The 57,418-nt window shown below is 36.6% G+C and carries 55 protein-coding genes, 1 tRNA gene, 1 other RNA gene and 8 pseudogenes (1 of these 65 only partly in view); 30 read left to right on the top strand and 35 right to left on the bottom strand.

Annotation, left to right across the window (positions count from 1 at the left end; translation table 11 throughout):
- From HSISS3_RS12610 to rpsD, 9 genes and pseudogenes are all read left to right on the top strand, one after another.
- Positions 1-838, top strand: a pseudogene (locus HSISS3_RS12610) (hypothetical protein); it begins 871 nt to the left of the window's first position.
- Positions 839-982: 144 nt separating this feature from the next.
- On the top strand, positions 983-2,104 hold the full coding sequence (mnmA, locus tag HSISS3_RS11050) for a tRNA 2-thiouridine(34) synthase MnmA (RefSeq protein WP_021152688.1): 1,122 nt from the start codon (positions 983-985) through the stop codon (positions 2,102-2,104).
- A gap of 18 nt (positions 2,105-2,122) precedes the next feature.
- Positions 2,123-2,734: a MarC family protein gene (locus HSISS3_RS11045; RefSeq protein ID WP_021152687.1), complete on the top strand. Its 612-nt coding sequence runs from the start codon at positions 2,123-2,125 to the stop codon at positions 2,732-2,734.
- A gap of 183 nt (positions 2,735-2,917) precedes the next feature.
- Positions 2,918-4,819 (top strand): tRNA uridine-5-carboxymethylaminomethyl(34) synthesis enzyme MnmG, encoded by a 1,902-nt coding sequence (gene mnmG, locus HSISS3_RS11040; protein ID WP_021152686.1) that lies wholly within the window; start codon positions 2,918-2,920, stop codon positions 4,817-4,819.
- A 73-nt stretch (positions 4,820-4,892) separates the two neighbouring features.
- Positions 4,893-6,815, top strand: coding sequence for a DHH family phosphoesterase (locus HSISS3_RS11035; protein WP_021152685.1), 1,923 nt, complete (start codon positions 4,893-4,895; stop codon positions 6,813-6,815).
- Positions 6,816-6,857: 42 nt separating this feature from the next.
- Positions 6,858-7,315, top strand: a pseudogene (gene rplI, locus HSISS3_RS11030) (50S ribosomal protein L9).
- Between the two features lie 42 nt (positions 7,316-7,357).
- Positions 7,358-8,719: a replicative DNA helicase gene (gene dnaB / locus HSISS3_RS11025; protein ID WP_021152683.1), complete on the top strand. Its 1,362-nt coding sequence runs from the start codon at positions 7,358-7,360 to the stop codon at positions 8,717-8,719.
- 23 nt (positions 8,720-8,742) lie between these two features.
- The gene (locus HSISS3_RS11020; protein ID WP_002888157.1) at positions 8,743-9,045 is read left to right on the top strand and encodes a Veg family protein; all 303 of its coding nucleotides are present in this window, start codon (positions 8,743-8,745) and stop codon (positions 9,043-9,045) included.
- A 198-nt stretch (positions 9,046-9,243) separates the two neighbouring features.
- A complete protein-coding gene (rpsD, locus tag HSISS3_RS11015; protein ID WP_002885833.1) occupies positions 9,244-9,855 on the top strand; it encodes a 30S ribosomal protein S4 in 612 nt (203 codons plus the stop codon).
- A 211-nt stretch (positions 9,856-10,066) separates the two neighbouring features.
- Here the strand turns inward: rpsD and HSISS3_RS11010 are convergent, their stop codons facing one another.
- A complete protein-coding gene (locus tag HSISS3_RS11010; protein WP_021152682.1) occupies positions 10,067-10,255 on the bottom strand; it encodes a hypothetical protein in 189 nt (62 codons plus the stop codon).
- A 115-nt stretch (positions 10,256-10,370) separates the two neighbouring features.
- On the opposite strand from HSISS3_RS11010, the gene HSISS3_RS11005 reads away from it, so the two are divergent.
- A complete protein-coding gene (locus HSISS3_RS11005; RefSeq protein ID WP_021152681.1) occupies positions 10,371-10,733 on the top strand; it encodes a DUF1304 domain-containing protein in 363 nt (120 codons plus the stop codon).
- Between the two features lie 80 nt (positions 10,734-10,813).
- Here the strand turns inward: HSISS3_RS11005 and HSISS3_RS11000 are convergent, their stop codons facing one another.
- Positions 10,814-11,353, bottom strand: a complete 540-nt coding sequence (locus HSISS3_RS11000; protein WP_002888160.1) for a TetR/AcrR family transcriptional regulator — start codon at positions 11,351-11,353, stop codon at positions 10,814-10,816.
- Positions 11,354-11,481: 128 nt separating this feature from the next.
- Here HSISS3_RS11000 and HSISS3_RS10995 point away from each other — a divergent pair, with 128 nt between their 5' ends.
- Entirely contained in the window at positions 11,482-13,851 is a 2,370-nt protein-coding gene (locus tag HSISS3_RS10995; protein WP_042772022.1) for a YhgE/Pip family protein, read from the top strand.
- 38 nt (positions 13,852-13,889) lie between these two features.
- On the opposite strand, the pseudogene HSISS3_RS12605 reads toward HSISS3_RS10995, so the two are convergent.
- The 3 genes and pseudogenes from HSISS3_RS12605 to HSISS3_RS10980 form a co-directional block, all read right to left on the bottom strand.
- Positions 13,890-14,752 (bottom strand): annotated as a pseudogene (locus tag HSISS3_RS12605) (DUF4097 family beta strand repeat-containing protein).
- Positions 14,722-15,306, bottom strand: a complete 585-nt coding sequence (locus HSISS3_RS10985) for a DUF1700 domain-containing protein (RefSeq protein WP_021152677.1) — start codon at positions 15,304-15,306, stop codon at positions 14,722-14,724. Before HSISS3_RS10985 ends, HSISS3_RS12605 begins: the two are co-directional and overlap by 31 nt.
- Complete coding sequence (locus tag HSISS3_RS10980; protein WP_002888166.1) at positions 15,293-15,619, bottom strand: PadR family transcriptional regulator; 327 nt, start codon at positions 15,617-15,619, stop codon at positions 15,293-15,295. The genes HSISS3_RS10985 and HSISS3_RS10980 overlap by 14 nt, the downstream gene beginning before the upstream one ends.
- Positions 15,620-15,781: 162 nt before the next feature.
- Between HSISS3_RS10980 and HSISS3_RS10975 the strand changes: the two genes are divergently transcribed.
- On the top strand, positions 15,782-16,390 hold the full coding sequence (locus tag HSISS3_RS10975; protein WP_021152676.1) for an NUDIX hydrolase: 609 nt from the start codon (positions 15,782-15,784) through the stop codon (positions 16,388-16,390).
- On the opposite strand, the pseudogene HSISS3_RS10970 reads toward HSISS3_RS10975, so the two are convergent.
- From HSISS3_RS10970 to HSISS3_RS10945, 6 genes and pseudogenes are all read right to left on the bottom strand, one after another.
- Positions 16,306-17,848, bottom strand: a pseudogene (locus tag HSISS3_RS10970) (IS1182 family transposase). The gene HSISS3_RS10975 and the pseudogene HSISS3_RS10970 sit on opposite strands and share 85 nt — an antisense overlap.
- Positions 17,849-18,126: 278 nt before the next feature.
- A complete protein-coding gene (locus HSISS3_RS10965; RefSeq protein WP_042772021.1) occupies positions 18,127-18,630 on the bottom strand; it encodes a hypothetical protein in 504 nt (167 codons plus the stop codon).
- Positions 18,605-19,396 (bottom strand): hypothetical protein, encoded by a 792-nt coding sequence (locus HSISS3_RS10960; protein ID WP_021152674.1) that lies wholly within the window; start codon positions 19,394-19,396, stop codon positions 18,605-18,607. The genes HSISS3_RS10965 and HSISS3_RS10960 overlap by 26 nt, the downstream gene beginning before the upstream one ends.
- A gap of 1 nt (position 19,397) precedes the next feature.
- Complete coding sequence (locus HSISS3_RS10955) at positions 19,398-20,330, bottom strand: hypothetical protein (protein WP_021152673.1); 933 nt, start codon at positions 20,328-20,330, stop codon at positions 19,398-19,400.
- A 394-nt stretch (positions 20,331-20,724) separates the two neighbouring features.
- A complete protein-coding gene (locus HSISS3_RS10950; RefSeq protein WP_021152672.1) occupies positions 20,725-21,843 on the bottom strand; it encodes a Fic family protein in 1,119 nt (372 codons plus the stop codon).
- 20 nt (positions 21,844-21,863) lie between these two features.
- On the bottom strand, positions 21,864-22,784 hold the full coding sequence (locus HSISS3_RS10945; protein ID WP_021152671.1) for a helix-turn-helix domain-containing protein: 921 nt from the start codon (positions 22,782-22,784) through the stop codon (positions 21,864-21,866).
- 534 nt (positions 22,785-23,318) lie between these two features.
- Between HSISS3_RS10945 and HSISS3_RS10935 the strand changes: the two genes are divergently transcribed.
- The 5 genes and pseudogenes from HSISS3_RS10935 (at position 23,319) to HSISS3_RS10910 (ending at position 27,318) form a co-directional block, all read left to right on the top strand.
- Complete coding sequence (locus tag HSISS3_RS10935) at positions 23,319-23,774, top strand: hypothetical protein (RefSeq protein ID WP_021146624.1); 456 nt, start codon at positions 23,319-23,321, stop codon at positions 23,772-23,774.
- 274 nt (positions 23,775-24,048) lie between these two features.
- Positions 24,049-24,480: a hypothetical protein gene (locus tag HSISS3_RS10925; RefSeq protein WP_002887471.1), complete on the top strand. Its 432-nt coding sequence runs from the start codon at positions 24,049-24,051 to the stop codon at positions 24,478-24,480.
- 2 nt (positions 24,481-24,482) lie between these two features.
- Entirely contained in the window at positions 24,483-25,511 is a 1,029-nt protein-coding gene (locus tag HSISS3_RS10920) for a replication initiation factor domain-containing protein (protein ID WP_021152670.1), read from the top strand.
- A 65-nt stretch (positions 25,512-25,576) separates the two neighbouring features.
- Positions 25,577-25,825, top strand: a complete 249-nt coding sequence (locus HSISS3_RS10915) for a hypothetical protein (RefSeq protein ID WP_014632502.1) — start codon at positions 25,577-25,579, stop codon at positions 25,823-25,825.
- A gap of 9 nt (positions 25,826-25,834) precedes the next feature.
- Positions 25,835-27,318: pseudogene (locus HSISS3_RS10910) on the top strand (site-specific integrase).
- A 94-nt stretch (positions 27,319-27,412) separates the two neighbouring features.
- On the opposite strand, the gene HSISS3_RS10905 reads toward HSISS3_RS10910, so the two are convergent.
- The 9 genes and pseudogenes from HSISS3_RS10905 to HSISS3_RS10865 form a co-directional block, all read right to left on the bottom strand.
- A complete protein-coding gene (locus HSISS3_RS10905) occupies positions 27,413-28,720 on the bottom strand; it encodes an FtsX-like permease family protein (protein WP_021152667.1) in 1,308 nt (435 codons plus the stop codon).
- Positions 28,721-28,723: 3 nt separating this feature from the next.
- Entirely contained in the window at positions 28,724-29,464 is a 741-nt protein-coding gene (locus HSISS3_RS10900; protein ID WP_002887480.1) for an ABC transporter ATP-binding protein, read from the bottom strand.
- Positions 29,465-29,754: 290 nt separating this feature from the next.
- Positions 29,755-31,020 carry a tyrosine-type recombinase/integrase gene (locus HSISS3_RS10895; RefSeq protein ID WP_021152666.1) on the bottom strand — a complete coding sequence of 422 codons (1,266 nt, stop codon included), beginning with the start codon at positions 31,018-31,020 and terminating at the stop codon, positions 29,755-29,757.
- Between the two features lie 86 nt (positions 31,021-31,106).
- Positions 31,107-31,357, bottom strand: a pseudogene (locus HSISS3_RS10890) (MerR family transcriptional regulator).
- Positions 31,344-31,958: a replication protein gene (locus HSISS3_RS10885; RefSeq protein WP_021152664.1), complete on the bottom strand. Its 615-nt coding sequence runs from the start codon at positions 31,956-31,958 to the stop codon at positions 31,344-31,346. The pseudogene HSISS3_RS10890 and the gene HSISS3_RS10885 overlap by 14 nt, the downstream one beginning before the upstream one ends.
- A gap of 212 nt (positions 31,959-32,170) precedes the next feature.
- Positions 32,171-32,671: a hypothetical protein gene (locus tag HSISS3_RS10880; RefSeq protein WP_229052018.1), complete on the bottom strand. Its 501-nt coding sequence runs from the start codon at positions 32,669-32,671 to the stop codon at positions 32,171-32,173.
- Between the two features lie 102 nt (positions 32,672-32,773).
- Positions 32,774-33,862, bottom strand: coding sequence for a cell division protein FtsK (locus HSISS3_RS10875; protein WP_021152662.1), 1,089 nt, complete (start codon positions 33,860-33,862; stop codon positions 32,774-32,776).
- Positions 33,862-34,176 carry a hypothetical protein gene (locus HSISS3_RS10870; RefSeq protein ID WP_041817409.1) on the bottom strand — a complete coding sequence of 105 codons (315 nt, stop codon included), beginning with the start codon at positions 34,174-34,176 and terminating at the stop codon, positions 33,862-33,864. Before HSISS3_RS10870 ends, HSISS3_RS10875 begins: the two co-directional genes overlap by 1 nt.
- Before the next feature lie 253 nt (positions 34,177-34,429).
- Positions 34,430-34,861, bottom strand: a complete 432-nt coding sequence (locus tag HSISS3_RS10865; protein ID WP_021152661.1) for a hypothetical protein — start codon at positions 34,859-34,861, stop codon at positions 34,430-34,432.
- Positions 34,862-35,146: 285 nt separating this feature from the next.
- Here HSISS3_RS10865 and HSISS3_RS10860 point away from each other — a divergent pair, with 285 nt between their 5' ends.
- The 3 genes from HSISS3_RS10860 (at position 35,147) to HSISS3_RS10850 (ending at position 37,547) form a co-directional block, all read left to right on the top strand.
- Positions 35,147-35,728, top strand: coding sequence for a helix-turn-helix domain-containing protein (locus HSISS3_RS10860; RefSeq protein WP_042772020.1), 582 nt, complete (start codon positions 35,147-35,149; stop codon positions 35,726-35,728).
- On the top strand, positions 35,728-36,441 hold the full coding sequence (locus HSISS3_RS10855) for a hypothetical protein (protein ID WP_021152659.1): 714 nt from the start codon (positions 35,728-35,730) through the stop codon (positions 36,439-36,441). The genes HSISS3_RS10860 and HSISS3_RS10855 overlap by 1 nt, the downstream gene beginning before the upstream one ends.
- A gap of 311 nt (positions 36,442-36,752) precedes the next feature.
- Positions 36,753-37,547 carry a hypothetical protein gene (locus HSISS3_RS10850; protein WP_021152658.1) on the top strand — a complete coding sequence of 265 codons (795 nt, stop codon included), beginning with the start codon at positions 36,753-36,755 and terminating at the stop codon, positions 37,545-37,547.
- Between the two features lie 377 nt (positions 37,548-37,924).
- Here HSISS3_RS10850 and rpmG read toward each other — a convergent pair whose 3' ends face one another.
- Together rpmG and rpmF are read right to left on the bottom strand one after the other, a co-directional pair.
- Positions 37,925-38,074, bottom strand: a complete 150-nt coding sequence (gene rpmG / locus HSISS3_RS10845; protein WP_002262412.1) for a 50S ribosomal protein L33 — start codon at positions 38,072-38,074, stop codon at positions 37,925-37,927.
- A 15-nt stretch (positions 38,075-38,089) separates the two neighbouring features.
- Complete coding sequence (gene rpmF, locus HSISS3_RS10840) at positions 38,090-38,272, bottom strand: 50S ribosomal protein L32 (RefSeq protein ID WP_002885630.1); 183 nt, start codon at positions 38,270-38,272, stop codon at positions 38,090-38,092.
- Positions 38,273-38,495: 223 nt separating this feature from the next.
- Between rpmF and HSISS3_RS10835 the strand changes: the two genes are divergently transcribed.
- The 6 genes and pseudogenes from HSISS3_RS10835 to yaaA all read left to right on the top strand — a co-directional run bounded on the left by HSISS3_RS10835 (position 38,496) and on the right by yaaA (position 45,233).
- A complete protein-coding gene (locus HSISS3_RS10835) occupies positions 38,496-39,608 on the top strand; it encodes a vitamin B12 independent methionine synthase (RefSeq protein ID WP_002887481.1) in 1,113 nt (370 codons plus the stop codon).
- Between the two features lie 303 nt (positions 39,609-39,911).
- Positions 39,912-41,191 (top strand): annotated as a pseudogene (gene hisS / locus HSISS3_RS10830) (histidine--tRNA ligase).
- A 7-nt stretch (positions 41,192-41,198) separates the two neighbouring features.
- Positions 41,199-41,621 (top strand): hypothetical protein, encoded by a 423-nt coding sequence (locus HSISS3_RS10825; protein ID WP_021146614.1) that lies wholly within the window; start codon positions 41,199-41,201, stop codon positions 41,619-41,621.
- A 109-nt stretch (positions 41,622-41,730) separates the two neighbouring features.
- Entirely contained in the window at positions 41,731-43,482 is a 1,752-nt protein-coding gene (gene aspS, locus HSISS3_RS10820) for an aspartate--tRNA ligase (protein ID WP_021146613.1), read from the top strand.
- A complete protein-coding gene (locus HSISS3_RS10815; RefSeq protein ID WP_002887485.1) occupies positions 43,475-44,416 on the top strand; it encodes a YitT family protein in 942 nt (313 codons plus the stop codon). The genes aspS and HSISS3_RS10815 overlap by 8 nt, the downstream gene beginning before the upstream one ends.
- Positions 44,417-44,501: 85 nt before the next feature.
- On the top strand, positions 44,502-45,233 hold the full coding sequence (gene yaaA, locus HSISS3_RS10810) for a peroxide stress protein YaaA (protein WP_008536044.1): 732 nt from the start codon (positions 44,502-44,504) through the stop codon (positions 45,231-45,233).
- 35 nt (positions 45,234-45,268) lie between these two features.
- On the opposite strand, the gene nrdG is transcribed toward yaaA, so the two are convergent.
- The 9 genes from nrdG to rpmB all read right to left on the bottom strand — a co-directional run bounded on the left by nrdG (position 45,269) and on the right by rpmB (position 52,257).
- Positions 45,269-45,874, bottom strand: a complete 606-nt coding sequence (nrdG, locus tag HSISS3_RS10805; RefSeq protein WP_008536045.1) for an anaerobic ribonucleoside-triphosphate reductase activating protein — start codon at positions 45,872-45,874, stop codon at positions 45,269-45,271.
- Between the two features lie 4 nt (positions 45,875-45,878).
- Positions 45,879-46,379, bottom strand: coding sequence for a GNAT family N-acetyltransferase (locus HSISS3_RS10800; protein ID WP_002887489.1), 501 nt, complete (start codon positions 46,377-46,379; stop codon positions 45,879-45,881).
- A gap of 1 nt (position 46,380) precedes the next feature.
- Positions 46,381-46,512, bottom strand: a complete 132-nt coding sequence (locus HSISS3_RS12545; RefSeq protein WP_021146612.1) for a hypothetical protein — start codon at positions 46,510-46,512, stop codon at positions 46,381-46,383.
- Between the two features lie 89 nt (positions 46,513-46,601).
- Positions 46,602-48,806 (bottom strand): anaerobic ribonucleoside-triphosphate reductase, encoded by a 2,205-nt coding sequence (gene nrdD / locus HSISS3_RS10795; RefSeq protein WP_008536047.1) that lies wholly within the window; start codon positions 48,804-48,806, stop codon positions 46,602-46,604.
- A 97-nt stretch (positions 48,807-48,903) separates the two neighbouring features.
- Positions 48,904-50,553: a hypothetical protein gene (locus HSISS3_RS10790; RefSeq protein ID WP_008536048.1), complete on the bottom strand. Its 1,650-nt coding sequence runs from the start codon at positions 50,551-50,553 to the stop codon at positions 48,904-48,906.
- Between the two features lie 292 nt (positions 50,554-50,845).
- The gene (locus HSISS3_RS10785) at positions 50,846-51,151 is read right to left on the bottom strand and encodes a DUF1292 domain-containing protein (protein WP_002887079.1); all 306 of its coding nucleotides are present in this window, start codon (positions 51,149-51,151) and stop codon (positions 50,846-50,848) included.
- Between the two features lie 106 nt (positions 51,152-51,257).
- On the bottom strand, positions 51,258-51,677 hold the full coding sequence (ruvX, locus tag HSISS3_RS10780) for a Holliday junction resolvase RuvX (protein ID WP_008536052.1): 420 nt from the start codon (positions 51,675-51,677) through the stop codon (positions 51,258-51,260).
- The gene (locus HSISS3_RS10775; protein WP_002885737.1) at positions 51,677-51,943 is read right to left on the bottom strand and encodes an IreB family regulatory phosphoprotein; all 267 of its coding nucleotides are present in this window, start codon (positions 51,941-51,943) and stop codon (positions 51,677-51,679) included. The genes ruvX and HSISS3_RS10775 overlap by 1 nt, the downstream gene beginning before the upstream one ends.
- Positions 51,944-52,068: 125 nt before the next feature.
- Entirely contained in the window at positions 52,069-52,257 is a 189-nt protein-coding gene (rpmB, locus tag HSISS3_RS10770) for a 50S ribosomal protein L28 (protein ID WP_008536053.1), read from the bottom strand.
- Positions 52,258-52,424: 167 nt separating this feature from the next.
- Between rpmB and HSISS3_RS10765 the strand changes: the two genes are divergently transcribed.
- The 3 genes from HSISS3_RS10765 (at position 52,425) to HSISS3_RS10760 (ending at position 54,052) form a co-directional block, all read left to right on the top strand.
- Positions 52,425-53,693 carry a replication-associated recombination protein A gene (locus HSISS3_RS10765; protein WP_008536054.1) on the top strand — a complete coding sequence of 423 codons (1,269 nt, stop codon included), beginning with the start codon at positions 52,425-52,427 and terminating at the stop codon, positions 53,691-53,693.
- 90 nt (positions 53,694-53,783) lie between these two features.
- Positions 53,784-53,979: non-coding RNA, 6S RNA (gene ssrS, locus HSISS3_RS11865), on the top strand.
- A tRNA-Lys gene (locus HSISS3_RS10760) sits at positions 53,980-54,052 on the top strand.
- Positions 54,053-54,137: 85 nt separating this feature from the next.
- Here the strand turns inward: HSISS3_RS10760 and HSISS3_RS10755 are convergent.
- From HSISS3_RS10755 to HSISS3_RS12600, 4 genes and pseudogenes are all read right to left on the bottom strand, one after another.
- Positions 54,138-55,277: a site-specific integrase gene (locus tag HSISS3_RS10755; protein ID WP_021152656.1), complete on the bottom strand. Its 1,140-nt coding sequence runs from the start codon at positions 55,275-55,277 to the stop codon at positions 54,138-54,140.
- Between the two features lies 1 nt (position 55,278).
- On the bottom strand, positions 55,279-55,467 hold the full coding sequence (locus HSISS3_RS10750; RefSeq protein ID WP_000369785.1) for a DUF3173 domain-containing protein: 189 nt from the start codon (positions 55,465-55,467) through the stop codon (positions 55,279-55,281).
- Between the two features lie 11 nt (positions 55,468-55,478).
- Positions 55,479-56,455, bottom strand: a pseudogene (locus HSISS3_RS10745) (replication initiation protein).
- A 45-nt stretch (positions 56,456-56,500) separates the two neighbouring features.
- Positions 56,501-56,683 (bottom strand): hypothetical protein, encoded by a 183-nt coding sequence (locus HSISS3_RS12600; RefSeq protein WP_002916824.1) that lies wholly within the window; start codon positions 56,681-56,683, stop codon positions 56,501-56,503.
- 206 nt (positions 56,684-56,889) lie between these two features.
- Between HSISS3_RS12600 and HSISS3_RS10735 the strand changes: the two genes are divergently transcribed.
- Complete coding sequence (locus tag HSISS3_RS10735; RefSeq protein ID WP_005591592.1) at positions 56,890-57,399, top strand: helix-turn-helix domain-containing protein; 510 nt, start codon at positions 56,890-56,892, stop codon at positions 57,397-57,399.
- Positions 57,400-57,418 lie beyond the last annotated feature (19 nt).

Raw genomic sequence — 57,418 nt, 5'->3', positions numbered from 1 at the left:
CGCTATTGTAAATTGGAAAAAACTAGCAAGATGGAAGCGAATACTACATTTTATTTATTTCGTTTTCTTCTTTTTATCAACAGGTCTTTTTCCATGGCAGTATCTGGTAGAAAATGGAAATACTTTTGCTGAGTTGATCCAATTCCCATTTCGCTTTTTTGTTCCAGCTACTATATTGCTGTTGGCGATTACAGGGTTGACTGTCACACGTTTTGTAAATTGGCGAAAAAGTATTGCTGTTTTATTATTTGCCTTTGCAGGGGTTGGGCTAATTCAAAATATAATGGATACTACAGATCGTGTAAAGAGTGCAGCTCAAGATGGTGAACTTATTTCCATTGTTAAACATACTTACGTTGAAGGAGATTATCAGACGATAAGTCTTACCATGAATGACAGTGACCTGTCACAGTTTTTAAATTTAGTTGTCAAATCCACACCAGATTATGTACCTATCTATGGGACAATAGGTAAGCAAAACACTTACGATCTTTATTATGAAAACATTGTTATGAATCAAAGAACCGAAAAGTTAATTAAAGATAACTACCTCGTATTAACTTGGCAAGCTGATGAAGGGGAGGAATTGAATCTACCGATAGTTGTATATAAAGATTCCATCTTGATACTAAATGGTAAAGAACTAGACAAGGATGACTATAACTTGTCAACGATTGGTACGCCGACCGTTTCATCGCAAGAAGGAAAAAATAAACTTGAGTTACGGTATCAAGAACCAGAATGGTTATTTGTAGCAATAAGTGCCCCACTTGTAGTTTTAGGAACAATAGGTTTACAGTGGCTTTACACAAAAATAAGTATAAAAAAGGTTGCCTAGTGGTAACCTTTTTGCATTATTCTTTAATCATGATATAATTAAGCTTGCGTGCTTTTACGCTTCAAAATCGACCTTCAAATCGATATTTGAATAACTAGACCCTTCAAGTCTATGTTAATTTTTATTTGATGGGAGGAGTTATCAATGACTGATAATTCAAAAACACGTGTTGTTGTCGGTATGAGTGGTGGCGTTGATTCATCAGTGACAGCCTTACTTTTAAAAGAGCAAGGCTATGATGTAATTGGTGTTTTCATGAAAAACTGGGATGACACAGATGAATTTGGTGTATGTACAGCAACCGAAGATTATAAAGATGTGGCAGCAGTAGCTGATCAGATTGGTATCCCGTATTACTCTGTCAACTTTGAGAAAGAGTACTGGGATCGTGTATTTGAGTATTTCCTTGCAGAATACCGCGCAGGTCGTACTCCTAATCCAGACGTTATGTGTAATAAGGAAATCAAGTTCAAGGCTTTCCTAGACTACGCTATGACATTGGGAGCAGACTACGTGGCTACAGGACATTATGCTCAAGTTGTTCGTGATGAAGATGGCATTGTCCATATGTTGCGTGGTGCAGATAACAATAAAGATCAAACCTACTTCCTTAGTCAGCTTTCACAAGAGCAGTTGCAGAAAACGATGTTTCCATTAGGACATCTACAAAAGCCAGAAGTTCGTGAGATTGCTGAACATGCAGGTCTTGCAACAGCCAAGAAAAAGGATTCGACAGGAATTTGTTTTATTGGTGAGAAAAACTTTAAAGAATTTCTTAGCCAATACTTGCCAGCTCAAAAAGGTCGTATGATGACTGTAGATGGTCGTGACATGGGTGAACATAACGGACTCATGTATTACACCATTGGTCAACGTGGTGGTATGGGCATTGGTGGCCAAAAAGGTGGCGATAATGCTCCTTGGTTTGTAGTTGGGAAAGATCTTTCGAAGAATATTCTTTACGTGGGTCAAGGTTTCCACCATGAGTCATTGATGTCAACTTCTCTTGACGCTTCAATGATTCATTTTACTCGAGATATGCCTGAAGAATTTGACATGGAGTGTACAGCAAAATTCCGTTATCGTCAACCTGATAGTAAAGTTACTGTAAAGGTTAAGGGTGATAAAGCAGAGGTTATTTTTGCTGAACCTCAGCGTGCGATTACACCTGGTCAAGCCGTTGTTTTCTATGATGGTCAGGAATGTTTGGGTGGCGGTATTATTGACCAAGCCTATAAAGATGGAAAAGTTTGTCAATATATCTAGATGAATGAAGTAAAAAGTATGAGTTCTCAATTTTTTTATGCATTTATGTCCTTCTTTGCCATAATGAATCCCATTTCAAACCTTCCTGCTTATATGGCTTTAGTAGCAGATGATAGTCAAAAGATTTCACGAAAAATTGCATTTAAGAGTCTTTTAATTGCCTTTATAATTGTTACAGTCTTTGTCTTTTCTGGAGATTTGATTTTCAAAGTTTTTGGAATTACAATTGTTTCTTTCAGAATTGCTGGTGGAATATTAGTGGCCGTTATCGGTTATCATATGATTAATGGTAATCATTCACCTAGCTATAAAGGAATGGAGCAGCAAGCAGTAAATTCAGATCCAATGTCTATTGCTATTTCTCCTCTTGCAATGCCGCTTTTTGCAGGACCAGGAACAATTACAACTGCCTTAAGCTTGGCTAATGGAGGTTTGCGGAATCAACTAATAACCGTAGTTGCTTTTGCTCTACTATGTGTCATCACTTATCTCCTACTAAGAAGTGCAAAACAAATTGCAGGCTTCTTGGGAAAAAATTTGATGAAAATTATAACGAAATTTATGGGACTATTACTATTTTCAATAGGTATCCAAATGATTATCACTAGTGTTCAGTCATTAATCAAATAGTGATTTGAATTGACAAAATGATTTGATTTGATACAATAACTTTAACAATAGTCATGATGGTCAAAGCTCATGGGAATTGTGCGTTTTTTGCGTACAGTTTTCTGGAGTTTTGGCTATTTTTGTAGAAAAATATCAGAGAAAGGATAAGGCAGCTGATTGTAAGTCACTGCATAAATCAAAAAAATGTCTTACAGGTTTGATGAAAATTATGATGTAATCGTTGTTGGAGCTGGTCACGCTGGTGTGGAAGCTAGTTTGGCCGCAGCTCGCATGGGTTGTAAGGTTTTACTAGCCACTATCAACCTCGAGATGCTGGCTTTTATGCCATGTAACCCTTCTATCGGTGGGTCAGCTAAGGGAATTGTTGTTCGTGAAATTGATGCCCTTGGTGGAGAGATGGGTAAAAATATTGATAAAACTTATATTCAAATGAAAATGCTTAATACCGGTAAGGGGCCTGCTGTTCGAGCCTTGCGTGCACAAGCAGATAAAGCTTTGTATGCTATGACAATGAAACATACAGTTGAACGCCAGGAAAACCTGACCCTCCGTCAATCAATGATTGATGACATACTTGTTGAAGATGGTAAGGTAGTTGGTGTAAGAACGGCAACAAATCAAAAATATGGAGCTAAGGCAGTTATTGTAACAACAGGAACGGCTTTGCGTGGTGAAATTATCCTAGGTGAGCTCAAATATTCTTCAGGTCCTAATAATAGCCTTGCATCTGTTACATTGGCAGATAACCTGAGGGATCTTGGCCTTGAAATAGGAAGATTTAAAACGGGTACCCCTCCTCGTGTTAAGGCATCATCAATTAATTACGAAGAAACTGAAATTCAACCAGGTGATGAAAAGCCAAATCATTTTTCATTCTTGTCGAAAGATGAAGACTATCTTCAGGATCAAATACCTTGTTGGCTAACTTATACGAATCAAGAGAGCCACGATATTATCAATAATAATTTACACCGTGCACCAATGTTTTCAGGTATTGTCAAGGGTGTAGGACCTCGTTATTGTCCATCAATCGAAGATAAAATTGTCCGATTTGCCGATAAGAATCGTCATCAGCTTTTCCTTGAACCAGAGGGACGAGAAACTGAGGAAGTGTATGTACAAGGGCTTTCAACAAGTTTGCCTGAAGATGTTCAAAAAGAATTGCTTCACTCAATCAAAGGTCTTGAAAAAGCGGAGATGATGCGAACTGGTTATGCGATTGAATATGATATCGTTCTCCCTCATCAATTACGTGCAACACTTGAAACGAAGTTGATTTCGGGTCTCTTTACAGCAGGACAAACCAACGGAACTTCTGGATACGAGGAGGCAGCTGGCCAAGGTCTAGTTGCTGGTATTAATGCGGCTCTTAAAGTTCAAGGTAAACCTGAGCTTATCCTCAAACGTAGTGATGCCTATATTGGTGTAATGATTGACGATCTTGTCACGAAAGGAACCTTGGAGCCATATCGTTTATTAACATCACGCGCGGAGTATCGCCTCATATTACGTCATGACAATGCTGATATGCGCTTGACACCTATTGGTCGAGAAGTTGGTTTGGTTGACGATGAACGTTGGAATATCTTTGAAATTAAGAAAAATCAGTTTGACAGTGAGTTGACACGTCTGTCAAAAGAAAAATTGAAACCTGTCAAAGAAACGAATGAAAAAATTCAAGCCCTAGGCTTTAAGCCCTTGACAGATGCCATGACTGCTAAAGAGTTTATGCGTAGACCAGAGATTGATTATGCCACAGCTACTCAGTTTGTAGGTCCAGCTTCAGAAGATTTGGATGCTAAGATTATAGAGTTGCTTGAGACTGAAATCAAGTACGAAGGGTATATCAATAAAGCTTTGGATCAAGTAGCCAAGATGAAGCGTATGGAAGAAAAGAGAATTCCGAAAAATATTGATTGGGATGCTATTGATTCTATCGCTACTGAAGCTCGTCAAAAATTTAAGAAAATTAATCCTGAGACCATTGGTCAAGCGAGTCGTATTTCAGGGGTCAATCCAGCAGATATCTCTATTCTGATGGTCTACCTTGAAGGCAATAATAAGGCCCGTCGTAAAGTGGACTAACGGTAGTAATGCGTTTAAAAGCCTTTTAATTAGGGCTTTTTTATGTTATAATTACTAGATTAAGAGGTTTTATATGAAAAGATTTCACTTTGCAACGATTCATCTTGTAATGATAGGGTTAATTCTTTTTGGAATTGCTACCATCTTTGTTCGCATTTTAAAATCTGAGTCTGCACTCATTTTTGCGCTTTTTATCATTATGGTAGTGGTTGTTGCCTTATTACATTATCAAAAGACAACATACGAGTCCTTGGAAATAGAACAATTAGATGAACTAAATCAGGATGTTGAAGATTCTTTGAAGACCCTTCTTGGAAAAATGCCTGTTGGGGTAATTACTTTTGATGAGAATGATCATATTGAATGGTTTAATCCTTATGCGAAGCTAGTACTTTCGGATGAAAACGGAAACTTCAATAAGCAATTGGTTGCTAATTTTATTGCTCAGAAGCGTAAAGGATCACCCTCCAATGTGATTACAGTTGGCGAAAACAAATATGCTGCTTTTGTTGACTTTGATAATAAGTTGATTTACTTTATTGATAATGTTTATAATCATGATACGAATACAGACCCAAATATGACACGTCCTGTTATCGGTATTATTTCAGTCGATAACTACGACGATGTGACAGGAAGTTTGCCAGATGCAGATGTTTCAAAGATCAATACATTCGTGGCAGGTTTTATTTCAGAGTTTGCCAAAGCTAAACACATCCATTATCGACGTATTGAAGGTGACCGTTTTTACTTTTTCACTAATTATAGGGTTTTGATGGAGTTCATGAATCAAAAGTTTTCTGTTTTAGATGATTTTCGTCAACAGGCTCAAGAACGTGGTTTACCACTGACACTGAGTATGGGAATCTCATTTGGAACAATTAAGCATGATCAAATCGGACAAGTGGCTTTGCAGAATCTTAACATTGCCCTTGTTCGTGGTGGGGATCAGGCTGTAGTCAAGGAAAATGACGATCACAAAGAATTACTATACTTTGGCGGAGGTTCTGTCTCAACGGTCAAGCGTTCTCGCACAAGAACAAGAGCTATGATGACAGCAATTTCGGATAAGTTGAAAACAGTCGAAAGAGTATTTGTTGTTGGACACCAGAATTTGGATATGGATGCCCTAGGTGCTACTGTCGGAATGGCTCACTTTGCTAGTCAGATTGTTCGAAAGAGCTTTGCTGTTTACGATGAGGAATCTATGAACGCTGATATTGCGCGTGCAGTTAATCGTTTGAAGGAGGATGGACAGTCACCACTGATTACGCTTTCAGAGGCTGAGGAACTGGTTAATCAGAATTCATTGCTGATTATGGTCGACCATTCTAAAGTAAATCTGACTTTATCTAAGAGTTTCTATACTCGATTTAACGAAGTTATTGTCGTAGACCACCATCGTCGTGATGATGATTTCCCTGAAAATGCCGTTTTGACCTTTATTGAAAGTGGAGCAAGCTCTGCTTGTGAGTTGGTTACGGAATTGTTGCAATTTCAAGGGGCTCCAGAGCGGTTAAGTAAAATTCAAGCTTCTATCCTCATGGCAGGCATAATGCTAGATACGAAAAACTTCTCTACTCGTGTAACAAGTCGAACGTTTGATGTTGCCTCATACCTTCGTAGTTTAGGAAGTGATAGTGGAGAGATTCAAACGATTTCGGCTACGGACTTTGAGGAGTATCGACGTATTAATGAGTTGATTTTAGCAGGTGATCGAATTACCAACGATATTATCGTTGCTATGGGTGAAGATCATAAATGCTACAATAATGTTGTCATTTCAAAAGCAGCAGATACGATGCTTGCTATGGCTGGAATCGAAGCCACTTTTGTTATCGCTCGTACAAGCGATTCTACGGTAAATATATCTGCTCGAAGTCATAAAACAATTAATGTGCAACGTATTATGGAAAAGTTAGGTGGCGGAGGGCATTTCAACTTAGCTGCCTGTCAAATAAGAGATTGTGGTGTTGCGCAGGTAAAAATAAATTAATTGAAACTATTATGGGAGAGTTGGCTCCTAAGGAGGACTAAAATGAAAGTTATTTTCTTACAAGACGTTAAAGGAAAAGGAAAAAAGGTGAAATCAAAGAAGTACCGTCAGGTTACGCTCAAAACTTCTTGATTAAAAAGAACCTTGCTAAAGAAGCAACAAACCAAGCCATCGGTGAGTTGAAAGGTAAACAAAAATCTGAAGAAAAACATGCTGCAGAGTTGTTAGCTGAAGCAAAATACGTTAAAGAGCAACTTGAGAAGGAAGAAAATCGTCTTCAATTTACTGAGAAGGTTGGACCAGACGGTCGTACTTTTGGTTCAATTACAGCCAAAAAGATTGCAGAAGGGCTTCAGAAACAATTTGGAATCAATGTTGATAAACGTCATATTGAACTTGAACATCCTATTCGTGCGATTGGTTTGATTGAGGTTCCTGTAAAGCTTCATAAAGAAGTAAGTGCAAAAATTAAGCTTAATATCAAAAATAGTGCTGAGTAAACCTTGACACTATAAGTAAATCTTGTAAAGGAGGGAGTAATTGTGTCAGAACCTCAAGAATTACGGGTACAACCTCAGGACTTAGTGGCTGAGCAGTCTGTTCTGGGTGCTATTTTTATTAATCCTGACAAGTTGATTGCAGTTCGAGAATATATCGAAGCAGATGACTTTTACAAGTATTCCCATCGTGTCATTTTTAAAGCAATGGTGACTCTGTCGGATCGAAATGAAGCCATTGATGCCACGACAGTACGTACCATTCTAGATGACCAAGATGACCTCCAAAATATAGGGGGTATTTCTTATCTTGTAGATTTGGTCAATAGTGTACCCACATCTGCCAATGCTGAATACTATGCTAAAATTGTGGCTGAGAAAGCCATGCTTCGTCGTATTATAAGTAGATTGACAGAGACTGTCAACCAAGCCTATGAGGGTTCAACTGAATCTGATGAAATCATTGCAAATGCCGAAAAAGCCTTGGTGGATGTTTCGGAGCATAGTAATCGTAGTGGTTTTCGTAAAATATCTGAAGTTCTTGATGTCAACTTTAATACTTTGGAGATGCGTTCACAACAAACGTCGGATGTTACCGGATTGCCAACTGGTTTCCGTGATCTTGACAAAATTACAACAGGTTTACACCCTGATCAATTAATTATTTTAGCAGCTCGTCCTGCTGTTGGTAAAACAGCTTTCGTTCTAAACATTGCTCAGAACGTTGGCACCAAGCAAAATAAAGCTGTTGCAGTTTTCTCACTAGAGATGGGGGCGGAAAGTTTAGTAGATCGTATGTTGGCTTCAGAAGGTATGATTGATTCCCATGCTTTACGTACAGGTCAATTGACAGAGCAAGATTGGAATAATGTTATGATTGCTCAGGGAGCTCTGGCCGAGGCACCTATTTACATTGATGATACTCCTGGTATTAAGATTACTGAGATTCGGGCACGGTCTCGTAAATTGTCACAGGAAGTAGAGGGTGGTCTAGGTCTTATTGTCATTGACTATTTACAGTTGATTACAGGGACACGGCCAGAAAATCGCCAACAAGAGGTATCAGATATTTCGAGACAGTTAAAAATTTTGGCCAAGGAGCTCAAAGTTCCTGTAATTGCCTTGAGTCAGTTATCTCGTGGCGTGGAACAACGTCAGGATAAACGTCCTGTGTTGTCTGATATCCGTGAGTCAGGATCTATCGAGCAGGATGCCGATATTGTTGCCTTTTTATATCGTGAGGATTACTATCGAAAAGAAGGCAAAGAACCAGGGAACGAGATTGAAGATAATACAATTGAAGTTATTCTGGAGAAAAATCGTGCTGGAGCGCGTGGAACGGTTAAATTGCTATTTCAAAAAGAGTATAATAAATTTTCATCGATTGCTCAGTTTGAGGAATCATAACTTTCAGATTTAAGGAGATATATATGAGTGATGCATTTGCAGATGTTGCCAAGATGAAAAACATCAAGGAAGCTATTAAGGCCCATGAAGGTCAGTTGGTGGAATTGACCCTAGAGAATGGTCGTAAACGTGAAAAGAACAAGATTGGCCGTTTGACGGAAGTCTATCCATCGTTGTTTATTGTTGAATATCAAGACTTCAGTTCTCAAGCAGGAGCTATTAACAATAGTTATGTTGAGTCTTATACTTATTCAGACATCTTAACTGAAAAGACCCTTATTCGCTATTTGAGTCCTGAGGAACAGGCTGAAATTGAGAATAAATAATAAAAAGCCTTTACTTGGGCTTTTTTTCGTGGTAAACTATTAAAGTATGTGAAATAATAGCAGGATAAAATGAAGCTCGTCAACAGGAAGTCAGCTAAAAAAGTAACCTTTGCTGTTTGGGCGAAGTCTTTCTGAACGAATCAGGTTTATCTAAAACGTTATTTCCTAAAAAATATTTTTTATAGGAGGACATTATTAATGTCACGTTATACAGGTCCATCATGGAAACAATCACGTCGCCTTGGTTTCTCACTTACAGGAACAGGTAAAGAATTGGCACGTCGTAACTACGTACCAGGTCAACACGGTCCAAACAACCGTTCAAAACTTTCAGAATACGGTTTGCAATTGGCTGAAAAACAAAAACTTCGTTTCTCATACGGTTTGGGTGAAAAACAATTCCGTAACTTGTTCGTACAAGCTACTAAAGTTAAAGGTGGAACACTTGGTTTCAACTTTATGGTTCTTTTGGAACGTCGTCTTGACAACGTTGTTTACCGTCTTGGTCTTGCAACTACTCGTCGTCAAGCACGTCAATTCGTAAACCACGGTCATATCCTTGTTGATGGTAAACGTGTTGATATCCCATCATACCGCGTTGAAGTTGGTCAAGTAATTTCAGTTCGTGAAAAATCAGCTAAAGTTCCTGCTATCCTTGAAGCAGTAGAAGCTACTATCGGACGTCCAGCATTCGTATCATTTGATGCTGAAAAACTTGAAGGTTCATTGACACGTCTTCCAGAACGCGATGAAATCAACCCAGAAATCAACGAAGCACTTGTCGTTGAATTCTACAACAAAATGCTTTAATTTTAAGATTATTGTATCAAAGCCCATTTTTATGGGCTTTTTTGTTTATCTTAAATCATTGATTTCTAGGTTTTTTCAGTTACAAGTTCCCTGAAACCATTTCATGGAATGAGACGGCTTTTCTGTTTTCTAATATTAAAAATCCCCTAGTCTATCTAATACAAGTGACTAGGGGTTCGAAATATTATGATAGATGACTTTGAGGTATTGATTATTTATTATCCAATCCACCTTCAAAATCTGCTGAAACATTCTCAACGTAGTTAGTGAAGTAGGTTTCAAAATCTTTTTTTAGTTGGTCGTACTCCTCTTCGGAGTAATCTCTATCCTCTATATAAGCCTGAAATCTAGGGATTTTCAAATCTTTTTGGAGACGCTGGATTACTTCTGTCTTTGTCATAAAAACCTCTCTTTCACACTTTATTTTACCATATTTTAAATCGAATAAAGCATTTAGGTTGTTTTGGAGTTTTACTTTTGATATACTGTCAAAGTTACTCAAGAAGGGAGATATAATGTCTATTATTACACTCATTTTAGCTGGGATTGTTGCTTTGGAACATCTCTATATCATGTATTTGGAAACTTTTGCGACGCATTCGGACACGACTAGTCGTGTTTTCAATATGAGCAAAGAAGAACTTCAACGTGATTCTGTTACAAACTTATTTAAAAATCAAGGGATTTACAATGGTTTGATTGCTGTGTTCCTCTTGTATGGTATTTTTACAAATAGTCAACTACTTGTAACGATTTTTGTCCTTAATGTTTTCTTTGCTGCTGTTTATGGTGCTGTAACTGCTAATAAGAAAATTATTTTAACTCAAGGTGGACCTGCAATTTTGACCTTGTTTTCACTTATTATCCCTTTATTTTAGGGACTTAATTGTAGAAGAAAAAAGCTGCTTTAACCATTGAGATGGTTAAAGCAGCTTTTTGTGTACTTCTATATATTGCTTTATTGAGGAATAAATCGTAGAAGAAAGTCTGTCATTTCTTGAGGAGATTCTTTTTTTCCTTTATTTATCCAGGCTTGACAAGCGCCAAAAATAGCATGCGCAAAATAAATACTGGCATAGTCTTTCTCGAATCCTTTGAGAGCCCTTTCTTCAGCAGTAGGGACAATGAAGTCCTCAGCTATCATACGCTGAAGTTTATGTATCAGAAAATCTTGAATTTCTTTTGATCCATTTGTAGACAATAGAGCTGACAGGAGCTTTTCACGAGTGAGAAAATCAAAGATTTCGAGAAAGGCTCCCTCTTTCTTTCCTTCATATTTATCAAAGATGTATTCTAGTTTATGAAAAAGCTCTTTTTGATAACTATCAATCATCTCATACTTATCTTTGTAGTGAGTATAGAAACTAGAACGGCTAATCCCAGCTGTTTGAACTAGACGAATAGTTGTAATCTCATTGAAATCTTGGTCCTTAAGACATATTACTAAAGCATCTAAAAGTGCTTTTTTAGTTTGCTCGCGCCGTTGATCTTGTGTCATATGTTTCTCCTTTTATACACTTTTAGACGTTGTGTCCAAAAAATAATTCTTTAATATTGATTTTCATATAAATGAGTTTATAATTGATTATATCATAAAAATAAACACACTGTCTAAAAAGGAGAAATATGTTAGCAGAATTAAAGGCTCTTCTTAAAAGTCCAAAGCTATGGATAACTATTATTGGGGTCTCATTGATACCCGCTTTGTATAATCTAATCTTTTTATCTTCTATGTGGAATCCTTATGGCAATGTCAAACATTTGCCAGTGGCGGTAGTAAATAAAGATAAGAGTGCTAGTTTTCAGAATAAAACTCTAAATATTGGTCATGATATGGTAGACAATATGTCTAAAAATAAAAATCTGGACTATCATTTTGTGACTGAAAAGGAGGCACAAAAAGGAATAGATGATGGTAATTACTATATGGTGATTACTTTCCCAGAAAACCTCTCAAGTAATGCAGCAAGCCTTTTGACTAATGATCCTAAGAAACTGGAAATTTCTTATCAAACAACAGCAGGACATAGCTTCGTTTCTTCAAAAATGAGCGATTCTGCCATATCTAAGTTAAAGGATACCGTTTCTAAAAATATTACATCAACTTATGTTGGAGCTGTCTTTAAGAGCATGTCTCAACTTCAGGGTGGTATGGGAACTGCAGCGAATGGGGCCAGTCAATTATATGCAGGTGCAGGTGCACTTCAATCTGGAAGTCAAACCTTATCAAATGGCCTAGGAACTCTTGCTGGTTCGACACAAACATTGGCGACAGGTGTAGATACCTTGAGTTCAGGCGCATCTGCTTATACTTCAGGTGTGTCAACTTTGTCAGGTGCTTTGTCACAGTTAAATAGTAACTCTGAGGCTGTCAATTCTGCTGCAGGTCAATTTGCTTCAGGTGCAGAAGCTATGAACGCTCTGGTAACTGGTGCAGATTCTTTGTCTACAGCACTTAGTCAAATGGCTACAGCAACAAGTTTATCTGAAGAACAGCAAGCACAGTTGTCAACCTTGTCAACTAATTTAACTGATTTGAATACAGCAATTCAAAATCTTAATACAGCAGTAAGTAATACATCATTACCTAGTGGAACATCAACAACATCAGTAGATACAAGTTCAATAGCGACTTATCTTTCAAATATCTCTTCTGCAGCTAGCTCTATAGCCACAGCTAGTGCCACTGACAAAGCGAACGATTTAGCTGCGGTACAAGGAACAGCTGCATATCAGAGCTTGACAGCAGATCAACAAGCAGAGATTACATCAGCAATTAGTAATGCAGGATCGACAGCTAGTAGTTATGCTTCAACTATTGCAACAGATGTGTCAAGTATGTCAACAGCTTTATCTAGCTTGACAGGTACGACAACTACAGGTAGTGGAGATTCAAGTAATTTAGCTACTTTACAAACGTCGATTTCAGGTATTGCTAGTTCAGCCAATGCCCTTCTTCCAGCAGCCTCATCGACTGTATCATCAATGCAATCTAATATTGCTAGTCTCAATTCAGTACTTGTCAATCAATTGTCACCTGGAGCAAGTCAGGTTGCCTCAGGTGTGTCAACAGCTCAAAGTACTTTAGCTACAGGTGCAAGCAATCTCTCAACAGGTTTGTCAACCTACACAGGTGCTGTGTCAACAATTGCCAGTGGCGCTCAAACTCTAGATGCTAATAGTAGTAGCTTGTTGTCTGGATTTGCCAGTCTTCAAAATGGTACAAATGCTCTCAATACAGGTGCCCAACAATTAGCAACCGGAGGAAATACTTTGACAAGTGGATTGACAAGTCTGTCAACAAACCTATCTACATTGTCTGACTCGTTAAATAAGGCTAATCAGCAACTATCTCTTGTTTCGGTAAAATCAGACAATGCAAAAATGGTTAGTGCTCCGCTCAATGAGAAGAAAACAGATAAGGATAAGGTTGACACAAATGGTGTGGGAATGGCTCCGTATATGATTTCTGTTTCTCTTATGGTTGTAGCTCTTTCAACCAATGTCATCTTTGCTAAGAGTTTGACAGGAAGAAACTTTACTAGCCGTTTTGACTGGGCTAAGAATAAGTTATTTATCAATGGTATTATTACGACAATGGCTGCTATTGCCCTTTATATTGCTATTCGATTTGTGGGGGTTGTACCAAATCATCCATTAGCTACATTTGGTATGATTCTCCTTGCAGCATGGACTTTGATGGCTCTGGTTACAGCCCTTGTAGGTTGGGATGATAGATATGGTGCATTTGCTTCCATGATTATGCTACTTTTGCAGCTAGGTTCTAGTGCAGGAACTTATCCGATTGAACTAAGTCCTAAGTTCTTTAAGGTCGTTCAACCATTCCTACCAATGTCTTACTCCGTGTCAGGTCTTCGTCAAACGATTTCTATGACAGGACAAATCTCAAATCAGGTACGCATGCTATTCATTTTCTTACTTATTTTTGTAGTTGTAGGTATTGTTATTTATAGACCAAAGTCTGAGAATGTATAAACTAAAAGTCAGCTCTAATTAGAGCTGACTTTTTTACGTTATTCGATGTAGATATCACCTAGATCAGAGGTAATGGTAAGTGTGTTGTCTTTTGAGTTCTTAAGGTTATTCGTAATCTCTGTTTCTCCCGAATGACTGTCAGCTTGAACATTAACAGTATGATTTTTAAGACTTATTTCAACGTCACCTGAAGTAACATCAAGCTTGTTATGCCCATTAAATACCAAGTTGTTACCGGTATAATCCCCTAATGTAATAGATAAATCAGAGTTAGCGAAAAGCGTATCATTACTTTCAACACTACCGACAGCAAGATGGGCCTTTAAGTTATTAACAGTCATCTCGGTAAATGTTAGGTCACCTACTTTAAGGTCAATATTTGACTGTTTAATTGTGCTATTATTTAAATCTAAATTTCCAGATGCCAAATCTGCCTTTAGAAAATCAATCGTTTGTTTTTTAGGGAGTGTAATGATTATGGTATTGCTTTCGTTGAGAGTAGATAGATTTATTAAATCTTTTAATCCGAATAAGTTGAAATGATTATGGGAAGTTAGAGATTTATCAGAATAATTCTCGTTGATGCTTAATTGACGTTCCTTTACAGTAATGTCAATTGGATTTTTCTTTTTTGATAATAAGTGATAGTTGCTTTACTAACATTTCCAGTTTTAATAAGGATATTGTAGCTGTTACTTTTTATATCCATTCGATTGAAGTCGTTAACTTCTTTCTTTACAAAATCCAGATCATTTTTGGGCTGATTTTGTAAATCAGTTAAGGCTCCATGGCTGTAGCCCCAAATTGCTAATCCCCCACCTAAGAATACAGAAATGAGAGATATTCCAAGGACGACTTTTTTCCAAGTTTTCATGATTTTCTTCCTTTCCTGATGAGCCATTTAATCAATAGAGTAATTAGCTTTACAATAAGTTTACAGATTTCAAATGAAACCAAAAGTAGTAAGAGCGCTCCCCCAAACATCAACAGTCCTAGACCTACTCCAAACAGTGTTGAAGCCAGTGAAACACTTAAGAGAGAGAAGCTTGTAAAGAAAGTGTAAACACCACTAATGAGTAAGGCAAAGGTAAGAGCTAAGGCAGTCACTATGACTGCGAAAATAATCATAAGAAGTGTCATTAGCATAGCTAAGAAGAATAGTAAAATTGGTAAGGCGACTGGACTGGCTAAAACAGCTAGGATAGCAATCCAAAGGATAGTCGTTTTATTGCGTAAGCTGCTCTTATCCTCAATAATCTTTTCATCAAGCAGACGAGTGATGACTTCATGAGCGGCTTCCTTAGGTGTACCCAATTCTGCAATAACTTGAGCTTCATTTTCAGGTCCAGCCTCCTCAAAGTACTCCATAAAATATTCTAGAGCTTCTTCGTAGTCCTTTTGTGGTAATTTTCGTAGATATTTTGTTAATTTGGCTAGATATTCAGTCTTTGTCATGTCTTAATCTCCCTTCCACAATACCGTCCAGAGTTTCTTTATAGGTTAACCATTCCTTATTAAGAAATTCTAACTGTTCTTTTCCCTCCGAGGTAATACTGTAGTATTTACGTTTTCTACCTTGATATTCTTGACTATAGGTCGTCATATAGCCGGCCTTTTCAAGTTTTTTAAGAATAGGATAAAGTGTTGATTCCTTGATATTAGCTGCAAGTTTTATGGTTTGACTGATCTCATAACCATAGGAGTCTTCTCTATCGATAATAGCCAGTATTAAGAACTCTATCAGGATTGATGATGTTGGAAAATACATAGTCTACTCCTTCGCTTTTAGGATATGTATAAAAATTATATATAATTATTTTACATATTGAGTGTACCTCTTTTAGAAATATATGTCAATATTTTATATATAAAAATTTTATATAATAGGGCTATCTTGTTTTTTATGATAAGATGAAGTTAAGGAGTTCTTATGATTATTAAAGATAAATTGGCTCACTATGAGCCTAAGCCCTTGGGAGAATCTGGTCGCTATGCAGTACTCTTACCTTTGCTATACAATGAAAAAAATGAGAAGTATCAGGTTCTTTATCAAGTACGAAGTGAACATATTTCTCAGCCGGGAGAAGTTTCTTTTCCAGGTGGACATGCCGAAGATGGCGAGACTTTTCAAGAAGCCGCCATACGAGAAACTTGTGAGGAATTAAATATAGTTCCTAATCAAATTGATATTTGGGGAGAGATAGACTATCTTGTTCATCAGGGGAGAACCGTTCATTGCTTTGTAGGAAAACTGAATATAGATAATTGGGAAGATATTTCACCTAATGAAGAAGTGGCTCGTCTGTTTACAGTAGATATTGACACCCTGTTGACAGAAAATCCAGTTTATTATACAGTGACTTCTACCTTGAGTGATGCGAAAGATTTCCCATTTTTCCTGGTAAAAAACAGAGATAGATATAATTTTGGGTACAGTGAACGTCATATTCCTTTTTACAGAAACTTGACAGAAAATATATGGGGGATGACAGCTATGTTTACACATAGATTTACAGATATTTTGAAAGATTTAGATTGAAAATAAAAGATCAACATATTATTGTTGATCTCAGAATGAAGACAAACATCGTTTTTGATGTTTGTCTTTTTTATATTCTTACCTAATTCTCCTATAATCCAATAATATTGAGATATTTGGGTAAAATAACAGGTCTTTCCTACCATCATTTTTACCAATTTTTTGATATTTAGACATGCCAAAGTAAGCCCAACCTTATCTTCCATTTTGGACTTTCCTTTTTCTCTGGTATAACGCAAGTTATGATATTCTTTAGCTGTTCCGAATAAACGTTCTATCGTTTCTTTCCGGTGTTGGTACCGTTCCTTCATCCCACTTTGATGACGGATATCTTCACAGATTTCTAAGGCATCTTTCCAAATATGACTCACAACAACTTTTTGGTGCTGGCGACTTTCAGTACAAATCGCTAACAAGGGACAGGTCTTACAAATTTCGGGATTACTTTTATATTCTCTATAACCTTCACGTGTCGTTGTACGGTAAGTTAATACCTGGTTCTCTGGACAAAGATAGCAGTCAAAATGCTCGTCATAGACAAAGAAAGCCTCTCTTACCTCTTGGCCTAGTGTAAGGGAATACTGGCGTAATCTCTTTTTCTAAAAGAAACTTGGCAATACTAGGTGTTTTGTAGCCTGAATCCGCAATAATGAATTCAGGGGAGAAGGGTTCTAACTTGGCAAACAGAGCAGGGAAGGCCTGACTATCATGGATGTTACCTGCTTCAACTGTATAAGCCAAGGCCCAACCATGTTTATCACAAGCTACCTGAGCATTATAAGCGAAGACTTCCTTGTGTTCTCCCTTGTGAAACCAACCACTATCTGGATCAGTCGTTGATTGTTTCTTAGATTTAGCCTCGCCTTTTTTGGCGGGCTTTAAGAACTTTTTTGCATGCTTCTTCCTGTCTAAATTAATCTCAACATCCAGTTGTTCACTCATGAATTTAGCTTTTTGATCAACAACAACATTTTTGTACTTATGATTATTAGCAGCTGCCTTGATATGTGTCCCATCGATGAAGATTTCTGAGGGATCAATGAGCCCCGCTTCCAAAACTTGATGAAGCACATGACTAAAAATGTGGGCTAACAATTCTTTATTTTGAAAGCGTCGGCTATAGTTCTTACCATAAGTTGTAAAATGAGGTACCTTATCGTCCAGAGATAAGCCAAGAAACCAACGGTAAGCTGTATTTACTTCAATGTCCTTGATAGTTTGGCGCATAGAACGAATGCCATAAAAACATTGAATCAAAGGAATCTTAACTAACAAAACAGGGTCTAGACTAGGGCGACCATTATCTGAAGAATAACTATCCTCAACAACATCATAAATAAAAGAAAAATCAATCGTTTCTTCAACTTTTCTTAGAAAATGGTCTTTAGGCACAAGTTCATCAAGTGTATAGAAACCTACTTGACGACGATTATATTCAGGATTATCTTTGTGAAACATAGGAGTACCTCATCAAATACCTTTTCTTTCATTATACTCCTTTGAAGTAAGAAAAGTCCCCAGAAGTATAACTTCTGAGGACTTTGTCTTCAATCTGAGATCAACATATTATTGTTGATCTTTTTGTTATTAGTTAGATTGTTTAATAGGGGAAAAGAAGTGAAATTCATTTCTGAAATAGGCCATCGGGTAGGTATTTAGCAAGTTTGTCAACTTCATAGTTAGGAGTGACTGTTTATACTTCATTTGATACGAGGAGAGTAGTGTGTTAATAGAGGTTATGATGTTTTGGTTCCATTTTTCCTAAGACTGATAATTCTATTAATTTTTCTTAGGTAGCTCATTATGTTGAAGAGTAAGTAGAGCATATAACTATAAATAGTAATGCTCCAAAAATCTGGGACAATACTGAGACTATAGACAAATAAGACTGTCGCACTAACAAAAATTAAACAGCTGCATATCATTGAAAGTAGAAGATATCCTTTTGAAAATAATAGGCTTTCTACGATTAATGCAAAAGCAGGTAGTAACAGAGTTAAGATGATAATAATAAAGATGAAGCGTTGTGTATCATCCAGCATTAAGTTACCCAATGATTTCCCTAGGTAAGAACGGGAATCACTCCCCCCAGGATAAATCAATTCTCTTGTCAAAGGACTGACTAGGATTAGAGTGTCAAATAGTGAAAAAGCCGCCCATCTCCAAATAGGGAAAGACCATTCTTCCTCAGATAAATCTCTCTGAGTTCTTTCTTCATTTACTTCTAATTTGATTGTCATCAATATGTACCTCATTTGGGAAGTCGTTTTTTTGCTTTAAGATATACCATCCATCTGGTAATTCTGATTTTTTAAGTACCTGTTCTAATTGAGAATGTAAGTCAATTTCTTTAGAAGTGGAACCAGAAGGAAAACTCAATCGGATAGTAAGTTTTTTGTTTCGTAGAGCATCTTTAAGTGAAAAATCATAATAGCCACCTAGCGCTTTAGAATGTTCTTTTTTATAAGAATAGAGCGTTGTGTCTGGTACAGGTTCAATCTGAACAATAATATTTTTCAAATTGTTCTCGCTCCTTAAAGCTTTGGAGATACCACTGATAAATTTTTTATTTCTAGGGTTGATTTTAATAGACTTTTTAACAAAATCGTCCCAATATTCTCTGTCATCAGGTAAAATCTTATATTCACTATTTTGGCGATTAGAATCTGAGTCGCTTTCTGTTGGGCTAGCGATGTAAGGATAGAGTAAATCTTGAATATGGAGAGGCAGTTGAGTTTTTACATGTACTTTTTTGTTATTAATGGTTTCTTGATAGTCAATATGGAAAATCAGGTAATGTTTAACATCATTTTCTTCATTCATACGATAAGTAATTTTATCTGCCCATCCGATGCCTACTATTTGTACTTTTCCTTGAAATCCACGAGTTTTATAAAATCCTTTAATATTTTCTTGAGCATTGTGATAGAAAAAGATGGCAATCATGGTCAATAATAAAATAAAGGGCATAGTGATTTTAAGGTATTTGAAGCTATTTTTTACCATATTAGTTATGACTCTCCTTAACTAGTAGGTTGTAATCTTTTTGACTTTTAACTTCCTCGAGTCGTCCAGTAGTTGTATTAGTACTTGTAAAATACCAATAGATATCCTCGTTATCTGGCGTTAACTCTTTTTGTAGTTTAATAGCGTCATCCAAATTAAGTGAATCAGTTGTTACGATAATTAGGCTAAATCTTTTTTTGAGAGATTGGTCACTGTATTCGTTATCACCTTGATCTTTGTAATCATCAAAATTTCTTTCTTTGGTCCAAATAAGGGGCATGGAGTTGATAGTGAGGGGGTCATCTTTATTACCTATAGAAAAATTATCCTTTGAAAGGAGATAGCGGTAAGGTTTAGTAAATCCGTGGTATTGACTGACTATCGTTGGTTTGGTTTTAGTTGCCTTATGGGTTCGTAAATTAACATAGAATACCTTTTTGTTGTCATAAGATGAAAATTTAACGAACTCATCTTTACCATCTGAGTACATGGTATTATCCATGGAACCGGGATAGTCATACCCTAGTTTTTTAGCGAGGTCGAGTACATTAATGGTATGTCCTTTTCCAGTGTCTTTACCGAGTTTATAATAGTGGATAATATCATAATTTTTAGAGTTCTTCTTGTGTTTAGGTAGTTTATACCTTGATTCTTGGAAGGCTAAATAGGTGCGACCGACGGCTAATTGACTTCTCTCAAGTGCTTTTTCATTTCCAAACTGAACACCCAAAACGTTAAAGTTTCCAATTTTGATGTTTTGAAAGGATTTTATGGAAACTTTTTTATTAGTATAGTCGTAAAGTCTATCGTCTAATGAATAAGCAGCTTGAATTCTATAACCATAGCGAATGACTGTACCTGTAAGTAGAATGGTTATAAAAATAAGGAGGTAAATATGCCACATACGCCATCTAAACGTTTCTATTTTTGTCATAGGGAGATCCTCTTTGAGTAATAGAAAAACCATGAAAATCTTATTTTCATGGTTTTTAATTCAATTATTTTACTTCAGTGAGCGTAATGCATGGTTTAGTAATATTCATGAATGACAGAAACGTTGATTTTATGGGCTTTTTAACTTTTCAATTGTTGATGAAATTGGGTTATTTTGACCTTTCTTTAGTTTTAATCAGATAAAAATCAGATAAAATCCTACTCTTTAACTAAGTGAAGTGAAAACCAGCTCTGCTTCATATAACAAAAAATAAGTGAAGCCAAAACGGGTTTCACTTCACTAAAAAATGAATAAGTGAAGTAAAAGTGGCTTTCGCTTCACTAAAGAAGAAATAAGTGAAGCAGGAATGAGTATTGCTTCAATAAGAGATAGCTTATTGAACGATTGAAAGAAGTTGAGGACAATAGTAGGTTCTATTCCTTTGAGCGTTATCAGTTAAAAGATAGCCTTCCTCAATCAACTTGTTTAGTAAGGTATAAGTGGTTCGTTCAGAAATTTTTAGGTGTTCACTAACTTGTTTCGCCTTAAAAATTGGAGCTGAGAATATAAAGTCAAGAAGCTGGATACCTGATACAGAATGAAGTTTGGGGATGATTTGTTCCTTCATGATATTATATAGGCTCAGTATATCTTGAGCTTTTTTTGTACTCTCTTCTGCAGACAATATCACTCCTTCTAGATAGTATTTAAACCAGTCTTTCCAGTTGTTATTTTTTGAAATATTTGACAGGTGAGATATGTAAAGAGACCTATCTTTTTCAAAGTATGAACTCATATAAAAGGTTGGATAAGAAAGGAGTTCTTGATAGTATAGGAACAGTGGTATGAGCAATCGTCCAATTCGTCCATTACCGTCTTCAAAAGGGTGAATCATTTCAAATTGAGCATGAATAATTGCCGACTGGACCAATAGGTCTAAATCATCATAATGGATATATTGCTCTAAGTTAGACATATATTCTGGTGTTTGTTCCGCAGGGACAGGAGTGTATGATATCGAAGCTATGCTACCGATATAGTTTTGGTTTCTCTTAAAATTACCAGGATTTTTACTGCTACCTCTAACATTATCCAGAAGAATTTTGTGCATTTCTTTAATAATTCTATTAGATAAAGGCAAGCCTTTAGAATCATTATTATTGATGATAGAGATGTTTTCTAAAGCGTAAAAGAGTGCTTTTCGATAGTTAATAATCTCATGCAATTCGTCACGCTCAATATCAACTTTATTACCCGCTTCATAATTAAGTAAGTCTTCCAAAGTAGCATGAGTTCCTTCAAGTTTTGAGGAGAGAACGGCTTCTTGGCTAAGCAAGGGAGAAATCAGCAGCATAGGATTAATGATGGATTCTAAAAATCCTTCATAAGTACCAATAGCAATATTGGCTTTAGTGACTAACTTAATAATTTGAGGGTCAGTGTATATTGAAGTATAGTCAAAAGGGAGTTTTTTTGGTAAATGTGGTTTGGGTATATTTTTAAATCTATCCATTTTCTTCTTCCTATCTAAAGTTATTTCTCCGCCCAGTCAGTCCAATCATCAAAGGTTGTATTATGGTAAAGTTCTATCAGTCGAGGTCTGATAGATTGGATAATATCGACTAATTCATGACCTTCATAAAATTGCGAAAAAGGCATACCAACTGTTGCTTGGGATATATCTGAAAGTAGCTGTCTTGTTGTTTGGCTATCCGCAAGTGTATTTATCAGAAAACCAAGTAAGTAATTGGAATCATAGCTAACTTCTACGCCTACTTGAGGTGAATCTTTAAGTAGGCGTTCATAGCCTTTTTTAACTTCTTGTTTGATTTTATCTTTGGTAAGATTTTCTAGATTTCCGATAAAATCATATGAAGTATAGATTTGATTGGCAAAGTAATCAGAAAGTTCTTTGACTTTAGTATCATCAAGTCCCCTTTGCTGACTTAGATAGTTCTGAGCTTCCTGTCTAATTGAATTTTTTAGCGTGTCATAGAGCATTTCAAAGAAGATGTCGTCTAAGTAGCCTTCACTTGGGTAACCAAAATCATTTTCCCAGTCAGGATTTTCAAATGTTCCAATGCTTACCCCTCCGCTAATTGTGACGGATTGTATTGGATTTGTTTTAATCCTAAAAAGCTCATCTTTTATCTTTAATGGGGTTTCAGGATATTCGTCTAAAAATTTACCATAACCGAGTTTTCTAAGATAAAGTTCAATGTATTCTTCTAGTTCTCCATAGTAAAACCAACCTACAGGTTTCCCATAGATTTTTGATACTTTCTCTAAAACTTCAAGAGGAGCTAAGTTATCTCCTCTAACATATGCATTAATGGTTGATTTTTTGAGTCCTAGACGATTTCCAAAATCTGTAAAGGATAAATTCAATTCATCCTTGACTTGTCTAAGTCTTCGCCCCACAGACTTTTTATCAGGTTTAAGTATTTCAAACATAAGTTACCTCTTAGACCATTATAACACAGGAGTTTATAAAATCGTACATTTTTTGGAGATAACACTTGACGCCGTGTATGATATCGTATATAATTATTGGTGAGCATTAGGATTGCTCAAAAAATTTTACACCATTCGTACATAAAAACGTATATGTTCGATGGAAAGGAGCTAACCTAACAATCAAAAAAGAAAGGAAGGTACAAAAAATCCTTGAACAACCTAGTACATCGTTCAAGGACAGTAAATCTAATTATTGTAATTATACCATCTATTTCGGATAAATGCTAGTTATCCAAAATCAGAAAAGGGGGTAATTATGAATTTAACAGGTATGGGACTACAAATAATAGAGTGGGTAGTCTACTTACAAGAGACAAAAGAGATAGTCTTAATCAAACCAGAGTATTGTAATGATTTGGATGCCAGATAACTCTATCACCTTATCAAGGGTACGGGATCTGAGCGATTAATTGAATCTAGAGCTTTGCAGATTGCGACTGACTTTCTCAATCAGAAAACACAGGTAAGCTAATGAATGAATACGATTATCAAGAAGTTGTGGACAGGGTTGACGGTCTTAACTCAGTTTCAACACTGAAAAAGTGGCGATTAAAAATTGAAAGCCTGACCGATACTCAATTTAAAGAAAGTAGGGTGAGAACGGGTCGAAACTCATATTCTAAAGTTTATCTTTTTACAGAAGATGACCTAAACCATTTTCAAGCGATTGCTGATAAGAAGTCTTCGTTGGGGCTAGAAAGTGCAATTCTAAGCGCTTATGAGTTTTCTAAAGAAAATGATTCTCAAAAGCCTATTAGAGAACTTGTTGATGAGCTAGAGGTCTCCTTTAAGGAAATCCAAGAAGATTATCGAAGGAACCTAGCAAAGTTGAAACAGGAGTTAGAAGTGCTTCTGGCTAGAATCCAGACCTTGGAGAAAGAGACGGAAGAGAAATCATCTAAGAGACTTGGATTCTTTCATCGATGAAGACGGTTCGCCACCCCACCGCTGGGCGAGTGGTCAACACGGTAGCCCAGAGCAGGTGGGGAAGGTGGCAAACGGCTGAACTCGATTTGACATTTGCACCCCAGCCCCTATTAGGGGGTGCACACATACATGAAATGTGGTCAAATCCCTTGATACGCAAGGAATTTAGTGATTTGAAGCAAAATTCACGAAAGAACCTTTATAAAGCCCATGATATCAATGGTTTACGACAGATTTCATGTAGGCGTAGTTTTTATGAACAGGAGAAAAATACATGACAAAATTTAACTTAACAGACGAAACTGTAAAAGTAGGCGATTTGAAATTGGATAAATCACAATTTGACATTCCAAAGAAAGTGACTATCCTTTCTTCACGGGTTGCTCCAGTCTATAAAAATATCAATGGCGAAAGCATTGCGACAGATGAAGTGGCTAAAATTACTTGTTCTGTACAAGATACAGACAAAATTCAGGCCTTGAAAGACTTGGGTTATTCCCCTGATGACCTTAAGAGCATTCGTTTGGAGATTGTAGATAATCTTGACAAGTTAGTTAAATCCGTTGAGAAGGATGAGCTGAATTCTCTCGTAGTAGAACTTGTAAATCCAGAAGTCCACCTTGGTTGGCGAGCTAACAGTAATGGTGGTGGAAATTGGGGTGGCTTAAAGCTAGTGGCAACCGATATTAAATTTATTGGAGCCTAAACATGGATAACTCAGTGATGTTAGACTATTTAGCTGTAACGATTAAAGGCTTAGCCCCAGATGATGTCATTGAGAAAATCCTCATTCTTCCTAAAGACAAGTTTGTCCTCAATGAATGGGGTATAAACAAGTACCAACGGCATTATGCCTTCTCAGAGATAAAGGTTTATTTCAATAAGGATTGGGAATCGAAAATGGGGGTCTTTATCGAACTGAGAGGGCAGGGGTGCCGTCAATATGAAGAATACATGGAAAGCAATGTCAATAATTGGGTAACATTAATGAAGCGTATTTCTGAATATCATAGTAACGTCACAAGGCTAGATATCGCCAATGATATCTTTGACGACAGCCTATCCGTCCCACTTATTTACAGTTACTGTAAAAGGCAACTCTGCATATCAACTGCTAAAACCTTTGATTACCATGAAAAGAGTATTCTTGAAAATGGTGAAAAGGTTGGTGAGATGGTAACGCTTGGTGTTAGAGGTACTCAGCAATGGTGTATCTATAACAAGCTGTTAGAGAAAAAACTAGACAAAGATTTACCAGAAACGCCATCATCATGGACAAGAGCAGAGCTTAGATGTTGGCAAGAAAAGGCAAATTTATTAGCTAAACAGATAAAAGATGGGCGACCGCTCAAAGAGATTTACTTTGAGGCAATTAACGGACATTATCGTTTTGTCAGTCCGAGAGACAAGGATTCTAACCGTTGGCTAAGAAAAAATGTAAAGTGGTGGAATGACTACCTAGAGACAAAAGAAAAGACTGTCTTGAGTGTTAAGCGAACGAAGCCAACTCTAAAACAGTCTGAGCTATGGACAGAAAAACAAGTCTCACGAACACTCGGGAAACTCTATGTGGCAAAAGCAGAATCACATGGACAAGAAAAGGCAGATAATTATATTCAGCACCTACTTGAGCTTGGTATATCTAAGCTAACGAAAGTAGACGAAACAGACATTCAGCAGTACAAACAAGAGCAATTAAGCTCAGCCTATTGGGGCATAAGAAAAGACGACTTGTAAAACGCTACAATCCGCCTTTCTAAAAATAACTATCTTGACTATAACTAGAATAGAAGGAGAATTCAATGGCAATATTAAAAACAGAACATGATTTTGACTTGACCCGTAACTGGTACCGAAAATCCGTCTTTTTAGATGAACTCTGGCATGGCATGACAGTTGCAACACTTAATAGCTATATTCGTCAGATGAAAGACAGTCCATACGCCTTCGGCATCAAAGGAACGCATGGCAACGTCTTTATCCACTCAGAAGTCTTTGTAGTATGGTTTGACTACAAAATTACTAACCAGTATGTTGCAAAGATAGTGTAGGGGGTACCTATGAGAGATAATGGTTCAAGAGTACTCATCATCAGTTCTTGGCGACCAGACCCTAATAAGGCGGGTAACGTCTTGGTGAAATTCGCTATGCGATTTACCCACCCTATTACTAAAAAATCTCACAAGAAATACCTTTCTACAGGTGCTAGTAAAGGGTGGTTTACTACTAAGGCAAGACCAAGTAAGAAAACATCATCTGGGAAAGAGCGTCTCTTGGTCAGTGATATAAAAAACTCGCAACTGATTACACAGGTCACGCAAGAACTAAATAAATTAGTTGATGACTATATTGCTGAGGTAACAGGCGTAACACCCAAGAAAGCAAAGAGGATTTTAACCCTAGAAGAAATCGCCAAGCCCTTTGATGAAGATGGAAATCTTTATGGTAAAGCCTTTAGAGCATGGCATGAGAGGGTCAAGCCAGCCAATAATACCCTTAAAACAAGAGTTACTATCTACAACCGTTATATTGAGCCTAACTTTGATACAAGAATATCTATCACAAAATTTGCCTCTATGACAGATGAAATTCAAAATCTTATCAATGTTTCTTCTATGCACATGGCAAGAAACCTGCATATCTACCTTAAGATGATTTTTGACTGGTCAGTGGAAAATGGACAAATTACTCTTACACAAGACCCGATTACTAATAACAAGGTTAAAAGGCGAGTTCTGACAAAGAGTGAGGAGCAGAATAAGAAACGTGAAGACATTGCGGAAAAATACTTAGAAGCAAGCGAAGTTAACTATGTTCTCCGCCTGATAGAAAGCTGGACAGATAGGTCTGATAATCAACTTATTGCAGACGTGTTGAGAATGATTTTCCTAACAGGCATGAGACCAAGTGAGGTTTTGGGTTTGAATGAAGATATGCTTGATTTTGAGGGAAAGTGGATAAAGGTTCATTGGCAGAGGGCAAGTAAAATAAATCAGATGAGGTTATGGAAGCTCTTAATCTTGATGAAAAGGAACGTTACCGAGCAGACCTTAAGACTAAGGAAAGTGTCCGTACGATTCCAATGAGTTCTGAGGTAGAGAAAATCTTGCGACACTACATTGACAGAAATAAGTTTCAAGCTCAATTCAATCCGACTTACCAAGACTTGGGCTATCTCTTTACTAGAACCTATATCAGGGCAGGTAATAGGCAAGGTTCTCCGCTTTATCACAACGAGCTATCACAATTCCTGAGAGGTGGTTCTAGTCAGTCAGTAAAGTATAATAAGAAGGCAGGTAAGTCCTATAAGGATATTGATAATTTCCTAGACTTTGGGAGACCGATTCATGTCATTCCTCATATGTTTCGCCATAGCTTTATTTCCATTATGGCAAGTGAAGGCATTGATCTCCCAACCATTCGAGAATTTGTCGGACACTCGGAGGATTCTAAGGAGATTGAACGTGTCTATCTCCACGTGATTAAGAAACAAAAAGACACCATGAGAGGAGCGGTTGAAAAGCTAGAGAAGTTGATTGAGTAACAAAAGTTAAACTTTAATCAGATAAAAACTAGATGAAATAGAATTTTGAACATTAGAAAAAAGCCTAGAAACATGCGTTTCATAGGCTTCTTTCTTAAAATGTTTGTTTCTTAATATGGCTTACTTTAGTGATGAAAGTCAAAAGAAAGAGTAGTGTAGATAGGATGATAGCTGGAAGGAAAAGACCTGTCCAATTAGTCATTCCCATTTTCAACAATCTGAGTGAATGGTTCATCAGACCAATCATTGCAAGGTTAATCACTAGGGAAATAAAGAACGCTAGTCCCGTTATAATAAGACTTTCCCAAAGTTTTGTATGCAACAGTTGAGCAGGGGAAACTCCTAATGTGGCTAACTGTTCCTGCTCTTTGGCCTCCTGGCGGACAGACAATAATGTCATGGAGACTACGTTTGCTAATATTAATAGTACAGGAGCTAGGAAAAAGGCAATAAAGGAAACTAATAATTCTAATTCACCGTCTTCTTGAAAGAAAGAAAAGATATTTTGCGAGAGTAGTTGAAAACTCCCAACCAATGTAATTCCAGCAACAACCGAAGCATTAATGGCTTTAAGATAAGATTTTTGACTTAGAATTTGCCATTTTGCAAGGATTGGGGCATACCTGTGGCTAAGTAGTACGGGTGATAAAAGTTTGATAATACCAATTTGAAGATAGGGAGATAGAGCATAGATAGCAAAAACATTGACTAGCATGAGATAAAGCAAGGAACCAGTACCCAATAGTGGTTCTGAATGATAAAACATAAATAAAAGGGAAGCATATAGGGCAACTAAAATAGCCCATGGGACTGCTTTCTTAACAATTATCCAAAATTTAAAAGTTTTTCGTTCGACTTTCTGTTTAAGGAGTTTACTGGTATAGAAGTACCCACTAACAAAAGCGAGACTAGAAATTAAAGCTACGGTAGCAAGCAGTGCCAACGGTTGAGAACCAAAGTTTAAATCTGGCATCATACCTTTGCCAAAATACTTCTGTAAATAATAATAGTAGTAACGGCTTATCGGTGTTGCAATGAGAGCACCAGGTATACTGGAAATAAATGCCATTAAACTAATTTGTCCAGCAACTAAAATTGACAACTGCCAGCGGTTAGCACCTAAAATTTCCCAAAGTTGATAATCCGATTTGAAATAATTTAAAAGACTAGCAATGAGACTGGAAATAATAAGAAAAAGAGTTAGCCCGCCAAAGAAAATGGGCATAAGGAATACTGGGCTTGGGTCTGTTTGAACACTGAGTAGTACGTCCTTGTTTGCTATAATATTAAAGTCGCCTGAAAGGGATATCCCTGAAATGAGACTTGCCATAAAAAAGACAGGTACAGTTGCGGTCCATTCTTTCCAACTATATCTCCATTGGTAATAAATGAGTTTTAACATGATTTATCTCTCCCTTACATCAGTCTCTATACCTAAAGCCTTAGTTAATTCTTCAGACTTAGGTTTTATAATTTCTTGGGAAATCAAACCATCCTTAAGGATGAGTGCTCGGTCAGTTTTTGAAGCTAGCTCAATATCGTGAGTAACCATGAGGATACATTTCCCCTGATTAGCTAGTGTTCTTAAAATATCAAAAACAATTTGACGAGAGGTACTATCAAGCGCACCAGTAGGCTCATCTGCAAAAATAATCTGACTATCTGCTAAAATAGCTCGTGCAATAGCTATTTTTTGTTGTTCACCACCAGATAAGGTTGAAGGGAAGGCTTTGCTATCTGCCTTGAATTGCAATTTTTCCAGTAATTCAAGTATCTCTTGGTTGTTGACCTTTTTGCCTGATAATCTTAAAGGTAAGGCGATATTTTCAATAATAGGTAGTGCAGGTACCAAATTATAGGATTGGAAGATAAACGCTAAGGACTCACGTCTTAGTTTAGCAAGTTTATTAGGACTAGTTTGATAGGGATCTAAACCTTGAATCTCAACCTTTCCTTGACTTGGTTGCAATAGACCTGACATACATTTTAATAGTGTTGATTTTCCAGAACCACTGACACCTAATATAGATATAAATTCACCATAGTTAGCTGATAAACTGAGACCGTTTAAAATCTGAACAGTCTTACCCTTGCTTAATTCAAACGACTTAGCAAGGTTTGTTACTTCGATTGCCTGTGTTTTCATAGTCATTCTCCTATAAGTTGACTTTTTTCTATTGTATCATTTTTAATAAGCTGTTGTAAGTGAATAAATAATAGTTTGGTAAATAAAAGTTAGAAATAATTCAATCAGACAAAAATCAGACAAAACCGCAATTTAAGCACGAAAAAAGCCTAGAAACATGAGTTTCATAGGCTTTTCTTATCTTAATTACTTTACCTCAGTAAGGGTTAAATGATTAAGCTATAAACCTTGTCATATCAAGGATTATGGGTTTTTGAAGTAAAAAGGTAGTGTTAAAGGTAGTGATGAAATTAATTTGCTAGTTCTTCCATTTTATTTAAGAAAATATTCACTGCCTCAAATTTCTTTTTAGGTGCTAGTTCAGCGTATGTGTCCATAGTTGTTTTGATTGACTTGTGTCCCATTCTATGTTGCAACTCTTTCCAGTTCATACCTGCATTTAACATCATAGAAGCGTGTGTATGGCGGAATAAATGAAAACCATAATCGGGTAGTCCTAAAGCGGACAATCGTTTTTTAAGGGTTGCTCTTTCATTTCTATCGCACATATAGTTACCATAAATTGTTGGAAAGATGAGCTTGGACTTCGGTAGACCGTGTTTTTCAAAATAGATAGTCATTTCTTCATGAAAATCTTTGAGGCTTTCTATGACTGAAAGTGGAACAGCAACTCTACGATTTCCAGAATCTGTTTTGGGAGATTTTTTACAAATCATTTCCCCTTTGCTACCTAGTTTCTTATTTGCGGTTTTCCACATCAGAGTTTTACTGACAAGAATTTCATTGGTTTCAAAGTCAAGGTCAGTAATTTCTAACGCTAGTAACTCGCTAATTCGTAATGCAGATGCTAATAGTGTGTTACAAATGACCTTAAAGCGTCTATTTGCTCTTGTATTTGGCAAGCTTTCAAGGTAAGACAACCAGTGTTTCAGGTCGTCATCATGAAGTACCATGACACGCTCTTTGTTAGATTTTGGTTTTGGAGGAATTTTAATTGTTTTAGCAGGATTAGTAGTTAGTCCACAATTTGTAATACCGAAGTCAAAAATATCACTAACCTTGTGAGCTATTGCCCCAAAATCTCTAGCATTCCCTTTTGGGGCACGTTTCACCCCGGAATCAACGTACTTCTTTGCTTTTTCAGCTAATTTGTTTACCCAAAGTTGGATATCAGCAGGTTCAATCTGTTCAGGTTTGTATTCTCCAAATTGTGGAATGATATAGGTATCAAGATAGCCTCTAACTCGGTTAATGGTGTTTTGAGATGCTACCCAAGTTTTGAAGTTGCTAAACCATATTTCAGCTAGACTTTCAAAATTATCAATTTGGATAGTTTCTTTAATAGTAGAGCCAGCTTTTTCAAAATCAATTTTAGCTTCAACAATTTTTCTATCTAAAGATTTCAATGTCTTAGCAGTAATAGTTTTGGTGATTCGTTTACCTGTCTTTACATCAGTTCCAATATAAACACCTTTGAGTGAATAGCTGATATCACCATTTTGTTTGGTGATTTTTGTTATCTTTTTATTATTGTGTTGAATGATTTCTTTACTCATAGAGCCTCTTTCTTCGGACAATCAAAAGGCTAGAATAGAACCCTCACATTCTTTGTTTGATGATTTCATTCTAGCACATTTTGAAGTTAAATAGTTAAAAAGTCAATAACATCTTCCATCTTGTAATAAATGGTACGTGTTCCTTCAATTGGTGGTTCAAGCCGTTTCAAACCTTTGCTTTCCCATGATTTCAAAGTATTTGGAGAAATCTGTAAAATTTTCAAAAGTTCTTTTTGTGTGACGATTCCGTAGAAACTATTTTTTTAAATCCTTTCTGAATGATGGCAATAAGTGTGTTCAGTAATTCTTCAATTTGGTTTAGTTTAATAATGTCCATCAGCTGTTCCTTTCTGTTCTTTAATTACTTTTTCTAGACGTTTCGGATTATGCCGACGTGAATCAAGATAACGAGCGAAAAAGTAGGTTCGTTCAATGATTAGTTCCAGTAGAGCGGTATTATTATCTCGGGCGTACCATACCAGTTCTTCAAACTCTGTGAAGTCCTTTCGTTCAATCGTATCAATGACCTTGGTTGTAAAATCATCAGTATTTTGTTGTACTAGAAATTTATCCAGTTCAAACCCACATCCACTTTCGATATCTTCAATTTCGTAAGGAGTTTTATCAGGGTTCTCCGCATGAATAAAATAGTCGTATAACCCTTTGGGTGACATTACAGGTTCAACGTGGGCAGGACCATTTAGTTTATTTTTGATAAGTTTCGACACCTGAGAGTAACTTTTGAGAGAATCAAAAAAGAATGCTCCATGCTTGTGTGCCTTTTTAAATTCTCCTGTTTCTTTGTTTACATCCTTGTCATGCCACGGCGACAGTACAAATGGAACATGAATCTCCTCTAGGGTTTCTAAGTAGTTGTCTGGTGCACTTTCCTTATAAAATAGGAAAGTCCATTTATTGGAACGTTGTTCTTTTGCCATAGGAAAAATTCCTCGCTTTCAATTTTTTTATTTCTATCTATTAGGAGATTGGGAAGGTACAAATCGGAGTCTTTTGAGAAAAATTTTGATTTTTTGATTATTGATTATTGGATTAAGTGGGGGTCGTAGTAACCCCACTTAATCCTAAATTTCACGGTAAAAACGGCGCTGTTTGGCTTTCACTACGTGAGCCACAGCGCCGTTCCTTTTATCTATTTTCGTTTAGTTCCGATAAAGTACAGCCATTTCCCTTTCCGCTCAGGGTGTGAAAAGTAATAGCTAGGGTTACGGTTGGCAATTTCTTCACTAATAAGCATTTCCACATCTTTTAGAATTTTTGTTGCTTGTTGAGTTTTAGGAATATGAATCAACAGAGTAACTTTATTCTCTCGAATGTCTACAATTGCTTTTCGAACTGCTTGGTTAAAGTATTTGTTTACAGGATTGTAGTGTGTTACTTTTGCTTGTTCAGTTGTAGTTACTGCTTCGGAGAGTTCGCTTTGATGTAGAAAAATACGGATTGACAAGGTTTGTTTAATGGATTTACATAGATTTGATAGGTTGTCTTCCTCTTGTCGTCTATTAATTTCACGACTAATGAGCAAAATGAAAATAAGAGAACTGATAAGTGAAATTGATAGGCTAATCCAGAACACTATATTTGTAAAGTGATAAATAAAGATTAAATAGGTGATTTCTTTTAAGGAATTCATACTAATTCCAAAGAAGATTGTGCAGAATGCACTTAGGATAGCTGTAAGAAATAGTAAAGCAGATAGATTGAAAAATTTTTGGAAATATGTTGTTTGCATAAGCTATAAAATACCTTTCTGTGTGTAGTATGTTGGACAAAGTAAGGGTAATACTTGATATGGATGTTCATTATCAATAATTTGAATAAGTCCTGTGCCTTTGCCGATTGGAATAACAATGCCTTCAGGGTCAAGGTCTGGAAACAAGAATTGAGTAGTTTTCTTATTGATGTTACCTATTTGAATGAGCACGTTGAGTTGTTCTCGTACTGATATAGGAATTGTATTGTGATCAAATCGCTGACTGACAAGGAGCAGATGGACCTTTGTTGCTCGTCCTAATAAAGCAATTTGCGATAGTAAGGAGAAGAAGGAATCTTTGATATTTTTATTGACACCTTCTGATAAGGCAAGTACCTCATCAATAACAATAGTTAGATGTTTAAATTCATGATGTGGATTTTCAAAGAGAATCCCTTGACGCTTATGAATAATAAATAGGCATTGACTTAAACTTTCATTAATTTCTGATACAAAGTCAGATTTTGAACGATTTTCTTTAGGGTGAATAACAGCAATTTGATTCTGCTTTGCCCAGCGTGAAGGAGTGTCGAATTTGGGGTCAACGATAATCAGGTCAGAGATATTTTTAAGGACACTTAATAGATAAGTCAGAGTATAGCTTTTCCCACTTCCCGAGTTTCCAGCAATAGCAACGGAAGTTACTTTATCATAGTTAATGACTAGATTTTTCATGACAGGAATATCATTACTTTTTAGAGATGAGGTGAATTGCTCAAGGTTGGAAATGACTAGACGTTCAGAAATCCCTTTTTTCCAAGGAAAGTACAGCCCACGCTGAACATGAATGTCATCTGTTTTCAGTGCGACAAAGTAAGCAGAATTTTGTTTTAATAATGTGTATTGTGGATAGAGTGATGCATTAGCGATTAAGAAAATCTTTTGATATAGGTCATCATCAATGATGAATCCGGAAGGAAGACGAGGAATAAAGATAAAGCCATCTTCTTTAACTGCAATATCAAATGAGTTGGTATAAGACGTTTCACCCTGTAGCAAAGAGCCTAAAGCCATATTTAGGCTCTGTAACAGGTATTGTTCCAACTCTCTTTTTGTAAGAGATTGAACCATTATTTCACCTCTCTCAATGCATCGGCTTTGAAGTAAACATTATAGTTGACTTCACATGCTTGTAAGTTATCAAAACTAACGAGAGAAAGGTAGTCAGGAAGTGTAGGCATTTCAAGAAATTTCACTTGAAATGGTGGGAGTCCTTTTTGACCAAACCATGTTTTGTAAGCGATAATTTCACCAGTTGGTTTACCATCTTCAAATTTTTGTTGCGGTTCAAGCTCGTCACTAAGCAGGTAGATAGGAGCTTGAAGGTTAACGTATTGTTCTGCTGTTTGTTTTGAGTATCCACCTTTGCGGTACTGTGGTTTCATTTTCATAGTTTAAATACCTCGTGTATTCTATTTTGTGTTTTGTTTTAAAGTAAAGTTGACATGCTCGGTTTAAGGTCATGAAGCTGGACTTGTTAATTTTTCCTTTCTATCTTATAGGAGATTCAGGAGATGAATTTCGGAGTTTTTTGAAAATATTTTTTATTTTCTTCCTATCTTTAAGGAGATTCGGTTGTCTAAATTCGGAGCATTTCACAAAAAAACTGATAATCTATCTGATTATCAGTTTTAGGTGTTAGACATAATCTTTTAAAAGATTTTGCAATGCTTCTTGATATTTTTTAAAGTGAGCTGTTACGGTTTTATCGCTAAGACCAGTAAGCTTGGCCAATTTAGTTGATGACATAGGCTTATCGGCTAGTTTGCCTTGCATGATGATTTTGTCACTTGAATTTAAAGTTTCAATGAAATTGGCTATGAGTCCTAACATTTCATTTTGTAAGCAAACTTCTTCACTGTTGGGAGAGGTATCAGCTATTAACTCATATAGGTCAGTATTACGTCCATCAATGGAAATGTTTTTATCAAGACTTCCGAGATTGTGATATCGGTCACGACGATTTGCATTTGCAAATGTTTTATTGTCATTACGTAGAAATTTATCCCAGCGTTCGATTTCCTTTTTTTCTTCTGGGGTAAGTCGGTCTGAAAAGATTTTAATTGGCATAAGAGCCTCTTTCTAGGTCCTGTGTTTGGACAGAAAGAAACTAGTATGAACTATACTGAATAACCGATGAGGTGCAAAAAAGACACAACAAATAAACGGATAAACAGATATATGTAAAACTCGACCTTTATCGCCTGAGTTATCATATTCGTTTCAATCCGTCCGTTTGATGCATCAATTAGGACCAATAAATTTTATGAATGTATTATCTCAGAAGGAAGGCTGGAAATCGTTAGTAAGTTTTGGTAGAATAAAAAGGAAAATGCTACCAACTTTAGAGGTGTTATGAATTTTGAAAGAATGATTGACTCAATGCTGGCTGGAAAAATAAAAAAAGCTCGTAAGTCATTAAAAATGACTCAAGAGCAATTTTGTGAAAAGTATGAAATACAAGTTAGCATTGATAAATATAGGTTATCTAATTTAGAAAATGGGAGGAGAAATAAAAAGAAGAACCCTCATTTTTTAACAGAGAGTTACATAGAATTTTTTGCAGATTTGTTGGGGTTATCTACTAAAGAATTTCTTTTTGGAATTAAGGAAGATAAAGAACGATTCGTAAAATTGATTTTATTAAATATTTTTATGAATGGGGATACTCAGAGTGCTAAAAAAGATAACCCTCAAATTGAACTAACTCCAATATTCGATATTAATATGAGTTCTGATAAAGAATTTTTCAGACTAGCGATGTTAAATTTAGTTGAATCTCCAACGGATTTTAAGCTAGCAAGAGAAAGATATCACAATCATGAGTCTGTTACTAACAAACAACTGAAGGAGGAGAGAAGGAGTATTTCAGCTACTTTAATAGCTAAAGACTCATTTTTTATAGTGCTGAAAATGCGAGTCTTTATTCTTCACTGATGAATGGTGAACAAATTTTTTCAGAACAGTCATCAATTATACTGAAGTGTTTATTTGGTAATCTTGATTTTGCATCAAGTTTCTTAAATAGGATTGATAATGAAGAACATTTTAGATTCGATGAATCAGAAATAATATTGAGGAAGCCTCGAAGGGAACAGTTTTATATTGATAATTATTTAAGTGGAAAAGGTTATTTTTCAGCAAATGCCATTGATTGGAAAGAAACGGATTTTATATTATTTATTAAAGCATTTAATGATTTTTTTAAGTATAATTCAGAAAAATTACTATCCTTTTTTGAACAAAAAATATTTTGTAAAACTCTTAAGCAGTTGTCTAATACATATGTTAACTCATTATTTTCAAGCAGAGAATTTACTGATTTACTTAATAATATATACTTAAAAGACCAATTTATTTTGGAACGTATGACTGGACATAATTTTGCAAGAGCAAAAATTCAAAAATTTTCTTTAATAATGTATAATTCAAAACGTTTAAGAAAAGATGAAGTAAACTTTCCGAGTTCTACGATTTACGAGAATTTTTATGATATATCAAGTCTAGGGGAAAAAGAAAATAAGTATACATTAACAAAGTATTTATATGATTTTGAAAATATGACTGGATTGTTTGCGAGTAAGAAGCATACTTCTCCTCCATATGGTTTATACCTGCCAAGTTATTTCGAGATAACTAATTTAGAATAATACTCTATTTTCTAGTTAGAGATGTGATACAATTATGAGGAAGTAGTCACAAACTTATCTATATTTATTACCGATTGATTTTATTTTCGAACGAAAATGTAAAATTTCTATCTGAAAAAATAATCTTAAAATAAATTATAGAAGGAATAACCAATGGCAACGAAGTAGAGTAAAGAAGTGAAAATCCAACGTGAAGTTGAAAAGTGGCTGACTTCCTATGATAGGAGCGTTTGTGATAGCATTTATTGAATTGATAAATGAGAAGATTAGAGCTGTGTAGGTAAATGTTTCTGCATTGAAAGGAATGTAATATGGAGAGAATAGATTTTGAAACGGTGCTTGTAGAGAGTGCAAAACTTCCTATGGTTAAAATTGACCGAGAATTATTTCTTAGGAAAGAATTAAAGGGTAGATATAACCCAGAAGTTGTAGAAAAAGCAATTCAATATAGTCCGGCGTATGCAGGCATAAGTGTAGAAGAAATAAACAGAATTGCTAAAAGTTGTATAACTGCAGAAACCACTAGAGTGACTGCGATATCTGCGGCAGCAGGAATTCCTGGAGGATTTGCTTTGATAGGAACAGTACCGGCGGATTTAACTCAGTATTTTGCTCATATTTTACGAATTGTTCAAGAATTAATCTATCTTTATGGTTGGAAAGAATTAAATCTTGATTCCACAGAAATGAATCAAGAAACAAAGAATTTACTTATACTATTTGTTGGAATAATGTTTGGAGTAAATGGGGCTGTTAATGCGGTCAATAAGGTGGCTACTCAAGTTGCCAAACAAGTTGCAAAAAAGCTTCCACAAAAGGCATTAACAAAGGGGACTGTTTATCCAATAGTAAAGCGAGTTGCTGGTTTGTTGGGCGTTCGAATGACAAAACAAATTTTCTCAAAAGGAGTTGCAAAAGTAGTTCCTTTTGTAGGTGCTGCTATTTCTGGAGGGGTGACATTTATTACCTATAAGCCAATGGCGGAAAAACTTAGAAAGTATCTAGCTTCGAATGAATTAGCAAGTGTTGAACATTACAAACAAATGGAAGATGAAACAATTATTGATGTTGAAATAATAGAAGATACCGAATCTTTAACTGAGTAAAATAAAAGAAAAACTAAACACTAAGATATGGGGCGATAGAAAGTAAAAGGCTAATCTAATTATATAGAGAGGCTAGCCCCCCTTTTATTTCGTAAAAATAAAAACGCAGGCTTACCCAAGCCTGCGTTTTGTATTCCACAAATTTTGGAAAATACTACGTTATTTCAAAAATTTTTAGGAATGAAAACACAGAAAAAGAGGAGCCTCATGATGAAGCTCCTCTGCTTTTAATCGTCCGAATCAGTATTCTTATTTCAAATAAAGGTAGTGAAAAAGGTAGTGATTCGGTTGATTTATATTGCGATGTAGTGAAATTTAGAAAATCAAGAATCGCTTTAAATCAAGGTTTCTACCGTCTAGTGACGCGTAGTGAATCCTTATTTCACCTCAGTAAAGATTACGTGTTTACGCAATTTTGGTGAGTATTTTTTCAATTGAAGACGGTCTGGAGTGTTACGTTTGTTTTTTGAAGTAAGGTACAAGCGTTCACCAGATTCTTTGTGTTCAAGTGTAATATTTACGCGCATGGTATCTCCCTTCTATTATTTAGCTGCGTTAGCTTTAGCGATTTTACGTCCTTTGTAGTATCCTTTAAGTGATACACGGTGTGAACGTGAGTAATCTCCAGTTGTTTCGTCAAATTGTACTGATGGAGCAGTCAATTTGTAGTGTGTACGACGTTTGTTTTTCTTCGCTTTTGAAGTGTGACGTGCAGGTACTGCCATTTCTTTATTTCCTCCGAATTAATATTTATGTTCTTGATTTTAAATCAACTATAACAGAATAACATATCTTTTTTGTAAAGTAAAGTTACTTGACAAAAAACTTTTTAGGAAGTCTCATAGTTAATAGCTATATCAATGGATAATATTTATATATTTCACAGCTATAACTGTAAGTGCTAGAATAGGATTATTATAGTAAGAGAATCAAAAGGAGTAAATAGATATGAGTAAAGTACATTATCATTTTGACCATGTTGGGTCTTACCTTCGTCCGCAAGCTTTAAAAGAAGCACGTGAAAAATTTGCAGATGGGGACATTTCTCAAGATGAATTGTTGAAAGTACAAGATGAGTTGGTTAAAGATTTGGTACACCATGAGGTGGAAAATGGTCTTCAAGTGGTCTCTGATGGTGAATTTGGTCGTTCTTGGTGGCATCTTGACTTCCTTTGGAATTTGACTGGTTTTGAAGCCTATCAACAAGAAGATTCATATAAATTCCATGGAGCTAAGACACGTACAACCAACGTTCGTATCAATGGTAAGATTGCTGAAAACCCTAATCATCCTTTCTATCGCGACTTTGAATATCTTAAATCAGTGACTCCTGAAGGAATTACTCCAAAAGTAACTATTCCAAGTCCATCACTCATCATTAATCGTGACCACCGTAGTGATCTTTATGCTGATTACTATGATTCATGGACAGATTTCCTTGATGATTTGGCTAAAGCTTACCATGATACCATCCAACATTTTTACGATTTGGGTGCACGTTATGTACAGTTGGATGATACGACTTGGGGTTATTTGATTCAACAGTTTGAGAATGAAAAAAATAATCCTGAAAAAACAGCTGAGTTGGCAAAAATTGCTGAAGACGATGTGTATACTATCAACAAAGCCTTAGAAGGTCTTCCAGAAGATTTGACTTTGGCTACACATATTTGCCGTGGAAACTTTAAATCTACATACCTTTTTGAAGGCGGCTATGATTCAGTGGCTAAATATCTTGGTCAATTAAACTATGATATCTTCTTTTTGGAATACGACGATGCGCGTTCAGGTAGCTTCGCTCCACTTCCAACAATTTGGAATAATCGTGATCATGTTGAATTGGTCCTTGGTGTGATTACTTCTAAGGATCCTGCTTTGGAAGATGTAGATGCTGTTATCGCTCGTATCCATGAAGCAGCAAATCTTGTACCACTTAAGAACCTCGGTATTTCAACTCAATGTGGCTTTGCATCGACTGAAGAAGGTAATATTTTGACAGAGCAAGATGAGTGGAATAAGTTGCAACTGATTAAATCAATTACTGATAAAGTTTGGTCATAATAGAACAAGTGTATAGGATGGGGTTAGCCTGTCCTATTTTTAATAGCAAGAAAGGCATCGTGGAAGACAAAGAGATAAAACAAAGAATTCTATAGGTTTTTGGAAAAAGGAGAGCCCCTCATAATTTCACTACTTATTTGTTGATGAGTAAGATTAACCATTATACATACCGGGAGTTTTGTTTCTTCTTTCAAAAATCCTCGACCATTTCCCAAATGCCATGCAATTTATGTTAGAATAGAGTGATTATATCTGTAATAACGGAAAAGGAGGGCAGGCCCATTTGAGGTCTGTATCATTATTATGAAACTTCAAAAACCTAAGGGCACGCAAGATATTTTGCCTGCTGATAGTGCCAAATGGCAGTACGTGGAAAATGTTGCACGTGAAACATTTAAAAAATACAATTATGGTGAGATTCGTACACCTATGTTTGAACATTATGAGGTTATTTCACGTTCAGTAGGTGATACAACTGATATTGTGACTAAGGAAATGTACGATTTTCATGATAAGGGAGATCGTCACATCACTCTGCGTCCGGAAGGAACAGCGCCCGTTGTACGTTCTTATGTAGAAAATAAACTTTTTGCGCCAGAGGTTCAAAAACCTGTTAAAGTATATTATATTGGTTCAATGTTCCGTTATGAACGTCCTCAGGCAGGTCGTTTGCGTGAGTTCCACCAATTGGGGGTAGAGTGCTTTGGATCAAAAAATCCAGCAACAGATGTTGAAACCATTGCTATGACCTATCAACTCTTTAATACGCTTGGAATTAAGGATGTTACCCTTCATTTGAATAGTCTTGGAAATACTGAAAGTCGTCTGGCTTATCGTCAGGCCTTGATTGACTATTTGACACCAATGCGTGAGAGTTTATCAAAAGATAGTCAACGTCGTTTGGATGAAAATCCCTTGCGAGTGCTCGATTCAAAAGAAAAGAAGATAAGCTTGCAGTTGAAAATGCTCCATCTATCCTTGATTATCTAGATGAAGAAAGCCAAGCTCATTTTGACGAAGTGCGTACCATGCTTGAGAGTCTTAACATTCCTTACGTGATTGATACCAACATGGTACGTGGTCTAGATTACTATAATCACACGATTTTTGAATTTATCACTACTATTGATAAGTCTGAATTGACAATCTGTGCGGGCGGTCGTTACGATAGTTTGGTTGAGTACTTTGGTGGTCCAGAAACAGCTGGTTTTGGTTTTGGACTTGGTTTGGAACGTTTGCTCTTGGTTCTTGATAAACAAGGTATTACTCTTCCTGTAGAAGAAGGTTTGGATGTCTACATTGCAGTTCTAGGTTCAGAAGCCAATGGTAAAGCACTCGAGTTAGCTCAAGCTATCCGTCATCAAGGATTTAAGGCCGAACGTGATTACCTTGGACGCAAGATTAAAGCACAATTTAAGTCAGCAGATGCCTTTAAGGCTAAAACTGTCATCACCTTAGGTGAGAGTGAATTAGAGTCAGGTCAGGTTAGTGTTAAAAATAATACCACTCGAGAGGAAGTAACTGTAAGTTTTGAGGAGCTAACAGAGAATTTTGCAGCAGTTCTGGACCAATTAGAAAAGTAGGAGGCTTATGGTTAGTATAGTTGATATGCTTAAACGAAGTGAAAACTTTAGTTTGGCTTTTAATCGTAGTATGCCTATTCACTTTCAACAACAGTTTTGGCAGTTGATTGCTCTTCTGGATAAACATGAAATTACCTGGTTTAATGACGAGCCTGCAAGTGATCATGCAATGTGTCAACAGTTACTTGGCCAAGTTTGGCGTCAAGATTGCCAAGATGTGGTCTTAAGTTTTGAAACTCAGGAACGTTATTTAGGGTGGCAGGTAGATGAAGAAACTGATGAACTTAGTGTTATTATTGAAGATGTTTATGGTTTCCGATGGAATAGCTTACTTGATTTAGAGACTGCTGATTATCGTTTTGAAGATTTTGAAGAATTTGCTGAAGATTACGTAGATACTAGTGATTTGTTGAAACAATTTGGTAAATAGTTTGATAAAAAAGAAAGTCTATTAAAATTCTAACCCGAAATGGGTGGGGTTTTGATGGGCTTTTTGCTATAATAGTTAAGACTAAAAAATTAACGAAAGAAGTGTAATTATGAAACGTTCTATGTATGCCGGACGTGTTCGAAGCGAACATATCGGAACTACTATTACTTTGAAAGGTTGGGTATCTCGTCGTCGTAACCTCGGAGGTTTGATTTTCATTGACCTTCGTGACCGTGAAGGTTTGATGCAATTGGTTGTTAACCCTGAAAATGCAGATGCAGCTGTTGTTGAAACAGCCGAGAGCCTACGTAGCGAATTTGTTATTGAAGTAACAGGAACAGTTGAAGCACGTGAACAAGCTAATGACAACTTGCCTACAGGTGCTGTTGAACTAAAAGTTGAAGACCTCAAAATCCTTAATACTGCCAAAACAACACCGTTTGAAATCAAAGATGGTGTTGAGGCTAGTGATGATACACGTATGCGTTACCGTTACTTGGATCTTCGTCGTCCAGAAATGTTGGAAAACTTTAAGCTTCGTGCTAAGGTAACTCACGCTATTCGTAATTATCTTGATGACTTGGAATTTATCGATGTCGAAACACCAATGTTGACAAAATCAACACCAGAAGGTGCACGTGATTATTTGGTGCCAAGTCGTGTTAGCCAAGGTCATTTTTACGCTCTTCCGCAAAGTCCTCAAATCACTAAACAATTGTTGATGAATGCTGGTTTTGACCGTTATTATCAAATTGTTAAGTGTTTCCGTGATGAAGATTTGCGTGGAGACCGTCAACCTGAGTTTACACAAGTTGACTTAGAAACATCATTCCTTAATGAGCAAGAAATCCAAGATATTACAGAAGGATTGATTGCCAAGGTTATGAAAGAAACTAAAGGAATTAATGTCACACTGCCATTCCCACGTATGTCTTATGATGATGCCATGAATAACTATGGATCCGATAAGCCAGATACACGCTTTGATATGCTTTTACAAGACTTGACAGATATTGTAAAGGGTGTAGACTTCAAAGTGTTTGCTGAGGCACCAGCTGTTAAGGCAATTGTTGTCAAAGGAAATGCAGATAAGTACTCACGTAAAAGCATTGACAAGTTGACAGAGTTTGCTAAACAATTTGGTGCTAAAGGTCTTGCTTGGGTTAAAATGACTGATGGTGCTCTAGCAGGTCCAGTTGCTAAATTCTTGACAAGTATTGAAGGTAAGTTGACAGATGCTTTACAACTTGAAGAGAATGATTTAGTCCTTTTTGTAGCAGATACTCTTGAAGTTGCTAATAATACACTTGGCGCTTTACGTAATCAAATTGCTAAAGAACTTGACATGATTGATACCACTAAGTTCAACTTCCTTTGGGTTGTTGATTGGCCAATGTTTGAGTGGTCTGAAGAAGAAGGACGTTATATGTCTGCTCACCACCCATTCACCTTGCCAACAGAAGAGTCTGCATCAAATCTTGAAGGGGATCTTTCTAAGGTACGTGCTGTGGCTTATGATATTGTCTTGAATGGTTATGAGCTTGGTGGGGGTAGCCTACGTATCAATCATAAAGACCTACAGGAACGTATGTTGAAAGCCCTTGGCTTCTCTGAAGAATCAGCCTACGAGCAATTTGGATTCCTTCTTGAAGCTATGGACTATGGTTTCCCACCACACGGTGGTTTGGCTATCGGTCTTGACCGTTTTGTTATGCTTCTTGCAGGTAAAGATAATATTCGTGAGGTGATTGCCTTCCCTAAAAATAATAAGGCATCAGATCCTATGACTCAGGCTCCAAGTCTTGTGGCTGATAAACAGTTGGAAGAACTTGCTCTTCATGTAGAATTAGAAAATGAATAAAACACGTCTTCACAAACATGTTAAATTTGTAGCGAAAAAATCTGCGAAGAAGATAGGTGTTTGGCAGGCTATTCGTAGTATTTCTCGTGAAAAATATACTGAGAAGGTCTCAGCATCGTTACTATACGGACTCTTATCATCAATCGCTGTGAATTTCTTTTTTCAACCAGGTCACGTCTATTCAAGTGGGGCAACAGGGTTGGCACAGGTTTTATCAGCATTGAGTGTTAGAACTCTTGGTTTTGAGATTCCTGTATCATTGACTTTTTATGCTATTAATATTCCGCTCTTGATTCTTGCATGGAATAAAATTGGCCATAAGTTTACTATCTTCACCTTCATTACAGTAACAATGAGCTCCCTGTTCATTCAGGTAATGCCTCATGTTACCTTGACTGAGGATCCTTTGATTAATGCTATCTTCGGTGGCTTGGTTATGGGTACAGGTATTGGATTTGGTTTGAAATCTCGTATTTCAAGTGGAGGTACGGATATTGTCAGCCTTACCATTCGTAAGAAAACTGGTCGTGATGTGGGAAATATCTCTCTGATTGTCAATGGGATTATCATGATTTTTGCCGGTATACTTTTTGGTTGGAAATATGCCCTGTATTCAATGGTGACAATTTTTGTCTCAAGCCGAGTAACGGATGCGATTTTTACTAAGCAAAAGAAAATGCAGGCTATGATTGTTACAAGTAATCCTGATCCAGTTGTACGAATGATTCAGAAGAAACTCCACCGTGGAGTAACAATGATCAATGATGCGGAAGGTACTTATAATCATGAAAAAAAAGCAGTTTTGCTGACTATTATTACCCGTGAAGAGTACACTGATTTTAAGTATTACATGAGAAAAGCAGACCCTAAAGCATTTGTTTCTATTGCTGAAAATGTACATATTCTAGGTCGTTTTGTTGATTTAGATGACTAAGTAAAAAGGAAGTTGACGTCTGTTGACTTCTTTTTTACTAGAGAGAATTCTTGACGAAATGTTTACATGACCTTACAATAACAGTATGATTAGATTTTTGATTCCAACTGCAAAAGAAATGAAGACCCTCAATGAAGTTCCGTATCAGAAGATTTCTGAAAAGAGTGTGGTTATTCTCAAAGAAATGGCAAAGTTATCCACAGAAGAATTATCCACAGCTTATAAAATAAAGCCTGAGCAGGCTGAGAAAGAGAAGCAGCGCTGGGATAGAATGTTGGCTGGGGAAGCAAGGAGCTATCCTGCAATAGAGCTTTTTAATGGCTTGATGTATCGCCATATTAAACGTAGTGACTTATCCACATGTGAAAAAGATTTTTTAAGCCAACAGGTATTTATTACATCTTCTTTTTATGGGATTATTCCAGCTTTTTATTCAATTCAAGAACATCGTCATGACTTTCATACGAAGGTTAAGGTTAATGGTCGGTCCTTAAAAAACTACTGGCGTGCTGAATATGATCAATTCCTAGAAGAGAGTCAAGTTCCAGTTGTTTCTTTACTTTCAAGTGAATTTGAAGATGTCTTTAGTCCAGCTCTTCGTAAGCAGTTATTCACAGTTAGTTTTATGGAAGACCGTAATGGTCTTCTTAAGACACATTCAACGATTTCTAAAAAAGCTAGAGGGGCTTTTTTGACGGCTGTAATGAAAGAAAATTGTCAAACCATTGATGACTTACGAAAATTATCCTTTGATGAGTTTCACTATCGTGAAGATTTATCCTCTGAGCATGAGCTGTTCTTTGTTAAAATAGTTTAGAAAAAAGTCTGAGTTTTTTGAACTCAGACTTTTCTTTATATCATATCTTTACGATCGACTTGCTCATAGTTAGTTTGACCATCATTTAACTTGTCCCAAATAACGACTTCTCCTTGATTAAAAGATTTTTTGACATCAATAATACGTTGATTAGACGATCCTCGAAACTGAAGCATAAGGTTCTTTTTAGTAATGTCAAAGCGTCCATCTACGAGAATGTCAATGAGATGAAGAAGCTCGATCTTATCAGGAGTTTCAAGCATCAACTCCTCCCAAGTATAACCAGTCCAAGACCAAATATCTTTTTCCGGGAGTTCCTCACGAATTCGTTTGACTAGGGGAATGAGAATTCCTGTGTTTAGGAAGGGTTCACCACCCAGTAGCGTGAGACCTTGTACGTAAGGTTGAGCTAGGTCCTGCATGATTTGTTCCTCAAGTTCTTTAGTATAGGGCATCCCTGCCTTAAAGGACCAGGTGGCAGCATTATAACATCCCTCGCAATGAAACATACAGCCAGAGACATAAAGTGAGTTACGCACCCCTTCGCCATCGACGAAGTTAAAAGCTTTGTAGTCAATAATGCGTCCTTGACTAAGTTCTTCAGACTTCCATTCTTGAGGTTTTGGTGTATTCCATGTCATAATTCTACTCCAAATCTATCCAATAGCGCTCAGTTTCATTGTGAATATTCTCCAACTGACCACCATTGGCTAAGATAACAGCACGACTAGCAAAATTTTCGATATTACAGGTTATTAGAGCTCTAGTAATATTCTTTTTCTTGGCCATTTGCAAGCCTTGGCGGAGAGATTCTTTAGCATATCCCTTACCTCTTTCAGACGGACGGATAGAGTAGCCAATATGACCACCTTTTTCTAGTAAGTAGTCATTTAATCGGAGACGGAGGTTGAGAAAGCCAAGAGCATGACCTACTTCGTTGAAGCTAACCAGCTGGATAGCAGGAACCCAATTTTCAGGAATATTGAGTCCTGCTTCTGCCTGAAAATTTTCTTCTAGCCACTCTTCATAAATAAAGTTGTCTGCATTCCAAAATCCACCGTCATGGGCAGAATGCTCTCTTTCAAATTCATCCATCATTTCTAAGATAGCTTCTTTATCTGCTTGACTTGGTCGGCGTAAAATCATCTTATTTCTTCTTTCCAGCTTTTTTCAAAAGAGCCTGGACACGTGCTTTTTTATTATTTTTGACGGTTGCATTTTTTTCGTGGTAACGTTCCACTTGCTGCATACCTTTATAATCTAATTGATATTTTCCCATGCTATTCCTTTCTAAAAATGAAATAAGCAAAGCAGTTGGAGGGTATCGTCCAGCTGCTTCTAGTTTGTGATAACATCTCCTATGATATGTTAGATATGTTTTCCTTCATATTTTATAGTTGAGCCATTCATATGTTTGACTCGGGCTGAGATTTCTTTGTGGCGTCCTTTAACCATTGGGCGTGCCTGTGGATTTCCTAAATAACCACATGTGCGTTTTACGACATCAACTGTTTTAGGATCTGTATTGCCACAGTTAGGGCACATGAATCCACGTTCTGTTGGAGTGAAATCCCCTTCAAAGTCACACTTGTAGCATTTATCAATTGGAGTATTAGTACCAAGATAGCCGACACGGTCGTAGGCAAAATCCCAGACAGCTTCAAGTGCTTTAGGGTTTTGTTGGAGGACTGGATATTCACAATAATGGATGAATCCACCAGTTGCCCCAGCTTCTGGGTAATCTTTCTCAAATTCCAACTTTTCAAATGGTGTTGGATTTTTACGAACATCGTAGTGGAAGGAGTTGGTGTAATATTCTTTATCTGTAATATCACTGACAATACCAAATTTTTCAGTATCCAGGCGACAGAAACGATCAGTCAAACTTTCTGATGGTGTTGAATAAACAGAGAAATGATAATCATATTCGTCCGACCAATTTTCACAAGCATTTTTCATAGCTTTAACGATAGCTAAAGTAAATGCCTTGGCTTCTGAATTAGTTTCCCAATCGCTACCATAAAAAACAGATGCTACTTCATAAAGTCCAATGTAACCAAGTGATACGGTTGCACGGCGATGTTTGAAAAGTTGGTCGACACTGTCGCATTTACCTAGACGCTGACCAAAAGCACCATACTGATAAAGGATAGGTGCATTGGCAGGTGTAGCTTCTTTGGCACGTTCAACTCGATAGACGAGAGCATCTTTGGCAATTCCCATTCGTTCCTCAAAGATTTCCCAGAACTTTTTCTTCTCACCCTTAGACTCTAAAGCGATTCTAGGAAGATTAAGGGTTACAACACCAAGGTTCATTCGTCCAGAGTTAACTTCAACACCATTTTCATCCTTCCACCCTTGTAGGAAAGAACGACATCCCATAGGAGCCTTGAAGGAACCTGTCAATTCAATAATTTTATCGTATGAAAGCACATCTGGATACATTCGCTTGGTCGCACATTCAAGAGCTAACTGTTTGATATCATAGTTAGGTGACTCAGGTTCCAAGTTAAGTCCACGTTTCAGGGTGAAAATAAGCTTAGGGAAAATCGCTGTACGATGTTCTGACCCAAGTCCTAAAATACGAACTTGTAGAATAGCTTTTTGAATTTCACGCTCAAACCAGTTGGTTCCCAAACCAAAACCGAGAGAGGTAAAGGGAGTTTGTCCATTCGATGTGAAAAGGGTATTAATCTCATATTCAAGAGATTGCATGGCATCATAGATATCTTTACGCGTTTTAGCACGTGCATAATCTTCTCGTTTATCTTCAGCAACCCAAACCTCAGCATCGGCCAAGTGCTTCTTATAATTTAATTGAGCATATGGAGCTAAAAACTCATCAATACGGTCCGCTGTACAGCCACCATACTGACTAGAGGCGACATTTGCGATGATTTGTGAAATTTGTGCAGTTGCAGTTTGAATGGACTTGGGACTTTCAACTTCCGCATTACCAATTTTAAACCCATTTGCCAACATGCCTTTGAAGTCAATCAAACAACAGTTGGTCATAGGTGTGTAAGGACTATAGTCTAAATCGTGGAAGTGGATGTCTCCTTTTTGATGGGCATTTGCTACATGTGAAGGAAGCATCTTAAGGCCTACAGATTTTCCAACAATTCCTGCGGTTAAATCACGTTGTGTATTGTATAAGTCGCTGTCTTTATTGGCATTTTCGTGGACAACAGCTTGGTCTTTATTGACGAGTTTGTTAATGGTGAAATTGATGTCAGTGGCCTGAGAACGCTCAAAATCACGTTTGGTACGATAGTTAATATATTCTTGAGCGATAGCATATTCGTTGGCTGAGAGCAACTCGTGCTCTACAATGCTCTGAATTTCATATATCTTGACATTTTGAGAAAAGCGATCATTGATTTCAGCCACAATACGATTGGCAATACTCTCCAATTTAACCTCAATTAGAGGTGTAACAGGTGTAATAGCATCACTAGCTTTGAGAATAGCTTCATATATCTTACTTGAATCAAAGGCAACCATACGTCCATCACGTTTGATGACTTTGATATCGGGGTTGACAGTAACCTTTTCTTTTTCTAATGTTATCATCTAAAATTCACCTCGCTACTAATTATAGCACTAGGCAGAAAAAATCAATATATTGTGGTATATTTTTATTCCAACCACTATATATTGATTTTTTGAGTTATTTTAGAACATAAAGAGTATATCGTTCAATCCCCTTCATAGAAACTTTTTTATAGTTCTTAGAAAGCGTTGATTTAACATCGGAAGGTAAGCGAGTGTTTTCTTGGACAACGATATATTGTGCAGAATCTTGGATAAGTGTATCTGAGATAGCTTTTTTATGGCTAGATTTTGCTGTATTGAGTTCTGGAAGAACAAATTGTGAAGCTGATTTACGACCACTATCCAAATAAATTTTTGCTGTAGAATCATAGACGTAGATGGTTTCGTCTTTCTTAGTTTTTTTAACGATATAATTTGCGACAGTACTGCGTTCAGCATTATTTTCTAAATTAAATAGGAACATGATGATTGGCATAGCAAAAGCAAATGCAAAGACTAGTAGTGGTAAGAAATAGTTTCGACTGAGGAAAATACCAAAAACTTTAAGTGCATGAATCTGGCTAACATTACGACGTCTGTGAGAGGTGCGTTCAGCTCTTTTTTTAGTAGCATCATCTAACGAAAGCGCAGTCAGAACAAGGCCATAAGGTACTATGTTGAGAATACTGTAAAGACCAAAGCTTCGAGAAAATAAGCTGTAAACTACTGTAAAGACAAAACTAATGAGCAGTACCCATTTGATACTTTTATCTTTAGCTTCACCAAGAAGATGATTACCTGTAGTTACGGCACCAATAAGTAGTCCAGATCCTAGAACGGCAAAGATTTGATAAACTAGGGTTAACAGATAGTCGTTATTTTCTACAGCAAGATGTGTAAAGCTGTAGATCAACACTTGGTTGATATAGTCTGATGTAATCTGTAAATTTAAAATAAAGTAAAGGCATAGATACAGTACCAGAATATTACCAAAAATTATACAGAGGACTTGGTAAAAACCACGGAAAAAGTGCTTGTTGACAAGGTTGTAAACGAAAATTGTCACTAGTGACAATATCCAAAAAATGAGTGTTCGCGCTTCAAAGAAGGCTCCAGCAGTGCCAGCCAATCCGTAAAGAATAAAAGCTTCATCACGACTGTGACCAGCAAAGTAACGGGTCAAGAAGAAAATGGCTCCAAGGACAAATGGCATTGCGAATTGGATAGGGTAGAGGCCGCCAAAACCAAGCGTTCCATTAATTACGAAGAAAATAAAGCTAATGAAAGTAGCAATTTCCTTCTTACTTGTCATGTGCATGACAGTCTTGTAAAGAAAACTACCAGAAAGATAGTAGGTAAGAAACTGTATGGGAATTAGCCAAAGTGTTGATCCCAAGCGAAAAGCTAAGGAAACTAAGAAATAATAGAAGAAGCCACCCGTTGTAAAAAAGTCAGAGTAAGGTAGGCTGCCATTGGCAAACATCTTTGCAATGTAAAGGTTTTGGGACTGCATACTATTTGCAAAGTCTGTAAAGCAAGGCACTGAGATGCTAAAAATGCTCAAGATCAGACTAAGAATGAGAATGTGACTCTTATGCTTCCATGGAATCGCAGTTATAGGGGCTTTATCTTTCAGAGAAGAACTCGATTCATTTGTATGCCCTTGAATTGCTACTTCAATTTTCTCATCTTGTTTCTCATCATTTGCATGAGATTGATGGTGGCTTCGATGGTAGCCCTGATAGCTACCCGATTGTAAAGTATTGTCTTCGCTATATTGACTCACAATTAGACTCCTTTATTGTTATTTGGAAAGTTATGAATAAAAGGAAATAATCCCCTGATTGTCTTATTTCCAGTATATCAGATAATACTATTTAGTCAATTTCTCTCTAATTTCTTAAATTAAATTAATAATTACTAAAAAAGGATTGAGAACAAAATCTCAATCCTTTCTCTCCTAGTAACTGATGTGATTTCACCTGCATAGTTATAGTTGTCAAACCCTCAGTCAACTTGATAGAAGTTAGACAATGAACAAAATTGGTAAAATAATTCAGTATGTTCGTCAATACTTTTTAATTCTCATCAATGAAGCTATTGAAGACTTCTTCAATCATATCCCATTCAGCATCTGAGTCTTCAGGGATTGGTTGAAGGTCACCTTCGGTACCATCTTCATTTTCAGTGAAAGAATAAGCTTGAATTTCAATCTCTCCGTTAGCATCTTCTTCTGCACCGGCTGGTACCAAAAGAACATAGTTTTTTCCGAATTCTTCACGTCCATCAATAGTTAACAAGATTTCAAAAAGAGTTTCATTTCCTTGTTCGTCTACTAAGGTAATAACTTCATGGTCATGGTTATGATCGTGATTGTGTGACATATTGTTCTCCTTATTGAAGCAAGAGCCAAATAGTTAGGTAAAGCTAATATACTCGACAATGAGTTTACTAGACTGGCATTGGACTATCGGACTCTATTGTAGTTTCTTAAAACATTCGATCGAGGTAGTTTTGCAGGATAAGTTGGGCGGCTAATTTATCAATAACTTTTTTGCGTTTACCACGGCTGACATCTGCTTGCTCAACCAGCATACGTTCTGCTTGAACAGTTGTTAAGCGCTCATCTTGGTAATCTACAGGAATTCCAAAGATTTCCTTAATTTTGTTACCATAAGCTTTGCTTGCCTCGACACGAGGGCCTTCAGTATTATTCATATTTTTTGGAAGACCAACGACAAACTTGTCTACTTTATACTCTTTAACGAGTTCACCGAGGCGGTCGAAACCAAACTCTTCAGCTTCTTCGTCAATTTTGATAATTTCGACGCCTTGGGCTGTAAAACCGAGAGGATCACTAATAGCAACCCCCACTGTTTTTGAGCCAACATCAAGTCCCATTACTCGCATTAGAGGTCAATTCCATTTCCTTTAAGATAATAGCGAACGAGTTCTTCAACGATTTCATCACGTTCGTATTTACGAATCTGGTTACGGGCGTCATTATAACGCGGAACATAAGCAGGGTCACCGCTCAGAACATAACCGACGATTTGGTTGATAGGATTATAACCTTTCTCTGCCAACGAACGGTAGACATTTGTCAAAGTATTACTGATTTCATCTTTGCTACCGTCGTCGAGGTTGAAACGAACAGTTTCATCTGTAAATCCCATACTGACACCTTCTTTCTATAAGAATTATCTGTTAGTTCTTTATTATAACATAAGTCTACTCAAAAGGGAAAGACAATGAACAAAAAAGAGATGACTGGAGTCATCCCTCTTAATATCTAATAAGATTAAACGCGTTCAACTTTACCAGATTTAAGTGCACGAGCTGAAGCCCAAACTTTTTTAGGTTTACCATCAACAAGGATAGTAACTTTTTGAAGGTTAGGTTTAACGGCACGTTTAGTTTTGTTCATAGCGTGTGAACGGTTGTTTGCAGAAACAGTTTTACGTCCTGTAAAGTAACATACTTTAGCCATTTCGTGTTTTCCTCCTAGGTAGAATTTATTACGGATGTGCTAGCACCACATACCAAAACATTCTATCATAAGAAACTAGGTTTGACAAGAACAATTTATAATTTCTTTTTAGGAAAAAATAGTATATGCTTATTATAATGAAAAGACAACCCTAAAGAGGAGAAAAAATGCCAGATAATCTTGCACTACGTATGCGCCCACGCACAATTTCGGAAGTGATAGGTCAAAAGCATTTAGTTGGTAAAGGAAAAATCATTCGCCGTATGGTAGAGGCAAACATGCTGTCCTCAATGATTCTTTATGGGCCACCGGGAATTGGAAAAACCTCAATAGCCAGTGCCATTGCAGGAACAACAAAATTTGCTTTTAGAACCTTTAATGCAACTGTTGATAGCAAGAAACGGCTGCAGGAAATTGCAGAAGAAGCTAAGTTTTCAGGTGGTTTGGTTCTGCTCCTAGATGAAATCCATCGTTTGGATAAAGCTAAGCAAGATTTTTTATTGCCGTTGTTAGAAAACGGTAAAATTATCATGATTGGGGCTACAACTGAGAATCCATTTTTTTCTGTGACTCCAGCCATTCGTAGTCGGGTACAAATATTTGAATTGGAACCCCTTTCCAATACGGATATTAAGGTAGCTATTCAGGGTGTTTTGGAAGATCGAGAACGTGGGTTTGATTTTGATGTCCAGTTAGATGATGATGCTCTAGATTTCATAGCTACAGCTACCAATGGCGATTTACGTTCGGCCTACAATTCCTTGGACTTGGCGGTTATGTCAACTCAACCTTCAGAAGGTGGGGAGCGCCATGTTACTTTAGATACCGTTGAGAATAGTTTGCAACGTAGTTATATCACCATGGATAAAGATGGTGATGGGCACTATGATGTGCTTTCTGCCTTGCAAAAATCGATTCGAGGCTCTGACGTCAATGCCAGTCTTCATTATGCAGCACGTTTGGTTGAAGCAGGAGACCTTCCAAGCCTAGCACGTCGGTTAACTGTGATTGCTTACGAGGATATTGGTTTAGCTAATCCAGATGCACAGGTTCATACTGTCACAGCCTTGGAAGCTGCGCAGAAAGTAGGCTTTCCGGAGGCACGTATTTTGATTGCAAATGTGGTTATTGACTTAGCTTTATCACCTAAGTCAAATTCGGCCTATGTGGCAATGGACGCTGCGCTGGCAGATCTTAGAAAGTCTGGAAATTTACCGATTCCTCGTCATTTGAGAGATGGACATTATGCAGGAAGTAAGGAACTAGGAAATGCGCAAGATTACAAATATCCACATGCTTATCCCGAAAAGTGGGTTAAGCAACAATACCTTCCAGATAAACTAAGAGACGTCAATTATTTCCAACCGAATGAGACTGGGAAATATGAGAGAGCTCTTGGAGCTAACAAAGAGCGAATCGATAAGCTGTCAAAATAACAAGCGAGATAGGTGCTAACGAAAACGATTGCAAAAAAATTGACTTTTCCTCTTGCAATAATTTTCAAAAGTGGTATCATAGGAGCATAGAAATTGCTGTGGTATACGAATCCACATATAAGTGTTGACCGACTAATTTTTGTATTATCGGGAGACAGAGGTCTATTAACAGTGTGCAGGCTGGCTCACCCAGAAGCAACTTAAGTTAGTAGCGAGTCGCCCACCTGCTTTTTTACGTCGCGGGTTCAATACAAACCGTGGATCATCGGTACCAATACAGCATCCAGCCTCCTTAGCTCAGTTGGTAGAGCAGTGGACTCTTAATCCATGGGTCACAGGTTCGAGCCCTGTAGGGGGCATCTAAATCAACAGGAAAAAGCCTTGATTTACAAGGCTTTTTTGCTTGCCTATAACTGATTTGCCCCATCATTTGCCCCACATTTTTTATGAGCAATCTTTCCAGACATCTCTAATTTGATTAAATTCTTCAAAAATTTTCTCTTCTAAAGTGTGTCCATATACTTCTACTAACATTGAAATATCTTTATGCCCTAGAATTTTTGCAATAACTCCAAGGTCAAATCCTTTGTGCCAGAGGTAGCTTCCATAGGTATGACGTGCTCCTTTTGTCGTGATAATTGGATAAATATCTAATTCATTTAAAAGAACACTCAAAGCTTTATTGACACTTGCAATATCTGGTACCAAGTGAATATATCCATAATGCTGAAAAATCATTTTATACCTATTCTTGATTCCTAGCTCTTTATTAGCCTTCTCCTGTTCAATTTTTAGGACTTGCAATATCTTAATACATTCTTCGTCTATCGGTACCATCCGAATAGACGTTTTGTTTTTTGGAGGGACAAATTTATGAGAAAGGGTATTAAACCTCCTATATGTTTTTAGCAGTCCTCTGTCAAAGTCAACTTCATTCCAAGTTAACGCTATTAACTCTCCAAACCTCATGCCTGTTTTTAGTAGAAAATAGACGATATAAGGAACAATTGAACGTTGGTAATCAAATTTTCTCTTTACTGCTAAAAGTAAATCCAGATAGTCCTTTTCTGTATGTAAATATTTCTCTTCGGTCATCTGTTGTTCTTTGGATGAAAATAACTCGACATGTTGTGTAAAATCATCTATTAGAACTTTGTCTGCAATTGCCATTTGGATGCTCTGATGAATCCCAGTATTCAATCTACCAAGAAAATTTCTACCAACTGTTTGTCCATACTTATTCATAATTCTTTGGTATTCACTCGCACGAATTTGAGTGACTTTTTTATTTCCAAATAATCTTTCAATTGTGTTTTTACGGAGAAGATATTTTTTCTTTGTCTCTTCCGACCTACTACTCGGTAGAATTTTTAGTTCAAGCCATTCTTGATACAGATCTACAAGAGAAATATCTCTAGAAATTCTTTTTCCTAAACGAAGTTCTTGCAGAATCGGTTCAGCTTCTGACTCTGCAAGTTTTTTTGTTTTAAAACCGCTATTATGAACAACAGTTTTCCCTTCGCTACGAATTTCATAGGTCCATAAATTACTATCTCCTCGCTTTCGATAACGAACACTTGCCATATTACGCCACCTCAGTTCCTAGAATCTCATTTACAACACTTTTTGGAACAACCATCAAACGTTTGCGATTATAAAATGTATAGCCTCGTGAGACAAGTAATTCTCTTGCCTGATGAATGATATCATTTGCTGTATGAGGGCGATAGCCCATTTCAATTAATTCTTTGTTACTAATTAAATTATTGTCCATAGTTATCCTCCTTATTTATTTTCTAAATTCAGAAACTCGCCTACAAGTAGTTGTAATTCTGCATTTAATTTAGGGAGATTCTGTATTAATACTTCTTTTAATTCTTCCGCAAATTGGTTCGTTTCTTCTCTCAATAGTTTGCGGACTCTTGTTTTTTCTTTTTGATGCTGTCTGATTTTAAATTTGGAAAAGCCAATGATAACAGTTCAGGATTGTTGAGAAAGATAATTGTAAATGCTCTTTGCTCCACTCGAATATGTTCTAGCTTATAAAATCCGAAATTATCAAGTCGATTCATAACATCTTGGACCATCTCCTCACCAATCGCTTTGGTTCTAAGTTGGAATTCCAGTCTCCACCAAAACGGATTTACAGCCAAATCTAGCTTCTCATCGCGCTTGTGAGCAATGATTTCTTTATTCTTATCATATAACCTAACTTGTACATTACTACCGCTAGAACCCCAATATTTCGTCTCTAATTCACCCCCTCTACCATAGAAGACCTTATGGGTAACACCACCTTTAATATGTTGCAAATTAACGATTTCAGGCCTATTGAAAATGTCAAATGCCAAATCAAAACGAGACAAACGTACTGTCAATGAATTCAATCTAGCAAAGTACATTAATTGCCTCCATACTTTCATTCCATCAAATTCTTTTAAAGTATTAGGATTGAAATCAATTCGAATCAATTGTTCATTTCCATAAGTGGATAATTGAAAAAATATAATATTGATTGAATCATACTCATTAAAATCTTTAGCTAAAGTAAATACATCATCTCGTACGTTATCATGTATTTCAAATGAATCAACTCTTGTACTTATTGCCTGTTTCAGATTTTTAAAAATTTGTCTTAGGGAACCAATGTCTGTATCCCAGATAACCGTTAATCTATCAATACTGACATCTAACCGCTGTACTAATTCTCCTACATCACATCGTTCTTGAATACTTCTTAAATCTTGTATAGAAACCAACAAAATTGTCCCCCCTTCTTTTAGATTTTTTAGGTTTCAGAAACACCGTCAAATCAACGATTGCTCGTTCCGTCGTTCTTTGGGCGTTGCCCTAAGTGTCCCTTTTTGCTGGCTGTTAGAATAGCCAGCTTTTGCTTGGCTAGAAATTGTCTGGACGGCAGTCTGCAGGACTTCGCCTGACTTCCCGTCAGGCTCGTCCCTTGTCCTTGTCCACACAATTTCTAGCTCCAAGGCTTCGAATAGTCGTAAGTCATAGTCTCGTCCTCAACTTCCTCCTCACTCACTGTTCCTAAACTTATGAGCTATTTTTATCGTTTATAACTTATTTTTAAGTTATAAATATATTTTATAAAAAATATTTTAGTTAGTCAACTAAAAACTTGATTTGTAAGTTTATAGGTGATAAAATAAGTTAAAAATAAAAATAGGAGTTTCCCATGACCTTTATTATTCAAAATTTTGGACCCAATTTGGCACGACTACGCATAGAAAAAGGGGTAAGCCAAACTCAACTAGCTGAAGATTTAGGAATCGGTAAACAGTCCATCTCTGATTACGAAAAACAAAAAAGCTATCCTACCTTTGCAAATTTGGATAAGATAGCAGAATATTTTAATGCAACTCCAACCCAACTCTTTGGAACGAGTAAAGAGATTGAGTTAGAAAAGAGTGTTCTTGAATCTAATGAATACTCTGATAAAGTAAGTGAAATCTTAAAAGCTGTCAAATACATCGAGCATTTCCTACATACTGATGGACAGTACTTAGAGGATTTACTTTACCTAACAAGAGGCAACCAACTATACACAGAAGATGGAAAAGAGTTGTATATTGATCCAACTTCTCAGAAAAGAACACTTCATACCCAATATGAACCTGGTTTTATTGAAGCAAGAGATAAATCTCCACTAGAGCTCTTAATTGAAAATAAGGAGCTATTAGATTAAATAAAAAAAGCGAGGATAT

It is taken from the genome of Streptococcus sp. HSISS3, assembly GCF_000448605.1.
Taxonomy (GTDB): domain Bacteria; phylum Bacillota; class Bacilli; order Lactobacillales; family Streptococcaceae; genus Streptococcus; species Streptococcus raffinosi.
Note: the sequence above shows the minus strand (reverse complement) of the source record. Positions and strands in the feature narration are given on the sequence as shown.

Excerpts from the sequence above, each read along its gene's own strand:
- mnmA (WP_021152688.1), top strand. The coding sequence starts at position 983 with ATGACTGATAATTCAAAAACACGTGTTGTTGTCGGTATGAGTGGTGGC.
- HSISS3_RS11045 (WP_021152687.1), top strand. The coding sequence starts at position 2,123 with ATGAGTTCTCAATTTTTTTATGCATTTATGTCCTTCTTTGCCATAATG.
- mnmG (WP_021152686.1), top strand. The coding sequence starts at position 2,918 with ATGTCTTACAGGTTTGATGAAAATTATGATGTAATCGTTGTTGGAGCT.
- HSISS3_RS11035 (WP_021152685.1), top strand. The coding sequence starts at position 4,893 with ATGAAAAGATTTCACTTTGCAACGATTCATCTTGTAATGATAGGGTTA.
- HSISS3_RS11020 (WP_002888157.1), top strand. The coding sequence starts at position 8,743 with ATGAGTGATGCATTTGCAGATGTTGCCAAGATGAAAAACATCAAGGAA.
- rpsD (WP_002885833.1), top strand. The coding sequence starts at position 9,244 with ATGTCACGTTATACAGGTCCATCATGGAAACAATCACGTCGCCTTGGT.
- HSISS3_RS11010 (WP_021152682.1), bottom strand. The coding sequence starts at position 10,255 with ATGACAAAGACAGAAGTAATCCAGCGTCTCCAAAAAGATTTGAAAATC.
- HSISS3_RS11005 (WP_021152681.1), top strand. The coding sequence starts at position 10,371 with ATGTCTATTATTACACTCATTTTAGCTGGGATTGTTGCTTTGGAACAT.
- HSISS3_RS11000 (WP_002888160.1), bottom strand. The coding sequence starts at position 11,353 with ATGACACAAGATCAACGGCGCGAGCAAACTAAAAAAGCACTTTTAGAT.
- HSISS3_RS10995 (WP_042772022.1), top strand. The coding sequence starts at position 11,482 with ATGTTAGCAGAATTAAAGGCTCTTCTTAAAAGTCCAAAGCTATGGATA.
- HSISS3_RS10985 (WP_021152677.1), bottom strand. The coding sequence starts at position 15,306 with ATGACAAAGACTGAATATCTAGCCAAATTAACAAAATATCTACGAAAA.
- HSISS3_RS10980 (WP_002888166.1), bottom strand. The coding sequence starts at position 15,619 with ATGTATTTTCCAACATCATCAATCCTGATAGAGTTCTTAATACTGGCT.
- HSISS3_RS10975 (WP_021152676.1), top strand. The coding sequence starts at position 15,782 with ATGATTATTAAAGATAAATTGGCTCACTATGAGCCTAAGCCCTTGGGA.
- HSISS3_RS10965 (WP_042772021.1), bottom strand. The coding sequence starts at position 18,630 with ATGACAATCAAATTAGAAGTAAATGAAGAAAGAACTCAGAGAGATTTA.
- HSISS3_RS10960 (WP_021152674.1), bottom strand. The coding sequence starts at position 19,396 with ATGGTAAAAAATAGCTTCAAATACCTTAAAATCACTATGCCCTTTATT.
- HSISS3_RS10955 (WP_021152673.1), bottom strand. The coding sequence starts at position 20,330 with ATGACAAAAATAGAAACGTTTAGATGGCGTATGTGGCATATTTACCTC.
- HSISS3_RS10950 (WP_021152672.1), bottom strand. The coding sequence starts at position 21,843 with ATGGATAGATTTAAAAATATACCCAAACCACATTTACCAAAAAAACTC.
- HSISS3_RS10945 (WP_021152671.1), bottom strand. The coding sequence starts at position 22,784 with ATGTTTGAAATACTTAAACCTGATAAAAAGTCTGTGGGGCGAAGACTT.
- HSISS3_RS10935 (WP_021146624.1), top strand. The coding sequence starts at position 23,319 with ATGAATGAATACGATTATCAAGAAGTTGTGGACAGGGTTGACGGTCTT.
- HSISS3_RS10925 (WP_002887471.1), top strand. The coding sequence starts at position 24,049 with ATGACAAAATTTAACTTAACAGACGAAACTGTAAAAGTAGGCGATTTG.
- HSISS3_RS10920 (WP_021152670.1), top strand. The coding sequence starts at position 24,483 with ATGGATAACTCAGTGATGTTAGACTATTTAGCTGTAACGATTAAAGGC.
- HSISS3_RS10915 (WP_014632502.1), top strand. The coding sequence starts at position 25,577 with ATGGCAATATTAAAAACAGAACATGATTTTGACTTGACCCGTAACTGG.
- HSISS3_RS10905 (WP_021152667.1), bottom strand. The coding sequence starts at position 28,720 with ATGTTAAAACTCATTTATTACCAATGGAGATATAGTTGGAAAGAATGG.
- HSISS3_RS10900 (WP_002887480.1), bottom strand. The coding sequence starts at position 29,464 with ATGAAAACACAGGCAATCGAAGTAACAAACCTTGCTAAGTCGTTTGAA.
- HSISS3_RS10895 (WP_021152666.1), bottom strand. The coding sequence starts at position 31,020 with ATGAGTAAAGAAATCATTCAACACAATAATAAAAAGATAACAAAAATC.
- HSISS3_RS10885 (WP_021152664.1), bottom strand. The coding sequence starts at position 31,958 with ATGGCAAAAGAACAACGTTCCAATAAATGGACTTTCCTATTTTATAAG.
- HSISS3_RS10880 (WP_229052018.1), bottom strand. The coding sequence starts at position 32,671 with ATGAATTCCTTAAAAGAAATCACCTATTTAATCTTTATTTATCACTTT.
- HSISS3_RS10875 (WP_021152662.1), bottom strand. The coding sequence starts at position 33,862 with ATGGTTCAATCTCTTACAAAAAGAGAGTTGGAACAATACCTGTTACAG.
- HSISS3_RS10870 (WP_041817409.1), bottom strand. The coding sequence starts at position 34,176 with ATGAAACCACAGTACCGCAAAGGTGGATACTCAAAACAAACAGCAGAA.
- HSISS3_RS10865 (WP_021152661.1), bottom strand. The coding sequence starts at position 34,861 with ATGCCAATTAAAATCTTTTCAGACCGACTTACCCCAGAAGAAAAAAAG.
- HSISS3_RS10860 (WP_042772020.1), top strand. The coding sequence starts at position 35,147 with ATGAATTTTGAAAGAATGATTGACTCAATGCTGGCTGGAAAAATAAAA.
- HSISS3_RS10855 (WP_021152659.1), top strand. The coding sequence starts at position 35,728 with ATGAATGGTGAACAAATTTTTTCAGAACAGTCATCAATTATACTGAAG.
- HSISS3_RS10850 (WP_021152658.1), top strand. The coding sequence starts at position 36,753 with ATGGAGAGAATAGATTTTGAAACGGTGCTTGTAGAGAGTGCAAAACTT.
- rpmG (WP_002262412.1), bottom strand. The coding sequence starts at position 38,074 with ATGCGCGTAAATATTACACTTGAACACAAAGAATCTGGTGAACGCTTG.
- rpmF (WP_002885630.1), bottom strand. The coding sequence starts at position 38,272 with ATGGCAGTACCTGCACGTCACACTTCAAAAGCGAAGAAAAACAAACGT.
- HSISS3_RS10835 (WP_002887481.1), top strand. The coding sequence starts at position 38,496 with ATGAGTAAAGTACATTATCATTTTGACCATGTTGGGTCTTACCTTCGT.
- HSISS3_RS10825 (WP_021146614.1), top strand. The coding sequence starts at position 41,199 with ATGGTTAGTATAGTTGATATGCTTAAACGAAGTGAAAACTTTAGTTTG.
- aspS (WP_021146613.1), top strand. The coding sequence starts at position 41,731 with ATGAAACGTTCTATGTATGCCGGACGTGTTCGAAGCGAACATATCGGA.
- HSISS3_RS10815 (WP_002887485.1), top strand. The coding sequence starts at position 43,475 with ATGAATAAAACACGTCTTCACAAACATGTTAAATTTGTAGCGAAAAAA.
- yaaA (WP_008536044.1), top strand. The coding sequence starts at position 44,502 with ATGATTAGATTTTTGATTCCAACTGCAAAAGAAATGAAGACCCTCAAT.
- nrdG (WP_008536045.1), bottom strand. The coding sequence starts at position 45,874 with ATGACATGGAATACACCAAAACCTCAAGAATGGAAGTCTGAAGAACTT.
- HSISS3_RS10800 (WP_002887489.1), bottom strand. The coding sequence starts at position 46,379 with ATGATTTTACGCCGACCAAGTCAAGCAGATAAAGAAGCTATCTTAGAA.
- HSISS3_RS12545 (WP_021146612.1), bottom strand. The coding sequence starts at position 46,512 with ATGGGAAAATATCAATTAGATTATAAAGGTATGCAGCAAGTGGAACGT.
- nrdD (WP_008536047.1), bottom strand. The coding sequence starts at position 48,806 with ATGATAACATTAGAAAAAGAAAAGGTTACTGTCAACCCCGATATCAAA.
- HSISS3_RS10785 (WP_002887079.1), bottom strand. The coding sequence starts at position 51,151 with ATGTCACACAATCACGATCATAACCATGACCATGAAGTTATTACCTTA.
- ruvX (WP_008536052.1), bottom strand. The coding sequence starts at position 51,677 with ATGCGAGTAATGGGACTTGATGTTGGCTCAAAAACAGTGGGGGTTGCT.
- HSISS3_RS10775 (WP_002885737.1), bottom strand. The coding sequence starts at position 51,943 with ATGGGATTTACAGATGAAACTGTTCGTTTCAACCTCGACGACGGTAGC.
- rpmB (WP_008536053.1), bottom strand. The coding sequence starts at position 52,257 with ATGGCTAAAGTATGTTACTTTACAGGACGTAAAACTGTTTCTGCAAAC.
- HSISS3_RS10765 (WP_008536054.1), top strand. The coding sequence starts at position 52,425 with ATGCCAGATAATCTTGCACTACGTATGCGCCCACGCACAATTTCGGAA.
- HSISS3_RS10755 (WP_021152656.1), bottom strand. The coding sequence starts at position 55,277 with ATGGCAAGTGTTCGTTATCGAAAGCGAGGAGATAGTAATTTATGGACC.
- HSISS3_RS10750 (WP_000369785.1), bottom strand. The coding sequence starts at position 55,467 with ATGGACAATAATTTAATTAGTAACAAAGAATTAATTGAAATGGGCTAT.
- HSISS3_RS10735 (WP_005591592.1), top strand. The coding sequence starts at position 56,890 with ATGACCTTTATTATTCAAAATTTTGGACCCAATTTGGCACGACTACGC.